At 74.0% G+C, this 56,279-nt stretch carries 47 protein-coding genes (1 of these 47 cut by a window edge); 27 read left to right on the top strand and 20 right to left on the bottom strand.

The genetic code is table 11. The features are described from left to right. Positions 1-2: 2 nt before the first annotated feature. From ACFYPD_RS01920 to ACFYPD_RS01905, 4 genes are all read right to left on the bottom strand, one after another. Positions 3-1,913: a fumarate reductase/succinate dehydrogenase flavoprotein subunit gene (locus tag ACFYPD_RS01920; protein ID WP_387107717.1), complete on the bottom strand. Its 1,911-nt coding sequence runs from the start codon at positions 1,911-1,913 to the stop codon at positions 3-5. An 11-nt stretch (positions 1,914-1,924) separates the two neighbouring features. Continuing rightward, positions 1,925-2,731 carry a hypothetical protein gene (locus tag ACFYPD_RS01915; protein ID WP_387107715.1) on the bottom strand — a complete coding sequence of 269 codons (807 nt, stop codon included), beginning with the start codon at positions 2,729-2,731 and terminating at the stop codon, positions 1,925-1,927. Between the two features lie 237 nt (positions 2,732-2,968). Next, the gene (locus ACFYPD_RS01910) at positions 2,969-4,363 is read right to left on the bottom strand and encodes a TldD/PmbA family protein (RefSeq protein ID WP_387107712.1); all 1,395 of its coding nucleotides are present in this window, start codon (positions 4,361-4,363) and stop codon (positions 2,969-2,971) included. After that, positions 4,360-5,796: a TldD/PmbA family protein gene (locus ACFYPD_RS01905; RefSeq protein WP_387107709.1), complete on the bottom strand. Its 1,437-nt coding sequence runs from the start codon at positions 5,794-5,796 to the stop codon at positions 4,360-4,362. Before ACFYPD_RS01905 ends, ACFYPD_RS01910 begins: the two co-directional genes overlap by 4 nt. A gap of 266 nt (positions 5,797-6,062) precedes the next feature. On the opposite strand from ACFYPD_RS01905, the gene ACFYPD_RS01900 reads away from it, so the two are divergent. The 5 genes from ACFYPD_RS01900 (at position 6,063) to ACFYPD_RS01880 (ending at position 12,035) form a co-directional block, all read left to right on the top strand. Continuing rightward, positions 6,063-7,166, top strand: coding sequence for an ABC transporter ATP-binding protein (locus ACFYPD_RS01900; protein WP_387107706.1), 1,104 nt, complete (start codon positions 6,063-6,065; stop codon positions 7,164-7,166). Beyond that, entirely contained in the window at positions 7,163-8,197 is a 1,035-nt protein-coding gene (locus ACFYPD_RS01895; RefSeq protein WP_387107703.1) for an ABC transporter ATP-binding protein, read from the top strand. The genes ACFYPD_RS01900 and ACFYPD_RS01895 overlap by 4 nt, the downstream gene beginning before the upstream one ends. Next, on the top strand, positions 8,194-9,195 hold the full coding sequence (locus tag ACFYPD_RS01890) for an ABC transporter permease (RefSeq protein ID WP_387107702.1): 1,002 nt from the start codon (positions 8,194-8,196) through the stop codon (positions 9,193-9,195). Before ACFYPD_RS01895 ends, ACFYPD_RS01890 begins: the two co-directional genes overlap by 4 nt. A gap of 13 nt (positions 9,196-9,208) precedes the next feature. Next, on the top strand, positions 9,209-10,195 hold the full coding sequence (locus ACFYPD_RS01885) for an ABC transporter permease (RefSeq protein ID WP_387107701.1): 987 nt from the start codon (positions 9,209-9,211) through the stop codon (positions 10,193-10,195). Positions 10,196-10,289: 94 nt separating this feature from the next. After that, positions 10,290-12,035 carry an ABC transporter substrate-binding protein gene (locus tag ACFYPD_RS01880; protein ID WP_387107699.1) on the top strand — a complete coding sequence of 582 codons (1,746 nt, stop codon included), beginning with the start codon at positions 10,290-10,292 and terminating at the stop codon, positions 12,033-12,035. 54 nt (positions 12,036-12,089) lie between these two features. Here ACFYPD_RS01880 and ACFYPD_RS01875 read toward each other — a convergent pair whose 3' ends face one another. Beyond that, positions 12,090-14,234: a prolyl oligopeptidase family serine peptidase gene (locus tag ACFYPD_RS01875; RefSeq protein WP_387107697.1), complete on the bottom strand. Its 2,145-nt coding sequence runs from the start codon at positions 14,232-14,234 to the stop codon at positions 12,090-12,092. A gap of 87 nt (positions 14,235-14,321) precedes the next feature. On the opposite strand from ACFYPD_RS01875, the gene mshB reads away from it, so the two are divergent. From mshB to ACFYPD_RS01860, 3 genes are all read left to right on the top strand, one after another. Further along, positions 14,322-15,248, top strand: a complete 927-nt coding sequence (mshB, locus tag ACFYPD_RS01870) for an N-acetyl-1-D-myo-inositol-2-amino-2-deoxy-alpha-D-glucopyranoside deacetylase (protein WP_387107695.1) — start codon at positions 14,322-14,324, stop codon at positions 15,246-15,248. A 17-nt stretch (positions 15,249-15,265) separates the two neighbouring features. Beyond that, a complete protein-coding gene (locus tag ACFYPD_RS01865) occupies positions 15,266-15,739 on the top strand; it encodes a hypothetical protein (RefSeq protein ID WP_387109142.1) in 474 nt (157 codons plus the stop codon). Positions 15,740-15,827: 88 nt separating this feature from the next. Further along, complete coding sequence (locus ACFYPD_RS01860) at positions 15,828-16,292, top strand: hypothetical protein (protein ID WP_387107692.1); 465 nt, start codon at positions 15,828-15,830, stop codon at positions 16,290-16,292. 117 nt (positions 16,293-16,409) lie between these two features. Here the strand turns inward: ACFYPD_RS01860 and ACFYPD_RS01855 are convergent, their stop codons facing one another. Beyond that, the gene (locus ACFYPD_RS01855; protein WP_387107690.1) at positions 16,410-17,069 is read right to left on the bottom strand and encodes a hypothetical protein; all 660 of its coding nucleotides are present in this window, start codon (positions 17,067-17,069) and stop codon (positions 16,410-16,412) included. Positions 17,070-17,545: 476 nt separating this feature from the next. Then, on the bottom strand, positions 17,546-18,496 hold the full coding sequence (locus tag ACFYPD_RS01850) for a GNAT family N-acetyltransferase (RefSeq protein ID WP_387107687.1): 951 nt from the start codon (positions 18,494-18,496) through the stop codon (positions 17,546-17,548). 79 nt (positions 18,497-18,575) lie between these two features. Here ACFYPD_RS01850 and fdxA point away from each other — a divergent pair, with 79 nt between their 5' ends. Together fdxA and dapC are read left to right on the top strand one after the other, a co-directional pair. Next, complete coding sequence (gene fdxA, locus ACFYPD_RS01845; protein WP_157745852.1) at positions 18,576-18,902, top strand: ferredoxin; 327 nt, start codon at positions 18,576-18,578, stop codon at positions 18,900-18,902. Beyond that, positions 18,899-20,008 carry a succinyldiaminopimelate transaminase gene (gene dapC, locus ACFYPD_RS01840; protein ID WP_387109139.1) on the top strand — a complete coding sequence of 370 codons (1,110 nt, stop codon included), beginning with the start codon at positions 18,899-18,901 and terminating at the stop codon, positions 20,006-20,008. Before fdxA ends, dapC begins: the two co-directional genes overlap by 4 nt. 50 nt (positions 20,009-20,058) lie before the next feature. Here the strand turns inward: dapC and ACFYPD_RS01835 are convergent, their stop codons facing one another. Continuing rightward, positions 20,059-21,900 (bottom strand): M48 family metallopeptidase, encoded by a 1,842-nt coding sequence (locus tag ACFYPD_RS01835; protein ID WP_387107685.1) that lies wholly within the window; start codon positions 21,898-21,900, stop codon positions 20,059-20,061. Positions 21,901-22,046: 146 nt separating this feature from the next. On the opposite strand from ACFYPD_RS01835, the gene ACFYPD_RS01830 reads away from it, so the two are divergent. The 4 genes from ACFYPD_RS01830 to ACFYPD_RS01815 all read left to right on the top strand — a co-directional run bounded on the left by ACFYPD_RS01830 (position 22,047) and on the right by ACFYPD_RS01815 (position 25,408). After that, positions 22,047-23,012 carry a DUF4034 domain-containing protein gene (locus ACFYPD_RS01830; RefSeq protein ID WP_387107682.1) on the top strand — a complete coding sequence of 322 codons (966 nt, stop codon included), beginning with the start codon at positions 22,047-22,049 and terminating at the stop codon, positions 23,010-23,012. Between the two features lie 76 nt (positions 23,013-23,088). Further along, on the top strand, positions 23,089-24,114 hold the full coding sequence (locus ACFYPD_RS01825; protein ID WP_387107680.1) for a prephenate dehydrogenase: 1,026 nt from the start codon (positions 23,089-23,091) through the stop codon (positions 24,112-24,114). A gap of 5 nt (positions 24,115-24,119) precedes the next feature. Next, positions 24,120-24,761, top strand: a complete 642-nt coding sequence (locus ACFYPD_RS01820) for an SIMPL domain-containing protein (RefSeq protein WP_387107678.1) — start codon at positions 24,120-24,122, stop codon at positions 24,759-24,761. Next, positions 24,761-25,408: a nucleoside/nucleotide kinase family protein gene (locus ACFYPD_RS01815; RefSeq protein WP_387107675.1), complete on the top strand. Its 648-nt coding sequence runs from the start codon at positions 24,761-24,763 to the stop codon at positions 25,406-25,408. Before ACFYPD_RS01820 ends, ACFYPD_RS01815 begins: the two co-directional genes overlap by 1 nt. Here the strand turns inward: ACFYPD_RS01815 and ACFYPD_RS01810 are convergent. Together ACFYPD_RS01810 and ACFYPD_RS01805 are read right to left on the bottom strand one after the other, a co-directional pair. Beyond that, positions 25,385-27,973, bottom strand: coding sequence for a hypothetical protein (locus ACFYPD_RS01810; RefSeq protein ID WP_387107672.1), 2,589 nt, complete (start codon positions 27,971-27,973; stop codon positions 25,385-25,387). The genes ACFYPD_RS01815 and ACFYPD_RS01810 overlap by 24 nt on opposite strands. Before the next feature lie 85 nt (positions 27,974-28,058). After that, positions 28,059-28,625, bottom strand: coding sequence for a sugar O-acetyltransferase (locus ACFYPD_RS01805; protein WP_387107670.1), 567 nt, complete (start codon positions 28,623-28,625; stop codon positions 28,059-28,061). A gap of 114 nt (positions 28,626-28,739) precedes the next feature. Between ACFYPD_RS01805 and ACFYPD_RS01800 the strand changes: the two genes are divergently transcribed. Next, positions 28,740-32,096, top strand: coding sequence for a S8 family serine peptidase (locus tag ACFYPD_RS01800; protein ID WP_387107668.1), 3,357 nt, complete (start codon positions 28,740-28,742; stop codon positions 32,094-32,096). 87 nt (positions 32,097-32,183) lie between these two features. Here ACFYPD_RS01800 and dapD read toward each other — a convergent pair whose 3' ends face one another. Then, positions 32,184-33,143, bottom strand: a complete 960-nt coding sequence (gene dapD, locus ACFYPD_RS01795) for a 2,3,4,5-tetrahydropyridine-2,6-dicarboxylate N-succinyltransferase (RefSeq protein ID WP_387107665.1) — start codon at positions 33,141-33,143, stop codon at positions 32,184-32,186. Positions 33,144-33,167: 24 nt separating this feature from the next. On the opposite strand from dapD, the gene dapE reads away from it, so the two are divergent. Next, the gene (gene dapE / locus ACFYPD_RS01790) at positions 33,168-34,241 is read left to right on the top strand and encodes a succinyl-diaminopimelate desuccinylase (protein ID WP_387107662.1); all 1,074 of its coding nucleotides are present in this window, start codon (positions 33,168-33,170) and stop codon (positions 34,239-34,241) included. Positions 34,242-34,295: 54 nt separating this feature from the next. On the opposite strand, the gene ACFYPD_RS01785 is transcribed toward dapE, so the two are convergent. Then, entirely contained in the window at positions 34,296-34,457 is a 162-nt protein-coding gene (locus tag ACFYPD_RS01785; protein WP_387107659.1) for a hypothetical protein, read from the bottom strand. Positions 34,458-34,614: 157 nt separating this feature from the next. On the opposite strand from ACFYPD_RS01785, the gene ACFYPD_RS01780 reads away from it, so the two are divergent. From ACFYPD_RS01780 to ACFYPD_RS01755, 6 genes are all read left to right on the top strand, one after another. Then, positions 34,615-35,481 (top strand): TIGR00730 family Rossman fold protein, encoded by an 867-nt coding sequence (locus ACFYPD_RS01780; protein WP_387107657.1) that lies wholly within the window; start codon positions 34,615-34,617, stop codon positions 35,479-35,481. Between the two features lie 2 nt (positions 35,482-35,483). Further along, positions 35,484-36,029, top strand: a complete 546-nt coding sequence (locus tag ACFYPD_RS01775; RefSeq protein ID WP_387107655.1) for a TIGR00730 family Rossman fold protein — start codon at positions 35,484-35,486, stop codon at positions 36,027-36,029. Between the two features lie 69 nt (positions 36,030-36,098). Continuing rightward, positions 36,099-39,734: an ATP-dependent helicase gene (locus tag ACFYPD_RS01770; RefSeq protein WP_387109136.1), complete on the top strand. Its 3,636-nt coding sequence runs from the start codon at positions 36,099-36,101 to the stop codon at positions 39,732-39,734. Continuing rightward, complete coding sequence (locus tag ACFYPD_RS01765; protein WP_387107652.1) at positions 39,731-43,144, top strand: ATP-dependent helicase; 3,414 nt, start codon at positions 39,731-39,733, stop codon at positions 43,142-43,144. The genes ACFYPD_RS01770 and ACFYPD_RS01765 overlap by 4 nt, the downstream gene beginning before the upstream one ends. Positions 43,145-43,353: 209 nt before the next feature. Beyond that, the gene (locus ACFYPD_RS01760) at positions 43,354-43,557 is read left to right on the top strand and encodes a cold-shock protein (protein WP_107079793.1); all 204 of its coding nucleotides are present in this window, start codon (positions 43,354-43,356) and stop codon (positions 43,555-43,557) included. A 211-nt stretch (positions 43,558-43,768) separates the two neighbouring features. Continuing rightward, positions 43,769-45,028, top strand: a complete 1,260-nt coding sequence (locus ACFYPD_RS01755) for a DEAD/DEAH box helicase (RefSeq protein ID WP_387107649.1) — start codon at positions 43,769-43,771, stop codon at positions 45,026-45,028. 124 nt (positions 45,029-45,152) lie between these two features. Here the strand turns inward: ACFYPD_RS01755 and ACFYPD_RS01750 are convergent, their stop codons facing one another. From ACFYPD_RS01750 to ACFYPD_RS01735, 4 genes are read right to left on the bottom strand one after another with little or no spacing between them, the layout of a single operon-like run. After that, positions 45,153-45,599, bottom strand: a complete 447-nt coding sequence (locus tag ACFYPD_RS01750; RefSeq protein WP_387107647.1) for an RrF2 family transcriptional regulator — start codon at positions 45,597-45,599, stop codon at positions 45,153-45,155. A gap of 4 nt (positions 45,600-45,603) precedes the next feature. Next, a complete protein-coding gene (locus ACFYPD_RS01745; protein ID WP_387107644.1) occupies positions 45,604-46,488 on the bottom strand; it encodes an ABC transporter permease in 885 nt (294 codons plus the stop codon). Then, positions 46,478-47,257: an ABC transporter ATP-binding protein gene (locus ACFYPD_RS01740; protein ID WP_387107642.1), complete on the bottom strand. Its 780-nt coding sequence runs from the start codon at positions 47,255-47,257 to the stop codon at positions 46,478-46,480. The genes ACFYPD_RS01745 and ACFYPD_RS01740 overlap by 11 nt, the downstream gene beginning before the upstream one ends. Next, positions 47,254-48,318 carry an ABC transporter substrate-binding protein gene (locus ACFYPD_RS01735; protein ID WP_387107640.1) on the bottom strand — a complete coding sequence of 355 codons (1,065 nt, stop codon included), beginning with the start codon at positions 48,316-48,318 and terminating at the stop codon, positions 47,254-47,256. Before ACFYPD_RS01735 ends, ACFYPD_RS01740 begins: the two co-directional genes overlap by 4 nt. 229 nt (positions 48,319-48,547) lie before the next feature. Between ACFYPD_RS01735 and ACFYPD_RS01730 the strand changes: the two genes are divergently transcribed. From ACFYPD_RS01730 to nudC, 3 genes are all read left to right on the top strand, one after another. Then, the gene (locus ACFYPD_RS01730) at positions 48,548-49,858 is read left to right on the top strand and encodes a M16 family metallopeptidase (RefSeq protein ID WP_387107638.1); all 1,311 of its coding nucleotides are present in this window, start codon (positions 48,548-48,550) and stop codon (positions 49,856-49,858) included. Then, positions 49,855-51,192: a M16 family metallopeptidase gene (locus tag ACFYPD_RS01725; protein ID WP_387107635.1), complete on the top strand. Its 1,338-nt coding sequence runs from the start codon at positions 49,855-49,857 to the stop codon at positions 51,190-51,192. Before ACFYPD_RS01730 ends, ACFYPD_RS01725 begins: the two co-directional genes overlap by 4 nt. A gap of 94 nt (positions 51,193-51,286) precedes the next feature. Next, positions 51,287-52,198 (top strand): NAD(+) diphosphatase, encoded by a 912-nt coding sequence (gene nudC, locus ACFYPD_RS01720; RefSeq protein WP_387109134.1) that lies wholly within the window; start codon positions 51,287-51,289, stop codon positions 52,196-52,198. A gap of 149 nt (positions 52,199-52,347) precedes the next feature. Here nudC and ACFYPD_RS01715 read toward each other — a convergent pair whose 3' ends face one another. The 3 genes from ACFYPD_RS01715 to ACFYPD_RS01705 all read right to left on the bottom strand — a co-directional run bounded on the left by ACFYPD_RS01715 (position 52,348) and on the right by ACFYPD_RS01705 (position 54,107). Beyond that, a complete protein-coding gene (locus tag ACFYPD_RS01715) occupies positions 52,348-52,617 on the bottom strand; it encodes a hypothetical protein (protein ID WP_387107633.1) in 270 nt (89 codons plus the stop codon). Between the two features lie 210 nt (positions 52,618-52,827). Beyond that, positions 52,828-53,058 (bottom strand): DUF397 domain-containing protein, encoded by a 231-nt coding sequence (locus ACFYPD_RS01710; RefSeq protein ID WP_387107630.1) that lies wholly within the window; start codon positions 53,056-53,058, stop codon positions 52,828-52,830. 68 nt (positions 53,059-53,126) lie between these two features. Further along, entirely contained in the window at positions 53,127-54,107 is a 981-nt protein-coding gene (locus tag ACFYPD_RS01705; RefSeq protein WP_387107627.1) for a helix-turn-helix domain-containing protein, read from the bottom strand. A 203-nt stretch (positions 54,108-54,310) separates the two neighbouring features. Here ACFYPD_RS01705 and ACFYPD_RS01700 point away from each other — a divergent pair, with 203 nt between their 5' ends. Then, positions 54,311-55,576: an MFS transporter gene (locus tag ACFYPD_RS01700; RefSeq protein WP_387107624.1), complete on the top strand. Its 1,266-nt coding sequence runs from the start codon at positions 54,311-54,313 to the stop codon at positions 55,574-55,576. A 55-nt stretch (positions 55,577-55,631) separates the two neighbouring features. Here ACFYPD_RS01700 and ACFYPD_RS01695 read toward each other — a convergent pair whose 3' ends face one another. Continuing rightward, positions 55,632-55,874, bottom strand: coding sequence for a mycoredoxin (locus ACFYPD_RS01695; protein ID WP_387107621.1), 243 nt, complete (start codon positions 55,872-55,874; stop codon positions 55,632-55,634). A gap of 91 nt (positions 55,875-55,965) precedes the next feature. Here ACFYPD_RS01695 and ACFYPD_RS01690 point away from each other — a divergent pair, with 91 nt between their 5' ends. Then, positions 55,966-56,279, top strand: the start of a protein-coding gene (locus tag ACFYPD_RS01690; protein ID WP_387107618.1) for an ATP-dependent DNA helicase UvrD2. Its footprint extends 1,840 nt past the window's final position; 314 of the gene's 2,154 nt are visible here — the first part of the coding sequence; it begins with the start codon at positions 55,966-55,968; its stop codon lies beyond the right edge, outside the window.

The following is a 56,279-nucleotide window of genomic DNA, read 5'->3' as shown; positions in this document are numbered from 1 at the left end:
CCTCAGCGCTCCTCCTCGGTGAGGGCGTCGAACTCGGCGAGTTCCTCATCGGTCAGGTACTTGGCCAGCTCGGCCCGGTCGAACAGGGAGACCAGCTCCGGGCGCATCTTCGGCAGCGGCTTCCGGGCCAGCCGGACCGTGTCGCCGTCCAGCGAGCAGACCAGGTTCACCCGCCGCCACTTCGGGTCCATGGCGGGGTGGTCCTCCCGGGTGTGTCCACCGCGCGACTCCTGGCGCTCCAGGGCCGCCTTCGCGGTGCACTCGGAGACCACCAGCATGTTGCGCAGGTCGAGGGCGAGGTGCCAGCCCGGGTTGTAGCGCCGGCCGCCGGCCGCGCTCACCTTGGCCACCCGCTCCCGCAGCTCGGCCAGTCGGGCCAGCGCGTCGACCAGCTCGCCCTCCCGCCGGATGATGCCGACCAGTTCCCCCATCACCGCCTGGAGGTCCTGCTGGAGGACGTACGGGCTCTCGCCGGTGTCCCGCTGGAGCGGGGCCAGCGCCGTCTCCACCGCGGCCTCCACCGCCGCCACCGACACGGCCGGGCGCGAGGTGAGCTGGTCGGCGTACGAGGCGGCGTGGCCGCCCGCCCGCTTGCCGAAGACCAGCAGGTCCGACAGCGAGTTGCCGCCGAGCCGGTTGGAGCCGTGCATGCCGCCGGAGACCTCACCGGCGGCGAAGAGCCCGCGCACGGTGCCGTACGCCGCACCGGAGTCCGGGTCCACCTCGACGCCACCCATCACGTAGTGGCAGGTCGGGCCGACCTCCATGGGCTCCTTGGTGATGTCGACGTCGGCCAGCTCCTTGAACTGGTGGTACATCGAGGGCAGCCGGCGGCGGATCTCCTCGGCCGGCAGCCGGGAGGCGATGTCCAGGAAGACGCCGCCGGCCGGCGTACCCCGACCGGCCTTGACCTCGCTGTTGATGGCGCGGGCGACCTCGTCGCGGGGGAGCAGCTCCGGCGGGCGCCGGTTGTTGTCCGGGTCCTTGTACCAGCGGTCCGCCTCGGCCTCGTTGTCCGCGTACTGCTTGCGGAACACGTCCGGGACGTAGTCGAACATGAACCGCTTGCCCTCGGAGTTCTTGAGCACCCCGCCGTCGCCGCGGACCGACTCGGTGACCAGGATGCCCTTCACCGAGGGCGGCCAGACCATGCCGGTCGGGTGGAACTGGAGGAACTCCATGTTGATCAGCGTCGCCCCGGCGCGCAGCGCGAGAGCGTGACCGTCCCCGGTGTACTCCCAGGAGTTCGAGGTGACCTTGTAGGAACGACCGACGCCGCCGGTCGCCAGGACCACGGCCGGGGCCTCGAAGAGGATGAACTCGCCGGACTCGCGGTAGTAGCCGAACGCGCCGGCGACCCGGTCCCCGTCGAGCAGCAGCTCGGTGATGGTGGTCTCGGAGAAGACCCGGATCCGGGCCTCGTAGTCGCCCAGGTCCCGCTTGTCCTCCTGCTGGAGGGAGACGATCTTCTGCTGGAGGGTGCGGATCAGCTCCAGGCCGGTCCGGTCGCCGACGTGCGCCAGCCGCGGGTACTCGTGGCCGCCGAAGTTGCGCTGGGAGATCTTCCCGTCCTTGGTGCGGTCGAAGAGCGCCCCGTACGTCTCCAGCTCCCAGATCCGCTGCGGCGACTCCTTCGCGTGCAGCTCGGCCATCCGGAAGTTGTTGAGGAACTTGCCGCCGCGCATGGTGTCCCGGAAGTGCACCTGCCAGTTGTCCCGGGAGTTCACGTTGCCCATGGCGGCCGCGGCGCCGCCCTCGGCCATCACCGTGTGCGCCTTGCCGAACAGCGACTTCGAGATGATCGCGGTCTTCTTGCCGGCCAGCCGGGCCTCGATCGCCGCGCGCAGGCCGGCGCCGCCGGCCCCGATCACGACGACGTCGTAGTGGTGTCGTTCGATTCGCGTCTCAGTCATGTCAGGGGCCTTCAGTTGATGAACCGCAGATCAGGGAACCACTCGGCCGCGACCGCCATGACGTAGAAGTCGGTCAGCGCCAGGGTGCCGAGGGTGATCCAGGCGAGCTGCATGTGCCGGACGTTCAGCCAGGACACCCCGCTCCACGCCCGGTAGCGCAGCGGGTGCTTGGAGAAGTGCTTGAGCCGCCCGCCGATGATGTGCCGGCAGGAGTGGCAGGAGATGGTGTAGGCCCAGAGCATCACGACGTTGAGCAGCAGGACGAGGTTGCCCAGGCCGAAGCCGAAGCCCTTCGGCGAGTGGAACGCGTAGATCGCGTCGTAGGTGTTGATCAGCGAGATGATCGCGGCGGCGTAGAAGAAGTAGCGGTGCAGGTTCTGGCCGAGCAGCGGGAACCGGGTCTCCCCGCCGTACGCCTGGTGCCCGTCCGGCACCGCGCAGGCCGGCGGCGACAGCCAGAACGACCGGTAGTAGGCCTTGCGGTAGTAGTAGCAGGTGAGCCGGAACAGCAGCAGGAACGGCAGGGTCAGCGCCGCGTCCGGGATGATCCACCAGCCCGGCAGGAAGCTGCCGAAGTGCGAGGAGCCCTCGACGCACCGCTCGGTGACGCAGGGGGAGTAGAACGGCGTCAGGTAGTGGTACTGGTCCACCCAGTACCACTTGTGCATGAAGACCCGGACCGTCGCGTAGATGACCCAGGCGCTGAGCCCGACGACGGTGATCAGTGGCGCGAACCACCAGCGGTCCGTTCGCAACGTCTTCGCCGCGATGGCGGCGCGCCCGCGCGCTCCCCGCGGCCTCGTTGCCGTTGATGTCATTAGTCGTCTCCCTGACGGCGCCCTCACGGGGGCGGCGGATCACACCTTCCGTACCGGTCAGCGGACCGGCGAGACCGCGTCCACTGCCACGTCTTGCGCACGCACAGGCCGCACCGGCGAACCGGTGCAGCTAAGTGACACACGTTACGCCGATCTTCGCGGCCCGGCCGCGCAACGCAGTGTCCCGTGTGTCCGGGAGGTTGGAAAGACCCGCACCAAGATCAATATCTTGGACCGTCAGCCGGACGCGCCGCCGGTGAAGTTCCAGGACGCCAGCCGCAGCGCCGGGGCCTCCCACCAGAAGCCGTCCATCCGGTCCGGCTGGCGGACCGGCACGCGGCCCACGCCGAGCACCCGGCCCGGGCCCATCGCCCGCGGGTAGGACTCGGTGAACCGGAAGTCGCGTACGGCCCGGGTGGGCACCCCGTCCTCCACCAGCCAGACGCCGTTGCGGGTCAGCCCGGTGACGACCAGTTGCTTCGGGTCGAGCACCCGCGTGTACCAGAAGTCGCTGACCAGCAGGCCCCGCGCCATCCCGGCGACCAGGGCGGCGGTGTCCGGGTCGGCCACCGCGCCGGTCACCCCGGCGCTGAGCTGCCCGGCGGCCACCTCCGCCGGGCCGCCCGTCGGCAGCAGGCGGAGGTTGCGCGGGAGCGGACCGAACGTGGACGCGCCGACCATCCCGTGCCCGGTGGACCCGGTGCCCGCCTCGGCGCCGCTGCGCCGGTCGTGCACCACCGCCGCCGTGGTGCCCGCCTCGACCAGGGCCAGTGCCCGCCGGGGCGTGCCCTCCAGGTCGTACGGCAGCCCGGAGGCGTGCAGCGGATCGTCCACCAGGGTCACCGCCGGGTCGAACTGGGGCGTGCCCGGCTCGGCGAAGGACTGCCGCTCGGCGTGCCGCTTGCCGTTGAAGCCGTACCAGGCGAGATTCTGCAGGAGGTCGGCCACGGCGGCCGGTTCGAGCACCACCTCGTAGCGCCCCGGGGGCAGCTCGACCGGGTCGGCCGCGGCCCGCGCCTTCGCCGCCGCCCGCGCGCCCAGGGCCCCGCCGTCGAGGTCGGCCAGGCGGTCGGCGGCGTGCCGGGCCACCCCGTCGGCGCCGCCGGTGCGGGCGATGCCGTCCATGGCCGCCTCGACCGACCGCCCCACCGCCGACTGCCCGGCCGAGTTGGCGAACGCCCCGGACCGGTGGGCCGTCCGGCAGTAGCCCGCGGCCTCCAGCCCCTCGACCGCGTCCACGAAGGCGCGTACCCGGGCGGCCCGCTCGTCGGGTGAGGCCGCCGCGGTGGCCTCGTCGACGGGCGCGCCGGACGGGACCGGCGCCGGCGGGGTGAGCCCCGGCCAGGCCGGGTCGGGCGGGGCGAGCCGGGTCGCGGCCAGGGTCCGCTCGACCAGCGCGGTCAACCCGTCGGGGTCGACCAGGCTGCCGCTGCCCGCCGCCGTCCGCCCGTCGGCGTGCAGCCGCAGCCGGACCGCGGTGCCCGACTCGGCGACGTTCTGGTGGATGAACGAGTTGGCGAACCGGGTCAGCGCCAGGTCGGCCCGGGTCACCACCACCTCGGCCTGGGCGTCCGGCCCGGCCAGCCGCCGGACCAGCTCCACCACCCGGCCGGCGAGGTCCAGCTCGCTCATGCCCGCACCCCCACCCGGACGTTGCGGAAGCGGGCCGGGGCGGCCGGGTGGCCGGTGTGCCCGGTCTGGCCCGGCTGCCCCTTGCCGCAGTTCGGCGTGCCCCACGGCACGATCTCCGACGAGAGCATGTCCATCGACCGCCAGAAGACCGGCCCGATCCCCGTGTAGGTGGGGTTGCGCAGCATCCGCCCCCGGCGGCCCTTCTTCACCTCCCAGCCGACCTCGCAGCCGAACTGGAAGTTGAGCCGCTTGTCGTCGATGGACCAGGAGCGGTTGAGGTCCATGAGCACTCCGTCGTCGGTGGCCGCGATGATCTCGTCGAGCGTGTGCGGGCCCGGCTCCAGGCCCACATTGGTCATCCGCACCATCGGCAGCCGCGCCCAGCCGTCCGCCCGTACGCTGCCGCCGTGGTCCAGGCCCGCGACGGCGGCCGAGTCCCGGCCGGCGAGCACCCCCACCCAGCGCCCCTCGCGGACCGCGTCCCGCTTGACCGCCGGGGAGCCCTCGTCGTCGAAGCCGAAGCTGCCCAACGCGCCGGGGATGGTCGGGTCGATGGTGACGTTCATCAGCTCGGAGCCGTACTGCAGCGCGCCGAGCCGGCTCAGGTCCAGCCAGGACGTGCCGGCGAACGCGGCCTCCCAGCCGAGGATCCGGTCCAGCTCGATGGCGTGCCCGACCGACTCGTGGATCTGGAGGGCGAGCTGCTCGCCGCCGAGGATCAGGTCGGTTTCGCCGGACGGGCACTCGGGGGCGGTGAGCAGCTCGCGGGACTCCTCGGCGATCCGGGCGGCGTGCGCGGCCAGGTCGAGCGAGGTGACCAGCTCCCACCCGGTGGTGCCGTACTGGCCGCGGTAGCTCGGATAGGAGCGGCGCTGGGTCTCGCCGTCGCCGATCGAGGTGGCCGAGATGCCGCCGCCGCACTCGCGGATGCGCTGGTCGATGCGGTGCCCCTCGCTGGAGACGAACCATTTGGCGGTGTCCCAGATCTGGTAGAGCCCCTCGGCCAGGTCGGCGCCGTGCTCCCGCATCGTCGCGGTGGCGCGGGCCAGCAGGTCGCCCTTGTCGGAGAGCGGCACGCCGAGCGGGTCGACCTCGCAGGCCGAGGACCAGCTCGCCACCGTCGCCGCCACCGGGACCAGGTCGATCGGCGGGCCCGGGACCCGCGCGCTCGCGGTGGCGATCGCCGCGGCGCGCCGGCCGGCGTCGCGGGCGGCGGCGTCGGACAGCTCGGGTACGGCGTGGAAGCCCCAACTCGACCCGACCAGTGCGCGGACGCCGAGCCCGATGCTCTCGTCCTGGGTCAGCTCCTCGATGTCGCCGTTGCGGGCCGACATCGACTCGTAGCGGCGGTGCATCACCCGGGCGTCGGCGTACCGGGCTCCCGCGTCGAGGGCGGCCTGGACGGCGGCGGTGGCCGCGTCGAATCCGGTCATGCGCCCGACCCTAGGCGAGCGCACCGACATCCGTCAGCCGAGCAGCTCCCCGGGATGGATCGTCGCCCGGACGGGATCGGTCAGCTCCAGCACCTCGCCGAGGACGAGGCGACGATGCTCAGTCGCAACCATGAATGTCCAGGTGAGGACTGTTCAGGTCGGAAACCTAGTCGTTACGCTCAGGCCGCTGACAGGCCGCCGTTTGTAGCTTATTTTCGCCTCCAGAAGTTTGTTGTAGGTTCTCTTCGTCACTGAGGGAGGCGGTCATGGACAGGTCGGAGTCGGTGCCGTCCGGGGAGCCGGACCGCCCCGAGGTGCCGGAGCAGCGCACCGGCGAGGGCCCATATCTGCAGGTCCGGGACCTGCGGGTGCGGTTCGACACCGAGGACGGCGTGGTGAAGGCCGTCGACGGGGTCTCGTTCGCCGTCGAGCGCGGTCGCACGCTGGGCATCGTGGGCGAGTCGGGCTCGGGGAAGAGCGTCACGTCGCTGGCGGTCCTCGGCCTGCACAACGCGAAGCGGGCCACCATCACCGGAGAGATCTCGGTGGGTGGTCGTCAGCTGGTCGGGCTGCCGGAGGAGGAGGTGCGGCGGCTCCGGGGCCGGGACATGGCCATGATCTTCCAGGATCCGCTGTCGGCGCTGCACCCCTACTACACGGTCGGCAAGCAGATCGCCGAGGCGTACCGGGTGCACCATCCGAGGGCCGGGAAGCGGGAGGCCCGCAACCGGGCCGTGGACATGCTGGGCCGGGTCGGCATCCCGCAGCCGGAGAAGCGGTTCGACCAGTACCCGCACGAGTTCTCCGGGGGCATGCGGCAACGGGCGATGATCGCGATGGCCCTGGTCAACGACCCGGACCTGCTGATCGCCGACGAGCCGACCACCGCCCTGGACGTGACGGTGCAGGCGCAGATCCTGGACCTGCTCAGCGACCTCCAGGAGGAGTTCCGGTCGGCGATCATCCTGATCACCCACGACCTGGGCGTGGTCAGCCAGGTGGCGGACGACGTCCTCGTCATGTACGGGGGCCGGGCCGTCGAGCACGGCAGCGTGGAGCAGGTGTTGCGGCGGCCGCAGCATCCCTACACCTGGGGGTTGTTGTCGAGCGTGCCGTCGCTGCACGGCGACGCGGACGCGGACCTGGTGCCGATCAAGGGCAACCCGCCGTCGTTGATCAACCTGCCGTCGGGGTGCGCGTTCCATCCGCGCTGCCGCTACGCCGACCGCAACGGCGACCGCTCCCGCACCGAGGTGCCCGAGCTTCGGGCGGCCGGGGAGGCGGGCCATCTGGTCGCCTGCCACCTGCCGGCCGAGGAGCGCACCCGGCTCTACCAGCAGGACATCGCCCAGGTGGGAGTGGCCCGATGAGCACCGAGACCGAGCCGCTGCTGCGCGTGCGGGGGCTGACCAAGCACTTCCCGGTGCGGGAGGGCTTCCGCGCCAAGGGTGCCGTCCGGGCGGTCGACGGCCTCGACTTCGACGTGCGGCCGGGGGAGACCCTGGGCCTGGTCGGGGAGTCCGGGTGCGGGAAGACGACCACCGGGCGGATGCTGGTGCGGCTGCTGGAGCCCACCGCCGGCACCATCGAGTTCGCGGGGCGGGACATCACCCACGCCCGCCGCGGCGCGTTGCGGCCGCTGCGGCAGGACCTGCAGATCATCTTCCAGGACCCCTACGCCTCGCTGAACCCCCGGCACACCGTCGGGCGGATCGTGGCCATGCCGTTGCAGGTCAACGGCATCAACCCGCCCGGCGGCACCCGGAAGCGCGTCCAGGAACTGCTGGAACTGGTCGGGTTGAACCCGGAGCACTACAACCGCTACCCGCACGAGTTCTCCGGCGGGCAGCGGCAACGCATCGGCATCGCCCGCGCCCTGGCGCTGCGCCCGAAGCTCATCGTCGCCGACGAACCCGTCTCCGCGCTGGACGTCTCGATCCAGGCCCAGGTCATCAACCTGCTGCGCGACCTGCAACGCGACCTCGACCTGGCCTTCGTCTTCATCGCCCACGACCTCGCCGTCATCCGGCACTTCTGCCACCGCGTCGCCGTCATGTACCTCGGCAAGATCGTCGAGATCGGCGACCGCGACGACATCTACCAACGCCCGCAGCACCCCTACACCCGGGCCCTGCTGTCGGCCATCCCCGACGTCACGACGCTCGGGCCGGCCGGGCGGATCCGGCTCACCGGCGACGTCCCCACCCCGCTCAACCCGCCGTCGGGCTGCCGCTTCCGCACCCGCTGCTGGAAGGCGCAGGAGCGGTGCGCCACCGAGGAACCCGCGCTGGTTCCCCGGGACGGCGGCAGGCAGGCCACGGCCTGCCACTTCCCCGAGACGGGAACGATCAGCCAGGGCGCCGGACCGGCCGCCGCGACCGCCGAGGAGGTGTCGAAATGAGCCTGTCCCCGGTCGAGGGCGTCGCGCTTGCCGAGATCGAGTCCAGCGGTGAGGGTCCCGAGGAGAAGGGGCTCGTCGGGCGCTCGCCCGGCCAACTGGTCTGGAGTCGGCTGCGCCGCGACCATACGGCCCTGATCAGCGGCATCGTGCTGGTCGTGTTCATCGTGGCGGCAATCGCGGCGCCGCTGCTCCAGCGGCTCTACGGCATGTCGCCGAGCCAGCAGTTCGGTGACCTGCTGGACTCCACCGGCATGCCGCTCGGCTACGTGGGCGGGGTCAGCGGCGACCACTGGTTCGGACTGGAACCCGGCCTGGGCCGGGACATCTTCATCCGGATGATCTACGGCATCCGCACCTCGCTGCTGATCGCGCTGGGCGCCGCGGTCGTCACCACGACGATCGGCGTGGTGCTGGGCATCGTCGCCGGTTACCTGGGCGGCGTGGTCGACTCGGTGATCATGTGGGTCACCGACGTCGCCCTGGCCATGCCGTTCCTCATCTTCGCGCTGGCCGTGGTCCCGACGTTCTCGCTGCGGTTCTACGGCCCCCGGGACGCGGTGCCCACCTGGTTCGCGGTGACCACGTTGATCGTGGTGTTCGCCGCGTTCGGTTGGACCGGCACGGCCCGACTCGTCCGCGGGCAGGTGGTGTCGCTGCGCGAACGGGAGTTCGTCGAGGCGGCCCGGGCCAGTGGCGCCGGGCTGGGTCACATGCTCTTCCGGCAGCTGCTGCCGAACATCTGGGCGCCGATCCTGGTCGCGTTCTCGCTCGCCGTGCCGTCGTACGTCACCGGTGAGGCGGCGCTGTCCTTCCTCGGCGTCGGGCTGCCCGAGTCGGTGCCGAGCTTCGGCCGGATGATCTACCGCAGCATCGACTACCTGCAGACCGACCCGGCGTACGTCTTCTTCCCGGGCATCACCATCTTCGCGCTCGTGCTGGCGTTCAACCTCTTCGGCGACGCGCTGCGCGACGCGCTCGATCCGAAGTCGTCACGGTAAGGGGTTCGGCGCCATGGTGCGGTTCCTGCTGAAGCGGCTGCTGCTGGCGGTCTCGGTGCTGCTCGCGGTGAGCATCGTCAGTTTCCTCATGTTCTTCGCGCTGCCCCGCGACCCGGTGACCGGCATGTGCCCGAAGAACTGCAACGCCGAGCGCCTGGAGCGGGTGCGGACGGAGCTGGGGCTCAACGACCCGAAGCCGACGCAGTACGCCAACTACATGAAGGGCATCTTCGTCGGCCGCGACCTGGGCAGCGCCCAGGGCGGCAAGTGCGAGGCGCCCTGCCTCGGCTACTCGTACGTCAACAGCGAGGCGGTCAAGGACACCTTCGCCCGGGTGCTGCCGGTGACCTTGAACATCGTGTTCCCCGCGGCGGTGCTCTGGCTCGCCCTCGGGGTGGGGCTCGGCATGATATCGGCGCTGCGGCGGGGCTCGCTGCTCGACCGCGTCTCGATCGGGCTCACGCTGACCTTCGCCTCGTTGCAGCTCTACTTCGTCGGCGCCGTGCTGTTGCTGATCTTCGTGTACTCGTTGAAGATCCTGCCGACGCCGCGGTACGTGCCCTTCCTCGACAACCCGGTGGAGTGGGCGCGCGGGCTGGTGCTGGCCTGGGTGACCCTGGCCCTGCTCTTCTCCGCGATCTACGCCCGGCTGTCCCGGGCGCAGATGCTGGAGACGCTCTCCGAGGACTTCGTCCGGACCGCCCGGGCCAAGGGTGTGGCGAAGCGGAAGGTCTACGGACGACACGCGCTGCGGGCGGCGATCACCCCGATCGTGACGATCGCCGGTCTGGACGTGGGTGCGGCGCTCGGCGGCACGGTCATCACCGAGACGACCTTCGGCATCCACGGGCTGGGGCGTACCGCCGTGGAGGCGGTCCGCCAGGGCGACCTGCCGACCATCATGGCCACCGTGCTGGTCTCGGCGCTCTTCGTGGTCGTCGCGAACATCGTGGTCGACCTGCTCTACGCGTTCATCGATCCGCGGGTGCGCCTCGGCTGAGTCCGCGTGTCGCCGTCGATTCGTTATCTGCTCGAAATTTACCGCGGATGAAAGCTAAGCGAAGCTTTCCTTCATCGGACCCGGAGGAGTAAGTATGCGAGCAAGACTCGCCACCGCCATGGGCGGTGCGATGGCACTGGTGGTCGCACTCAGTGCATGCAGCAAGAACACCGGCGACAACGCCGACAGCGTGGACACCAACAAGCCGCGCAGCGGCGCCATCGCTACCGACCCCAAGGACTCGCTCGGCCCGGCGGCGGAGGTGCCCGGCGCGGCCAAGGGCGGGACCTTCTACATCCTGCGCGAGAACAAGATCTCCCACCTCGACCCGCAGCGGGTCTACTCGTTCGCCGGCCTGATGGGGAGCCAGCTCTACGCCCGCTTCCTCACCACCTTCAAGGACGACGGCAAGGGCAACGTGACCCTGGTCGGCGACCTGGCCGAGACCCCCGGCAAGAACGTCAACAACGACTGCAAGGTCTGGGAATTCAAGATCAAGCAGGGCGTCAAGTTCGAGGACGGCCGGCCGATCACCTCCAAGGAGATCGCGTACGGCATCGCCCGCTCGTTCGACCCCGACCTGACCGGTGGCCCGACCTACCTGCAGGAGTGGCTGGTCGACAGCCCGCAGTACGACACCAAGTGGAACTTCAAGGCCAACAAGACCTCGCTGCCGCCGGGCCTGAGCACCCCGGACGCGCAGACGCTGCGCTTCGAGTTCAACAAGCCGCGCTGTGACCTGCCGTTCGCCGTGTCGCTGCCCGCCACCGCGCCGCTGCCGGCGGACAAGGACACCGGCGTCAACCTGGACAACCAGCCGTTCTCGTCCGGGCCCTACAAGTTCACCAAGCACACGCCCGGCGTGGAGATGGTGCTGGAGCGCAACGAGAACTGGGACCCGGCGACCGACCCGGTGCGGCACGCGTACCCGGACAAGTTCGTCTGGACCCTCGGCGCGGACAACGCCACCCAGACCAACCGGGTGCTCGCCGGCACCGGCAACGACGCCGCCGCGGTGGCGACCGGCGGTGTGCCGTCGGAGCTGATCGCGAAGGTCACCGGCGACGCCAAGCTCAAGGAGCGGATGATCGTCGCCGCCACGCCGAACGCCTACCGGCTGAGCATCAACACGACGCGGGTCACCGACCTGTCCGTGCGGCAGGCGATCAACTACGCGATCGACCGCAGCAGCATCACCAAGAACCTCGGCGGCCCGTACGGCGCCGTGCCGCTGACCACGCTGCTCCCGCCCACCACGCTCGGCTACAAGCAGTTCGACGCGTACCCGGCCGGGGAGAGCGGCAACCCGGAGAAGGCCAAGGAGCTGCTCGCCGGCAAGCCGGTGAACCTGGTGCTCGGCACCTCCGACGACACCCCCTCGCAGGAGACCGCCACCCAGGTCAAGACCGCCCTGGAGAAGGCCGGCTTCACCGTCACCATCAAGCCGATCCCCGAGGACGGTTACCTCGACTTCGTGAAGAAGAAGAGCAACCCGTGGGACATCTGGGTCGACTCGTGGGCCGCGGACTGGCCCAGCGGGGCCTCGATCCTGCCGGTGCTCTTCGACGGCCGCAACATCAAGGCCGAGGGCAACAGCAACACCTCGCAGCTGAACAACGACGCCCTCAACGCCGAGTTCGACCGGGTGCTCGCGCTCGACCCGGCCAAGCAGGCCGAGGAGTGGAGCAAGCTGGACGAGAAGCTCATGAAGGAGTCGGCGCCGGCGGTGCCGCTGTACAACGAGGTCGTCTCCGTCGCGCACGGCGAGAAGGCCGGCGGCCTCTTCATCGGCAGCATCTTCGGCTGGCCCAGCTTCGTGAACGCCTACGTGAAGCAGTAACCCCGCCAAGGAAGGGCCCCTTCTCCACGCGAGGCGTGGAGAAGGGGCCCTTCCTCACATGTGGCGGCGGAGGAAGTCCAGCTCCAGCCGGAGCAGGCGCTCAGCCACCCCGCCGGAGGCCATGTGGGTGGCGCCGGTGAGCGGCAGCACGGCGTGCGGCCGGCCGGCGGCCAGCAGCGCCGCCGAGAGCCGCAGCGTGTGCGCGGCCAGCACGTTGTCGTCCACCAGGCCGTGCACCAGCAGTATCGGCCGGGCCTGCGCCGGGTCGCCGACCGGCTCGGCGGCCAGCTCGACCAGCGAGTGGTGGGCGTAGACGTCCATCCCGTCGTCGGGCATCCCCAGATAGCGCTCGGTGTACGCGGTGTCGTACAGCGTCCAGTCGGTGACCGGCGCGCCGACGATCGCGCACCGGAACAGCTCCGGGTGGCGCAGCACCGCCAACCCGGCCAGCCAGCCGCCGAACGACCAGCCGCGCACCGCCACCCGCTCCAGGTCCAGGTCCGGGTGCTTGCCGGCGAGCGCCGTCAGCGCGTCCACCTGGTCGGTCAGGATCACGTCGGCCACCCGCCGGTGGATCGCCTTCTCGAACGAGGGGGCGATGCCGGGGGTGCCCCGGTTGTCGATGGTCACCACGGCGAAGCCCTGCTCGGCCCACCACTGCCGTTCCAGCCAGGCCCCCCGCGCGGCGATCACCTCCTGGTGGCCCGGGCCGCCGTAGACGTCCAGCAGCACGGGCAGCTTCGTGCCCTTCACGTGCTCACCGGGGTAGAGCACCGCGCTCGGCAGCCGCCGGTCGGTCACCCGGACCAGCGTCGGCCGCGGCGCGTACGGCGGGGTCGCGGCGCGCGAGGCGAGCTCACCCACTTCGCGGTCGCCGTGCCACACCCGCCAGCGGGTGCCCGGGTGTTCCAGTGAGGCCACCCCCACGGCCAGCGTGCTGCCGCCGATCGCGGCGGTGTGCCAGCCGGGGTCGCTGCCCATCCGGCGGGCGTCCACCCCACCACCGATCGCCGTGCGCACCCGGTAGAGGTGACGCTGGCTCGGTTCGCCCTCGCTCGCCTCGACCAGCAGGTCCGCCGCCGAGTTCGGGCCGGCCGGCAGCCGGCCCACCACGCGCCGCACGTAGAGCGACGGCGGGGTGAGCAGGGTGCCGTCGGCGAACAGGCAGCGGGCGTCGTACCCGTCGTGGGCCAGCTCGCCGCCGACCAGCACCCGCCCGTCGGGCAGGTGCGCCGGGGTGCCCGGGATGGGCTCCACCCAGCGCGGGTCGGCCAGCTCCGCGTGCACCTGCGTCTCCCCGGTGCGCGGGTCCACCGCCAGCACCAGCCCGTGCTGCTGCGACCGGCGCAGCACGGTGATCAGCGGGCCGCCGTCGGCCCAGTCCACCGAGGTGAGGTACGGGTAGGTCTCCCGGTCCCAGTGCACGTCGACCCAGCCGCCGTCGAGGTCGAGCAGGTGCAGGCTGACCTCCGCGTTCGGCCCACCCGCCCGGGGGTACGCGACGGACGTCGGCGGGCTCGCCGGGTCGGACGGGTCGTGGAGGTACCAGCGGTCCAGCCGGGACTCGTCCACCCGCGCGGCGAGCACGGAGCGCCCGTCCGGGGACCACCAGTAGCCACGGAACCGGCTGAACTCCTCCGCCGCGATGTGCTCGGCCAGCCCCCAGGTCACCCCGCTGTCCTCGCCGGCGAGCAGGTTGTCCGTGCCGTCCGGTTCGACCACGCGCAGCTGGCCCCGGCGTACCCCCTCGCCGGCGTCGGTCACGTAGGCCAGCCGTTCGCCGGTCGGGTCGGGACGCGGGTCGATCACCGGACCGACGGCGGCCACCTCGACCACGTCGCCGTGCACCAGGTCGGCCCGGAACAGGCGGCCGGCCAGCGCGAACGCGGCCACCCGGCCGGCGCCGTCCAGGGCGTACGAGCCGATGCCGGCGGCGCTGAGCCGCAGCCGCTCGCGCAGCGCCCGCTCGCCCGGCGCCAAAGCGGCCGGTTCACCGTCCGCGCCGAGCAGCACCGCCGGGTCGGCGACGAGGTGCTCCTCGCCGGAGGCGACGTCGAGCAGCCAGAGCGCGTCCGCCGGGTCCTCCGGCCCCGACGAGCGCAGGAAGACGACCCGGGACCCGTCGTCGGCGACGGAGACGGAGCGCGGCGCCCCGTGGCTGAACCGACGGGTGCGGGCGGCCAGCTCGGGAAAGTCCACGCCTGTAGAGAGTAGGCGTGGGCCGGGCGTGATGTGGCCGACCTGGGCGGACGCGTAAGCCTCGGGCGGGAAGGACCGCCGGTTAGAGTGACGGGCGTGACGACGCTGCCCGACCGACGCCTGCTGCTGGTCCACGCGCACCCCGACGACGAGTCCATCGGCACCGGCGCGACGATGGCGCACTACGCCGCCACCGGTGCCCACGTCACCCTGGTGACCTGCACGCTGGGCGAGGAGGGCGAGATCCACGTGCCGGCGCTGGCCCAGCTCGCCGCGGCCGCGGCCGACCAGCTCGGCGGCTACCGGATCGGGGAGTTGGCGGCCGCCTGCGCCGCGCTCGGCGTCACCGACCACCGCTTCCTCGGCGGCGCGGGCCGTTACCGCGACTCCGGGATGATGGGGCTGGCCACCAACGAGCACCCCCGCGCGTTCTGGCAGGCCGACCTCGACGAGGCCGCCGGGCACCTGCTGAAGGTCATCCGCGAGGTCCGCCCGCAGGTGATGATCACGTACGACCCGAACGGCTTCTACGGCCACCCCGACCACATCCAGGCGCACCGGGTCGCGATGCGCGGCGTGGAACTCGCCGCCGCCGAGGGGATCGCCCCGGCGAAGGTCTACTGGACGGCGATGCCCCGCGGCGTGCTGGAGGCCGGCCTGGACGCGTTCACCGAGTCGTCGGACAATCCCTTCGCCGGCATCGACAGCATCGACGAGCTGCCCTTCGGCACCCCCGACGAGGGGATCGCCGCGCGCATCGACGCCACCGACCAGCACGCCGCCAAGGAGGCGGCCATGCGGGCGCACGCCACCCAGATCCCGGCCACCTCCTGGCTCTACTCGATCGCCGGCAACTTCGGCGCCGAGTTCATGGGGGTCGAATACTTCACCCTCGCGGTCGGCGAGAAGGGGCCGGGCAGCGGCCCGTACGGCTGGGAGGACGACCTGTTCGCCGGGTTGGCGCCGGACCGGCCGGACCGGTCCCCGGTCCCGGCGGCGGCCGGCCTCCGGTGACGCTGCCCGCCGTACCCATGTCGGTCGCCCCCGAGCAGGAGCCCGCCGCGCCGCCCGAGCCGTCGGGCCGGGCGGTCGACCTCGCGCTGCGCGTCGCCGGCGGGGTCGTGGCGGTCTGGGCCGGCGTGCTCGCGGCGGTGCTCGACCTGCTCTACGCCACGTGGGCCTGGGAGGTGGTCAAGGGCCGTCCCGGCGGTGCCGGCAAGGCCCTGGTCGGCACCGCGCTCGCGCTGGGCGGGATCGCCGCGGTGGTGGTGCTGACGGTGCTGGTGAGCGGGTTCGCCCACCGGGCGGTCGGCACCCGCTGGGCGGCGGCGCTGGCCGCCCTGCCCTGGTTCGTGGTGATCGTCGCGGGCGGCTTCCGCACGGTCGAGGGCGATCTCGCGCTCAGCGGCGACAACGTGCTCGGGCTCGGGCTGATCGTGGCCGGCGCGATCACCTTCGCGGTGCTGGGCTTCCGGCAGCTCGTGGTGCCGCCGGCCGTCCGCTGAGGGTGCAGACGCCGCACAGGTTGCGGTGGTAGATATTCCTGCCAGGAGCCCACCCGTCGGGGGCGGGCGGTACGGCGGGAGGCGTGCGATGTTCCAGCGGTGGCGTGCGGTCGGCGTGCTGGTGGCCGCGCTGTTCGTGGTCAACGTGGCGGCCCGGTTGGTCATCAGGTTCGCCTACCCGGACGACGACACCGCGGCGGGCCGGGTCTCGCTGGTGATGTTCCTGGTCATCGGGCTGATCCTGGCCGGCACGGCGTTCCGCTGGGGCGCGGACCGGCCGGCCGCCCACTGGACCGGCGACCTGGCCGCCGCGGTGGTCGCGGCGCTGGCGCTGACCGTCTTCGTGGGCCCGCTGCTGGTCGGCGAGAACCCGTTCGACGGGGGCGCCGGCCTCTTCTTCGCCCAGATCTGGCTCTACCTGGCGGCCACCGTGGCCGGCGTGCTGGTCGGCTACCTGATCCTCACCGCGCTGGGCCGTGACCACCGCTCCCGCCAGCTCAAGCGCTACGCCGAGCTGAAGGCGGCGAAGCCCCGAAAGATCGTCCGCCGCTGAGGCGGCTCGCGACCCCACGGCGTGCCGGGGGCGGGTGATCCCGCCGGGGCGCCGCCCCTCGGGGAACGGCGCCCGGGCGGGACCGGCCCCGCTCGCGGTGGGCGCGGCCCTTCGCGCTCAGTCCCGGCCGGCCGGAGAGCGGGGCCGCCCGGTGGCGGGCAGGGGCGGCGTGTCGACCGACTCGGCGGCCGAACCGGCGCCTCCGGTGATCATGGTGCCCTCCGGGGTGACCACCTCGTCCACGGTGTCCACCTGCGGCGGCACCATGGCGGCCACCACCCGGTCCGCCCTGTCAATGGTCAGCGTCTTGCCCGAGCGGGATTCGTCGGCGACCCGGACGGGCTGCGGGCCGCCGGCGCCCCGGACACCGACGTGGGCGCCGGACCGCTGCCGCGGGACGGTCCCGCCGTCCGCCCCGGCCCCCGGCGCCGGCGTCGAAGCGGCCGGGAGCGCGGGGGCCGTCGCGCCCGTGTCCCCGTCCGGTCGGGCCGGCGCCGCCGGCAGGGCAGGCAACTCGGTCGCCTCCGTACCCGGCGCCTCCAGCTCCGCCGCCCGGCGCTCGACCTCCTCAACCTCCGGGGCCTGCGTCGCGACGTCGGCCAGGTCCGCGGCCCGTCGTTCCAGTTCCGCCAGCTCCGTCGGTTCCGCCGTCGCGGGCTGCCGGCGGGTTGCCGATCGCGAGCCGGCGGACCGACCACGCTCGTGGCCGGGGCCGGAGCGCTCCGTGCCCTCGCGCAGGGCCCGGATGAGCGCGTCGACCAGTTCGGGCTTGCGCATGTCCGCCGTGCCGGTGACGCGCGCCGGCGGAGCCGGTCGCGGAGTTGGTCGACCTTCAGGCGGGCGATCTCGCTTTCGTTGATGTCGGGGGTGTCCGGCGTCCAGTTGCCGGGCTGCTCACCAGCCGTGCGGCGCGGGGCTGAGCCGGAGCCGCCACGGGAGCCGGTGCCGCCTCGCGACCGGGTGGTCTTCCGGCCCTCGCGCAGGGCCTGGATGAGCGCGTCGACCAGTTCGGGCTTGCGCATGTCCGCCGTGCCGGTGACGCCGCGCCGGCGGAGGCGGTCGCGGAGCTGGTCGACCTTCAGGCGGGCGATCTCGCTCTCGTTGACGTCGGGGGTGTCCGGCGTCTGGTTGCCGGGCTCGTTCTTCGTCGCGCCGCTTCCGCGCCGCGCCGTGTTCTGCTTGGCCATCGAGCAGGTCATTCCTCACCGGGTACGGGTCTCTCCGTACCCGGACGACCTGCCGGAACCCTTCGATCAGTCCGGGGCGACCCGGGTCAGGTAGGTGTGGTGGGTGGTGAAGCCGAGCCGCTGGTAGAGGGCCACCGCGGGGGCGTTGCGCTGCTCCACCTGAAGGAAGGCGTGCGCGGCGCCCTCCGCCCGGCCCCAGTCGGCCAGCGCCCGGATGACCGCGCCGGCGAACCCACGCCGGCGGGCCTCCGGCAGCACCTCGATGAGCGTGAGGCCGAGCCAGCGTCCCTCGCCGGTGACCGTGCCCCGGCCCACCGCGAGCAGCCGCCCGTCGACGTGCAGGTGGGCGAAGCGGATCCGGTCCACGGCGGTGAGCACGTGCCGGGCCGCGTCCGGCAGCCCGCCCTTGCGTCCGGCGGCCACGGCCAGCCACTCCGCCGAGGGCGCCGGCGAGAGACCGACCGGGGGCGGGTCGGGGCGTCCCGGCAGCAGCGCGGTGAGCGGCGCGGTCTGCACCAGCACCGGCGGCCGGGCGGTCCAGCCGCGCGCGTCCAGCTCGGCGCCGACCGGCGCGGCCAGCGGCAGCGGGGTGTTGACCATGGCGGGCTGGCCGCGCTCGGCGTACCAGCGCTGCACGGCGTCGAGCGCGGCGGGCAGCGGGCGGTCCGGGTCGCCGATCGGCAGCGCGCTGTTCGCCCGGCCGGTCCAGCCCTCGGCGCCGCGTAGCAGCCAGTCGCCGAGCCGGCCGCGTACCGGGGCGGGCCACGCCTCGTCGGCGGCCAGTTCCAGGGCGACCACGGCGGCGGCCGTCGGCCGCCGGGCCGGCGGCACCCGCTTCGCGCGGTGCACCTCGTCCACCGGGACCCGCAGCCGACCCCGGTCGGTGGCGAGCGTGATGTGGGTCTCGCTCAGTTCGACCAGCTCGCCGAGCGCGTCCGAGAAGAGCGGCCGGCCTTCGCGAATCCCCACAATCCGCCGGACCACGATCCGGTGTCCCACGTCCTGCTGTCGGAGCACGATCGACCCCCTCCCCGGCGAGATACTAGGCTCTTACCGTCGCGGATGATCGCGACGAGTCTTGCGGAGGAGAAGACCGGTGACCTACATCATCGCCGAGCCGTGCGTGGATGTGCTCGACAAGGCATGCATCGAGGAGTGCCCGGTCGACTGCATCTACGAGGGCAATCGGATGCTCTACATCCACCCCGACGAGTGCGTCGACTGTGGTGCCTGTGAGCCGGTCTGCCCGGTCGAAGCGATCTTCTACGAGGACGACGTACCGGAGCAGTGGAAGGACTACACCGGGGCGAACTACGAGTTCTTCGAGGACCTGGGCTCGCCGGGCGGCGCCTCCAAGATCGGCAAGGTGGAGAAGGACGCGACCTTCGTGGCCGCGCAGCCGCCGCGCGAAGAGGGCCACTGAACCGCCCCGCGCCGGTCTCGTCACGGCTGCCCGAGTTCACCTGGGACACCCTGGACGCCGCGGCCTCGACGGCCGCGGCGCACCCGGACGGTCTGATCAACCTCTCGATGGGCACGCCGGTCGACCCGGTGCCGGCGCTGATCCGGCAGGCGCTGGCCGACGCGTCGGACGCCCCGGGCTACCCGCTGACCGCGGGCACCCCCGCGCTGCGGGCCGCCATCGCGGCCTGGGTGGCCCGCGCCTGCGGGGCGGGCGTCGACGGGCTCGGGGTGCTGCCCACGATCGGCTCGAAGGAACTGGTCGCCTGGCTGCCCACGCTGCTCGGCATCGGTCCCGGTGACGTGGTCGTGGTGCCGTCCATCGCCTACCCGACGTACGAGGACGGGGCCCGGTTGGCCGGCGCCACCACGGTGCGCACCGACTCGCTGACCGCCCTCGGCCCCGACCCGCGGGTCCGGCTGGTGTGGGTGAACTCGCCCGGCAACCCGACCGGGCGGGTGCTGCCCGCCGGCCACCTGCGCAAGGTGGTCGACTGGGCGCGGGAGCGCGGCGCGGTGGTCGCCAGCGACGAGTGCTACCTGCCGCTGGGCTGGGACGCCGAGCCCGTCTCGGTCCTCTCGCCCGAGGTCTGCGGCGGGTCGTACGAGGGTGTGCTGGCGGTGCACTCGCTCTCCAAGCGCTCCAACCTGGCCGGCTACCGGGCCGGCTTCGTGGCCGGTGACCCGGCGCTGGTGGCCGAGCTGCTCAAGATTCGTAAGCACGCCGGCATGATCGTGCCCGCCCCGGTGCAGGCGGCCATGGTGGCCGCGCTGGGCGACCAGGCGCACGCCGACGCGCAGCGGGAGCGCTACCGGGTCCGGCGGGAGAAGCTCTACGCCGCGTTCACCGGCGCCGGCTTCACCGTCGAGCACTCCGAGGCGGGGCTCTACCTCTGGATGACCCGGGACGAGGACTGCTGGGACACCGTCGACTGGCTGGCCCGCCGGGGCATCCTGGTCGCCGCCGGTGTCTTCTACGGCCCGGCCGGCGCCCGGCACGTCCGGGTGGCGCTGACCGAGTCGGACGCGCACGTCGACGTGGTCGCCGGCCGGCTCGCCCAGCCCTGACCGTCGTGCTCGCGGCGGCCGGCCCCGAAGGGTCGGCCGCCGCGAGCACGTCAGTCGTTGATCCGCCGGAACACCCGCAGCAGGGTGTCCCGGCTGTGCTTCTCCAGGAACTCGCTGGCCATCAGCTCCTGCACCGACACGGTCCGGCCGTCGAAGAGGGTGAGGGTGGCCTTCAGCGGCACCTCGCGCTTCACCTCGACCGAGGTGATCTCCTCGTACGGCAGGTACGGGTGCCGGGCGGCCAGGTCGGCGACCTGCACCGCGCCGACGAGCGCCGTGAGCCGCTTCTCGCCCTCGCTGGACTTGCCCGGGTCGGGGATGAGGACCAGGCCGTTGTCGAGCACGAGCACGTCGTGCTCCCGGCCGTCGATCTTGATGTTGGCGAGCCCGCCGATCAGGTCGGCGTCGCGGGCCGAGGCCCGGGCCTGCACCACGGTGGCGTGGGCGGCATCGACCCCCAGCTCGGCGAGGCGGGTCAGCGCCTCGTCCAGGGTCTCCGGGGCGACCGCCAGCTTGGCGATGCCGGCCAGGTCCAGTGGCTCGCCCGCCGGGCCCACCAGCCGGGCCGGGCCCGACCAGGAGAGCTGCCAGCGGGCCCGCCCGGAGCGGACCGCCGCGTTGTCCAGCAGGGTCTCCATCGGCCCGGCGAAGGCGGCGGCGGCCTCCTTGCGGGTGGCGCCGCTGAAGAACTGCTCGGCGAACTCGCCGAGCCGGCCGGCGCGGACCAGGTCCAGCAGGGTCGGCAGGCCCGGGGCGGGGGTGCCGGTGAACCTGCCCGCCGCCCGGTAGATGCCGTCCGCCTGCCGCTGCACCGAGGCGGCCACCGACTCGGCGACGAACTCCGCCCAGGGCAGCAGCTGCCGCGAGCCGTGCTCGACCACCAGGCCCTGGAGCTGCCGCCCGGCGCCGGCCACGTCGGCCAGCAGGGTCCAGGCCGGCCGGTTGTCCGGCGCCACCACCGCGCCGGGCGTGGCGGTCATCGCGGCGACGCGTACGCCGATCGGGGGGTGGGTGTCCCAGCGGGACGTCTCGCGCTCCGGCGCGTTCTCCCGCAGCTCCTCGATCTCCTCGCGGCGGGCCTGGAGCAGCAGGGCGAACCCGCCGAAGAGGTCGTCCGGGGCGAGGCCGGCGGACCAGCCCGGCTCGACGTAGCGGCGCATGTAGAAGCCCCACGCGGCGTCGAGCGCCGGCAGCGTACGCAGTGCCGAGGTGGCCGCCTCGGTGCCGGCGAGCGCCACCGACGACCGGTCCGCCTCCAGCTCCTGTCGGCGTGAGGCGGCGTTGTCGACCATCAGGTAGAGCTTCGCGTAGCCCTTGAAGACCCAGCCGACCGGGTTGCGGGGGCTGATCCGCTCGACGGTCTCCTCGATGGCCAGCCGTCCCCGGTAGGCGACGCCGCCCAGCCGGGTGTGCCGGCCGGAGTAGTGGCCCAGCTCGTGCGCCAACACCGAGCGGAGCTGGTCGATCCGCATGGCCTGGAGCAGCGGCAGTCCGACGTAGAGGGTCCGCCGGCCGCCGATCAGGCCGAGCAGTCGGCTCTGCTCGCCGACCGCCGCGTTCACCTCGGGCACCAGGCGGATCTCGTCGGGCGCGCGCGTGCCGACCGCGGTGGCCAGCTCCCGTACCGTGGCCCAGAGCGACGGCGCCGCCCGCTCGTCCAGGATCAGGCCGGGCGCCGGCTCGTTCTTCGTGCGGATCGCCTTCCACAGCCCGACCCCGACCGCGCCGAGGGCGACGACCAGCGGGAGCAGCAGCTTGCCGGTGACCAGGCCGCTCGTGTGGCCGAACAGCCAGACGCCGAGCGCGGCCACGGCGGCGAGCTGGAGCAGCGCGACGACGTAGAAGCCGATCAACATGACCACCGAGGCGAGCGCCCGGTACGTGGCGGACATGTGTTTCCTTTCCCCGTTGAGACCGGCCCGTCCGGTCGGGCCGCCGGGGGACCGTACGACGTGAGTCCGACTCGGACAACCCCCTTCCGTTCGCATCGATCTCAGCCCTACGATCTTCGGCGACGTGCACGGGGGAGGAGCAGGACATGTGGCCGTTCCGGCGTAGGGCGGGGCAGGACGAGTCGGGCCCGGCGGTGGACCCGGCGATGGGCGATCCGGCCGCCCGCGCCCTGTGCGCGGCGCTGCGGGACCGTGACTGGCGGACCGCCCGGGACGTGCTGGTCACCGTCACCGACCCTGATGACCTGGCCTTCTTCATGTACGCAGCCGGCCGGGTGCCCGGGGTGCAGGAATGGATCGGCGAGTGGGCCGAGGCCGAGCCCCGCTCGACCCTGCCGCTGCTGGTGCGGGGCACCCACGCCGTGCACTGGGCATGGGAGGCCCGCGGCTCCGCCTCCGCCTCCCGGACGCGGGAGGAGCAGTTCCGCGAGTTCCACCGGCGGCTGACCTTCGCCGAGAACCTGCTGGACGAGGTCGCCAGCCGGGATCCGGACGACACCACCGGGCGGGCCTTCCTGGTCACCTCGGCCCGGGGCCGCCAGGTGGACCGGGAGGAGGCGGCCCGGCGCTTCGCCGCGGTGGTGGACCGGCATCCCTGGCACCGGCTGGCCCACGCACAGATGCTCCAGTACCGCTGCGCCAAGTGGTTCGGCAGCGACGAGGAGATGTTCGACTTCGCCCGGAGCGCGGCGGCCAAGGCGCCGGCGGCCAGCGGCCTGGCCCACCTGGTGGCGTCCGCGCACCTGGAGATCTGGCTGAAGCTGCGGTCCGGCGAGGACGACCGGTACCTCCAGCAGGCCGACGTGCGCGCCGAGTTGCGCGCCGCGGCGGACCAGTCGGTGCGCCACCCGCAGCATGGGCGGTACGCCGGCTGGCCGACCCCGCACAACACCTTCGCCATGGCGTTCGCCCGCAGCGGCGACCACGCGGCGGCGGCCGAGCAGTTCGGGGTGATCGGCGACCAGGTCACCGAGCTGCCCTGGGCATACTCCGGCAACCCGGTCCGGGCGTTCCGCAAGTGGCAGCGGAAGGTGACGGAGAGCCGGGGCTGAGCCGCGGACGGTATCCTCGGCGGGACTTCCAGCGGGGCCGGGCCGGCTCCGGACGACGCGACGCCGAGGTGGGCCGATGGTGGGCGGGGCCGGCGGGCAGGCACGCGCGGCGGTGGTCGGCACCGGCCTGATCGGGGGCTCGGTGCTGCTTCGGCTCCGCGACGCCGGGCTCGACGTGGCCGGCTGGGACCTTGATCCGGCGACCCGGCGGCGGGTCCGGGAGCAGGGTGTCGCCGCACCGGACACGGTCGAGGAGGCGGTCGGCGGCCGGGACGTGGTGTTCCTCTGCGGCCCGTTGCCCACCCTGCCCGGGACCCTGGCCCGGGTGGCCGCCGCCACCGACGACCGGTGCGTGCTCACCGACGTGGGCAGCACCAAGGCCGAGGTGGCCACCGCGGCCGCCACCCAGGGGCTCGGGCACCGGTTCGTGCCCGGCCATCCGATGGCCGGCGCCGACCGGGCCGGCCTCGACGCGGCCAGCCCGGCTCTGCTCGACGGGGCCGCGTGGGTGCTCTGCCCCGGGCCGACCGGGATGCCCGCGTTCCGGCGGCTCGCCGCGCTGCTCATCGACGTCTTCCACGCCCGGGTGGTGCCGATGTCCGCCCCGGAGCACGACAGCGCCGCCGCGCTCGCCTCCCACCTGCCCCACCTGCTCGCCGGCGCGCTGGCCGGCACGGTGCAGCGCTCGGCGCTGCGCGACGCGGTGCTCGCGCTCGCCGCCGGCAGCTTCTCCGACGGCACCCGGGTGGCCGGCGGCCCGCCCGAGCGGACCGCGAACATGCTGCTCGGCAACCGGGAGCGGGTGCTGGCCGAGCTGGACGCGGTCCGGGCCTACCTCGACGAGCTGGCCGAGGCGCTGCGGGCCGGCGATCCCGGGAAGCTGGCCGGCCGGCTCGCCGAGGGCCGCACCGCCCGCGCCGCGTTGCGCGGCCGCGCGTTCACCGCCCACCGGCGCGAGTTCCCGGCCGCCGCCGACCATGCCGGAGAGCTGGCCTACCTGCGGGAACTGGGCGCGGCCGGCGGCCACCTGACCGGCTGCCGGGTGGCGGCGGGCGGCGTCACCTACACGGGCCACCTTCCGAGCACCCCGCCACTAGGCTGAGCGGCATGGCGGACGCACCGGTCGTGGCGGTACGCGGCGAGACGTACCGGGAGGTCGCCCCCGAGCTGGCCCGGTTCACGGTGACGGCGACCGCGCGGGACCGCGACCGGGAGACCACGCTGACCAGGCTGGCCGAGCGCGCGGCCGCCGTGCGGGTGCTGCTCGACGCCGCCGAGCCGGCCGTGGAACGGCGGGAGACCGGCCAGCTCCGGGTCTGGCCGGAGACGAAGCGCTCGGGTGAGCGGGTGGTGGCCTACCACGGCGGCGTGACCACCACGGTCACCGTGGTCGACTTCACCGCGCTCGGCGAGCTGATGCTCCGCCTGGCCGACCAGGAGCAGGTCGAGGTGGCCGGCCCGTGGTGGTCGCTGCGGCCGGACAGCCCGGCGTACCGGGAGGCCCGGCACGCCGCGATCGCGGACGCCCTGGCCCGCGCCCGGGAATACGCGGAGGCGCTCGGCGCCCGGGTGACCGCCCTGGTGGAGCTGGCGGACACCGGCCTGGCCACCGCCCCGCCGACGATGGCGAAGACGGCCTTCGCGCGGGGCGGGGAGGCCGCGCCCGAGCTGGAACTGGATCCGCAGCCGCAGCCGGTGCAGGCGGCGGTCGAGGCCCGGTTCACCATCAGCGAACCGGTGCTCGGCTGATGGCGCCCGCGCAGGTGCTCCCGCTCGACGAGCTGGTGGCCCGGGCCAGGGCCCTCGCCGGCGACGGCCCGCGGCAGCTGCTCGGCATCGCCGGCGCGCCGGGGGCGGGCAAGTCCACGCTGGCCGAGCGGATCGTCGCCGAGGTCGGTCCGGCCGCCCGGCTGATGCCCATGGACGGCTTCCACCTGGCCCAGTCGGAGCTGATCCGGCTCGGCCGGGACACCCGTAAGGGCGCGCCGGACACGTTCGACGCCAACGGTTTCGTCTCCACCCTGCGCCGGCTGCGCCGGCTGGAGCCGACCTCGGTGTGGGCACCGGCGTTCCGCCGCGACCTGGAGGAGCCGGTCGCCGGGGCGATCGAGGTGCCGCCCGAGGTGCGGCTGGTGGTGACCGAGGGCAACTACCTGCTGCTGCGCGACGACCCGTGGGAGGAGGTGGGCACGCTGCTGCACCAGGTCTGGTTCCTCGACCTCGACGTCGAGCTGCGGGTGCGCCAGCTCACCGCCCGGCACGAGGCGTACGGGAAGACGCCGGAGCAGGCCCGCGCCTGGGCGCTCGGCAGCGACGAGGCCAACGCCCGGCTCGTCGCCGGCACCGCCGAACACGCCGACCTGGTGGTCCGGCTAGCCGACCCCCTGCCGGGGTGACGGCACGGCCCGGCGCAGCAGCCGGGCCACCACCGCCCGCTCCCGGGCGAACTCGGCCGCCTCCGGATAGCCGCTGTGGTTGCGGATGGGCGGGTCGGCCACCTCGCCCCCGATGGGGTGCAGCGCCTCCGGGTCGACCACCGGCACGTCCCGTTCCCCGGCGCTGACCGGCCAGCCCAGCGGATCGGTGTCGCGCCAGAAGTTGGTCCACGCGACGTGCCCGCCGGGCCAGGTGAGCGCCCCGGCCAGGGTGCGCAGCCGCTCGGGGCCGAAGTACGCGGGGAAGACCCGGCCGTAGAGGCGGGTGAGCTGGCAACCGTAGGAGAAGAACCAGATCCGCCGTCGCCAGCGGCGCGGGAGCTGCAGCAGCATGGCGGCGCAGATGACGGTGCCCTGGCTGTGCCCGGAGAGGATCACCCCGTCCATCCGGTCGGGGTGCCGCGGGGGGAGCGCGAGCAGTCCGGCGACCCGGGTCTGCAGTTCCGGTACGGCGCGTTCGGCGTAGCTGGGCGGGGCGAGGGGATGCGCGGCGCGGGGCCAGAAGGTGCCGACGTCCCAGATGACGCCGACCGAGCGCCGCACCGTGTCGGTGCGGTAGACCATCAGCCCGAGCGCGCTGATCACCACGGGCAGCCAGCCGAGCATGGTGTCGCCCCGGTTGGCCGCCCAGTGGATGACGGCCTGCCAGCCGGAGGGGGAGAGCGGACTGGGCCGGCTGCGGGAGAGCGCGGCCGCGCAGCAGAGGGTCACCAGCACCACGGAGACGGTCGCGTAGCAGCCGACCAGCCGGATCGCGTGCTCGCCGACCAGCCGGTGCAGCGCGCGGAAGGTGCTGACCTCACGGCAGCGGCGCAGGTCGTGCGCGGAGAGGCCGGCGCCGCCGGTGGTGAGGGCGGCGTACTCGGTCCGGCGGAGCGACTGGAGTAGGACGCCGGCCCGGACCAGCAGCGCGAGCAGGGCGAGCAGGGCGACCACGCAGGCCAGCCCGGCCCAGAAGACCGCGAGCGGGGGCACCACCCGGCTCTCGCCGCTCGGGTCGGCCCGGCTGTCGAGGCGGTCGCTGACCCAGTAGAGCAGGCCGGCGCAGTAGGCGATCGCCATCATCCAGCCGAAGCCGGCGATGAGCGCCGGGCCGCGCCCGCCCCAGGCGAGGTCGGTGTGCGCGCCGAGCGGCTGCACCGGCACGGCCGGCCGGGTCCGGGGCAGCAGCAGGCCGGTCACGGCGATCGCGATGGCCGGCCCGGCGAGCATCCAGCTGCTCAGCGCGTCCGGTGCGTCCGGGAGGCCGGGCAGGCCACGCTCGGTCCAGGCCACTCCGAGCGGCAGGAGCACGCTGCCGGCCACCGGCCCGAACAGGGCGCGCCGTCCGGAGCGGTTCACCGCGCCGATGGTGACCAGCAGCAGCACCTGGTACGTGGCGAGCCAGGCGACCGCGGTGTCGTAGCCGGGCAGCGACCGGTCGGTGCGGCAGCCGGCGATGCCCGGGTCGGCGACGCAGCCGATGGGCGGCCGGTACGCGGACAGCGGCCGGCCGGCGGGACCGTCCGGTAGCAGCAGCAGGGTGAATGTCCCGGCCAGCCCCAGCCCGGTGAGCAGCGCCACCGCCACGCTCCACCGGCCGAGCGGCGTGGCGCCCTGCCGCCGGGTCAGCCAGGGCCGGCCCAACGCCACCACGGCGATCGCCACCACGGTCGCGAGCACTCCGACGGTCGGCCAGGCGACCGCAGCCCGCAGCCCGCGCGGCGGGTCCATGACGATCACCGCGGAGACCGGGACCGCCGCCGCGATCACCGCCCCGGTGCACAGGTGCAGCACGGCGGCCCGGCGCAGTTGCCCCTCGCCGTTCCAGAAGGTCGGGTCCTGGAGCGGGTTGTCCAGCGGCTCCGGCCGGTCCTGCGGATCGTCGGGCGAGCCGTCCTCCCGCGTCGCGGGACGGGGGTGCGGATCGGCGGGCATCTCCGCCTCGTACTGATAGGTGCGCCAGGCGACCAGGCCGAGGCCGGCCAGCAGGAGCAGCGGCACCAGCAACCCCGCGGCGAGCGCCCGGGTGTCCTGGCGCCACCAGGCATTGCCGAGGAACTCCCACGGCCCGGGGAGGTGACCGAGGCAGTCCGGACCGACGCACTGCCAGCCGATCAGGTCCACCCCGATTCCGGTCGCGGTGACCACGAGGGTGCCGGTGAGGCTCAGGCAGAACAGCCGGATGAGCCAGGCGGTGACGCCGGAGCGGCTGGCCCAGCGTTCCCGGTCCGGGTCCGGCGGGATGCCGGCGCGGGCGTAGAGCGCCACGTTGGCCAGGGTGAAGGGGAGCAGCAGCGTCCACAGGGCCCGCTCGACGTCGCGCCGGGTCCGCGCGCCAGAGGTCAACTGCCCCCAGCTGTTCGCCTCGACCGTGATCGGGTCGTCCCGGCCGGCCGTGCTGGCGCGGTAGAAGCCGGTGACCGCCCCGCCGGCGACCAGGTCGGGCTGCGCGCCGTCACCGCCGGGGGCGGGGCGCAGCCCGAGCAGTTGGTCGGGCGGGGTGTTCGACACCCCGTGTACGCGCAGTTCGAGCACCCGTTCCATGACGCCCCCTGGGGTGAACCGGTCACTACCCAGAGTGCACCCGGCGGCCGGAATCCGCACCCCGCCGAAGCGTCGTTTCAGCAGCTCAGACGGCCTCTTCCAGGCTCCGAACCGGACGGGCGGGGTTACCCACGGCCACCACATTGGGGGGTAGGTCCCGGGTCACCACCGCGCCCGCGCCGACCACGGTGTTCTCCCCGATGGTCACGCCGGCCAGCACGATGACCCCACCGCCGAGCCAGACGTTGTCGCCGATGGTGATCGGCTCGGCCGCCTCCCACTTGGCCCGCCGGGCCGCCGGCTCGACCGGGTGGGTGGCGGTGAGGAGCTGCACGTTCGGTCCGATCTGGACGTCGGCGCCGATGGTGATCCGGGCGACGTCGAGAAAGACGGCGTTGACGTTGACGAAGCCGCGGGGCCCGATGTGGGTCTGGTAGCCGTAGTCGCAGTACAGCGGCGGCCGCACCCAGGTGTCCTCGCCGACCGAGCCGAGCAGCTCGCGGAGGGCGGCGAGGCGTCCCTCGGGGTCGTCGGCCGAGCTGCGGTTGAAGCGCTCGCCGAGCCGGGCGGCCCGGTCCAGATCGGCGACTATCTCGGGGTCGTCGGCGATGTACGGCTCGCCGGCGAGCATGCGGTCCTTCATGGCGGTCACCGGGGGATCATGCCCCGCTCGGCGGTGGCCGCGGTGCCGGTTCCGTCGGGTAAGCGACTTCCGAATGCATACGCCGTATGCAATTCTGGCAATCTCCGTCGATGTTTCCCATCGATGAAGACGCTTGACGAAGGAGGAACGTTGCGCCGAAATCGAAGAAGAATCGCCGGCCTCGGCCTCACCCTGGGGCTCGCGCTGGGCGTGCCCGTGCCGGCCTCGGCCGCCCCGGACGCCGCTCCCGCCCGCGTCGCGGCGGCGCGCTCCGGCCAGCCGGTCACCGTCACCCTCATCACCGGCGACCGGGTCACCGTCACCGCCGCCGGCCAGGCGGCGGTCCGCCCCGGCGCGGGCCGCGCCGGCGTCGGTTTCCTGGTCGGCCGGGAACGCGGCCACCTCACCGTGCTGCCGCAGGACGCGCTGCCCCTGGTCCGGGCCGGCCGGGTCGACCGGCGGCTGTTCGACGTCACCGGGCTCGTCGCGGCCGGCTACGACGACGCCCGGCGGGACACGCTGCCGCTGCTCGTCTCGTACCGGCCGGGGTCGGCCCGACGGGCGGCGGCCCCGATGGCCGGCACCCGGGTGACCCGCGACCTGCCGGCGATCGGCGGCGCGGCGCTGGTCGCGACGAAGGCCGAGACCGGCGCGGTCTGGGGCGCGGTCACGGCGGACCGGGCCGGTGCCCGGGTCGACGCGGCGGGGGATGTCGACCGGATCTGGCTGGACGGCCGGCGCCGGGTGACCCTGGACCACAGCGTGCCGCAGATCGGCGCCCCCACCGCCTGGGCCGCCGGCTTCACCGGCACGGGGGTCAGCGTCGCGGTGCTCGACACCGGCGTCGACCTCACCCACCCGGACCTGGCCGGCAGGGTCGCCGACTCGCGCAACTTCAGCGAGGCGGCCGAGTCGGACGACATGGTCGGGCACGGCACCCACGTCGCCTCGATCATCGCGGGCAGCGGGGCCGCCTCCGGCGGGAAGTACCGCGGCGTGGCCCCCGACGCCACCCTGCTCTCCGGCAAGGTCTGCGAGAACGAGGGCTGCACCGAGTCGGCGATCCTCGCCGGCATGCAGTGGGCCGCCGCCGAGAAGCACGCCAGCGTGGTCAACATGAGCCTCAGCGGCGCGGACTTCCCCGAGGTCGACCCGCTGGAGCAGGCCGTCGAGACGCTCACCGCGCAGACCGGCACGCTGTTCGTGGTGGCCGCCGGCAACGACGGCGCCGACGGCTCGGTCGGCTCGCCAGCCACCGCCGACGCCGCGCTGGCGGTCGGCGCGGTCGACCGGAACGACGCCCTGGCCGACTTCTCCAGCCGGGGACCGCGGGTCGACGGCGGGCTGAAGCCCGACATCACGGCGCCCGGCGTCGAGATCGTGGCCGCCCGGGCCGCCAACGGCGCCATCGGCGACCCGGTGGGGGACCGCTACGTCTCCCTCTCCGGCACCTCGATGGCCACGCCGCACGTGGCCGGCGCCGCGGCGCTGCTCGCCCAGCAGCACCCGGGCTGGGCCGCGGGGCGGTACAAGGCCACCCTGATGGCCTCGGCGAAGCCGCACCCCGACCAGACGGCGTTCCAGCAGGGCGCGGGACGGGTCGATGTGGCCCACGCGATCACCGAGCAGGTGACCAGCGAGCCGCCCAGCGTCTCGTTCGGGATGACGGCCTGGCCGCACGGTGACGACCAGCCGGTCGCCCGCACGGTCACCTACCGCAACGGCGGGACGGCCCCGCTCACCCTCGACCTCACCGCCGAGGTCACCGGCCCGGACGGGCGCGCCGCCCCGGCCGGCATGTTCACCCTCGGCGCGTCCCGGCTCACCGTGCCGGCCGGCGGGACGGCCCAGGTCACCGTCACCGCGAACACCCGGCTCGGCGGCCTGGACGGCTACTGGACCGGCCGGCTGGTCGCCCGCGCGGGCGACGCGGTCGCGGTGACCCCGCTGGCGGTCAACCGCGAGGTGGAGAGCTACGACCTGACCGTCGCGCACCGGGACCGGGCCGGCAAGCTCACCGGTGACTACTTCACCACCCTCGTCGGGCTGGACGGCGTCGTCTACCGGGACGTGTACGACCCCGACGGCGAGGCGCGGATCCGCCTCCCCAAGGGCCGGTACGGCCTGAACAGCCTGATCTACGTGCCGGGGGACGAGGGCTGGACCGAGGTCTCCATGCTGGCCCAGCCCGAACTGGTGGTGAGCGGCGACCAGCGGCTCACCGTCGACGCCCGCCGGGCGAAGCCGGTCCGGTCCACCGTGCCGCAGCGCGGCGCGGCCCCACTGCTGATCGACCTGTCGGCCAACTGGTTCACCGAGGACATCTCCTACGGGTTCGGGCTCTGGACGTTCAGCTTCGACGGCCTCTACAGCGGCCAGCTCGGGCGCGGCGTCTCCGACTCCCGCTTCGTCGGCGCCCTGGCCAGCCAGTGGGCCGAACCGACGGCGCCGGAGCGCAGCCCGTACTTCTACGCCCTCAACGAGCTGTTCCCGGGCCGGATGCCGACCGGGTTCGTCCGGCACTACCAGCCGGGCGACCTGGCGACCGTGACGCAGCGGTTCGCGGCCGGCTACGCCGGGCTGGAGAACGAGCGGATCGTCTTCCCGGAGTCCGACTACAACATGGGCGGCTCGGCGATCGTCGTGCCCGTTCCGGTGCCGGGGAAGCGGGTCGAGCACTACAGCACGGCCCGCACCCGCTGGAGTTCCGAACTCGACTTCGGTCAGCGGGGCGAGGACGGCTGGCTGGAGGTGAAGGCGGTGCTGGAGTCGGTGCCGACCGGGTACCGGGCCGGCCGGACCTACCGGGAGGACTGGAACAGCGCGCCGTACGGGCCGTCGTTCCCGCAGCCACGCTGGCCGGAGCAGGGCATCACCCGCAACGGGGACACCCTCGTCGTCGCCCTGCCGGTGCACAGCGACGCCTCCGGCCACCCCGGCGGCTCGCTCAACGACACCGAACGGACCGCCCTCTACCGCAACGGGAAGCTGCTCGCCGAGCAGCCCGCCGCGGGGTACGGCGAGTTCCAGGTGCCGCCGGGCGCGGCGAGCTACCGGCTGGAGACCTCGGCCACCCGGGCCTTCACCGACCTGAGCACCGAGGTCTCGGCCACCTGGACGTTCCGCTCCCGGCGCGTGCCGGGTGACGACTGGGCACGGCTGCCGGCCATGGCGGTCCGCTTCGCCCCGCCGCTGGCCGTGGACAACAGCGCCCCGGCCGGCCGGACCTTCACCATCCCGGTCACGGTGCAGCGGCAGCCCGGCGCGCCGGCGGCCTCCGTCACGGCGCTCACCGTCGACGTCTCGTACGACGGCGGGAAGACCTGGTGCAAGGCGGCCCTGCACAAGCGGGGCGCGGGCTGGGCGGCGACCGTCCGGCACCCGGCCGGCCCCGGCTACGTGTCCTTGCGGGCCACCGCCCGGGACGGCGCCGGCAACACGGTCACCCAGCGGATCATCCAGGCGTACCGCCTGCGGTGAACCGGTCGTCCGGGTCCGCGGTCGTCCCGCCGGCCCGGACGGCCTACGGGCCGGGGCGTGCTGCCCCGGCCCGTTCCGCGTCGTCGCTCAGTCGTTGGCGTGCAGCGCCGCGTTCAGCTCGATGCCCCGGCCGGTGCGCGGCTTCGCCTCCAGCGCGCCGGTCACCGAGTTGCGCCAGAACAGCAGGCCGTCCACCCCGGAGAGCTCCCGGGCCTTGACCACCCGGCCGTCCGGCAGGCTGATCTTCGAGGCGGCGGTGATGTAGCAGCCGGCCTCCACCACGCAGTCGTCGCCGAGCGTGATGCCGACGCCCGCGTTCGCGCCGACCAGGCTCCGCTCGCCGATGCGCACCTTCTCCGTGCCACCGCCGGAGAGGGTGCCCATGATCGAGGCGCCCCCGCCGATGTCGGAGCCGTCGCCGACCACCACGCCCTGCACGATCCGCCCCTCGACCATCGAGGTGCCCAGCGTGCCGGCGTTGAAGTTGACGAAGCCCTCGTGCATCACGGTGGTGCCGGCGGCCAGGTGCGCGCCGAGCCGGACCCGGTCCGCGTCGGCGATGCGCACGCCGGCCGGGACCACGTAGTCGGTCATCCGGGGGAACTTGTCCACCCCGTGGACCGCCAGGTGGCGGCCGGCGGCCCGCTCGATGACCCGCAGCTCGTCGACCCGCTCCGGGGGGCACGGCCCGGCCGACGTCCACGCCACGTTGGCCAGCTTGCCGAAGATGCCGTCGAGGTTGAGCTCGTTGGGCCGCACCAGGCGGTGGGAGAGCAGGTGCAACCGGAGGTACGCGTCCGCGGCGTCCTTGATCGGGTCGTCCAGCGAGCCGATCACGGTGACGACCTGGACCGTGCGCAGGCCGGGCAGCGCCCGGTCGCCGACCGCGCCGGGCGGCAGGTCGAGCACGTCGGCCTGGTCCTCCCCGGCGACCAGCGGCAGCTCGCCGAGCCCCAGCTTGCCGGTCGGGTACCAGGTGTCCAGCACCTGGTCGTCAGCGGTGATCGTGGCCAGGCCGATGCCCCAGGCAGACTGTGCGGTCGTCACGAAAATGACGGTACCGTGCCACACATGCAGAACCCGTTGACCCCCGAGGTCTTGGCCGATCCGGTGGCGCTGACCCGCGCGCTGGTCGACATCGAGTCCGTGTCGCTCAACGAGAAGGCGATCGCCGACTGCGTCGAGGAGGTGCTGCGGGGCGTGCCGCACCTCACCACCTACCGGCACTCCAACACGGTGATGGCGCGTACCGACCTGGGTCGGGCGCAGCGGGTGGTGCTCGCCGGCCACCTGGACACCGTGCCGCTCAACGACAACTTCCCGTCGACCATGCGCGGCGACCTGATGTACGGCTGCGGCACCTCCGACATGAAGTCCGGCGTGGCCTTCGCGCTGCACCTGGCGGTCACCCTGCCCGACCCCCGCTACGACGTCACCTACCTGTTCTACGAGGCCGAGGAGATCGAGTCGAGGTACAACGGCCTCACCCTCGTTTCCCAGGCGCACCCGGAGTGGCTGGAGGCCAATTTCGCGCTGTTGCTGGAGCCGACGTACGGGATCGTGGAGGCGGGCTGCCAGGGCACCATGCGGGCGATCCTCACGACGCACGGCGAGCGGGCCCACGCGGCCCGGTCCTGGCACGGGGTGAACGCCATCCACGGCGCCGGCGAGGTGCTGCGCCGGCTGACCACGTACGAGGCGCGCCGGGTGACCATCGAGGGCTGCGACTACCGAGAGGGCCTGAACGCGGTGCGGATCACCGGCGGGGTGGCGGGCAACGTCATCCCGGACCGCTGCGAGATCGAGATCAACTACCGGTACGCCCCGGACCGTGACCCGGCCGCGGCCGAGGCGCACCTGCGCGAGGTCTTCGCCGGCTTCGACCTGGCGGTCACCGACGCGGCGGCCGGCGCGGCCCCGGGCCTGGACAACCCGCCGGCGCAGGAGTTCCTGGCCGCGGTCGGCGCGGCCCCGATCGGCAAGTTGGGCTGGACGGACGTGGCCCGGTTCGCGGCGATGGGCATTCCGGCGCTGAACTTCGGTCCGGGCGACCCCAACCTGGCCCATCACAAGGACGAGCACGTCGAGCTGACCAAGATCCGCGACGGCGCGGCCACCCTGCACCGCTGGCTCGCCTCGTCCTGAGCACGCGCCCGGGGGCCCGCGTCGGTGACGCGGGCCCCCGGGCCGGCCGGACCGTCAGAGCGTGGTCGTCAGCGGGGCATCCGTCTCGGTGGTCTCGCCGGTGAGGTCGGTGTGGTGGGCTTCCATCATCCGGGCGCGGCGGCGCTCGGCCACCACGTCACGGATCCGCCGCTGCATCTGCCGGCGGATCCGGATCATCTCGCTGTTGCTGATCAACGCTGGCTCCTCCCCCGAAGGCGCGTCTCCCGGGGCATACCCGGTATGTGAATAGTAAGACGTACGAGCGAGCCATTTAGTTGCCCATGATCACGAAGAATTTCTCCGCGTCGCCCGCCTCCGCACCGCGCCGCCCCGGCTCCACTACGGTGGCCCCATGAGCCAGAGCAACGGGCGGCCACCCGGCCGCGGGCCGAGCGGGGTACGGCACCGGGGCGCCGTGACCCTGCGCAACCAGGCCATCCCGACCAGCACCGCCGACCAGCGGCTGCTCGACTCCCGGGGCCGGGGCGACTGGAAGACCAGGGACGCCTGGCGGGCGCTGCGCATCCTGTCCGAATTCGTCGAGGGCTTCGACACCCTCGCCGACCTGCCGCCCGCGGTCAGCGTCTTCGGCTCGGCCCGGAGCAAGCCGGAGAGCGCCGAGTGCCGGCTGGCCGAGGAACTGGGCGGCGCGTTGGCCCGGGCCGGCTACGCGGTGATCACCGGTGGTGGGCCGGGCGTCATGGAGGCGGCTAACCGGGGCGCCAACGGGGCGGGCGGGCTCTCCGTCGGGCTCGGCATCGAGCTGCCGTTCGAGCAGGGCATCAACGACTGGGTCGACCTGGCCATCGACTTCCGCTACTTCTTCGCCCGCAAGACCATGTTCGTCAAGTACGCCCAGGCCTTCGTGGTGCTGCCGGGCGGTTTCGGCACCATGGACGAGCTCTTCGAGGCGCTCACCCTGGTGCAGACCGGCAAGGTGACCCGCTTCCCGGTGGTGCTGATGGGCGTCGACTACTGGCGGGGCCTGCTCGACTGGCTCCGGAACAGCATGGCCGCCGAGGGCAAGATCGGCCCGAACGACCTGGATCTGATCTGTCTCACCGACGACGTCAACGAGGCGGTCCGGCACATCGTGGAGGCCGAGGCGGTGCTCTCGGCCGAGCAGGAGGCGATCCGCGGGGAGGCGGTCGCCCGGGTCGCCGCCGACCAGCAGGCCGCCGCCGAGGCTGCCCCCGACCGGCCGGCGGAGCAGGGCTGACCATGGCCAACGTCTGCGTGTTCTGCGCGTCCTCGCGTACCCTCGACGCCCGCTGGCTGGACCTGGCCACCGAGACCGGCGCGGAGCTGGCCCGGCGCGGGCACACGCTGGTCAGCGGCGGCGGGTGCGTGGGGATGATGGGCGCGGTGGCCGACGGGGCGCGGGCCGCCGGCGGCCGGACCCTGGGCGTCATCCCGCAGGCCCTGGTCGACCTGGAGGTCGCCGACCTGGCCTCCGACGAGCTGCTGGTGACCGACGGGATGGCCAGCCGCAAGACGCTGATGATCGACAAGTCGGACGCCTTCGTCGCCCTGCCCGGCGGGCTCGGCACCCTGGACGAGCTGTTCGAGGTCTGGACCACCGCCACCCTGGCCATGCACGCCAAGCCGATGGTGCTGGTCGACGCCGACGGCTTCTACCGCCCGCTGCTCGACTGGCTGCGCACCCTGGCCGACCGCCACTTCCTCAAACCCGCCGGCCTGGACCTCCTCCTGGTGGCCGACACCGTCCCCCAGGCCCTGACCCTCCTGGAGTCCCGCCTCACCTGACGTGAGGTGGCGGTGCGGGGGCGGGCGGCAGGTTTTCCGGTGTCGTACCGGCGTGGTGGGATGTCGGGGATGCAGGCGTACCGGTTGGTGCGCCGGCCCGGTGGGGTGGGGACGGGGGTCTCCCGCACCGCCGGGGCGGGGCAGGGGGGTGGTCGGCCCGACGGGCCGGCCGAGACGGAGCCGCGATCCGGGGGGTCCGCGGGCGATGCCGCGCACCCGCCGCCGCGCCGGCCGGAGCCGGTGCAGGCCGAGGTCGTCGCGCACACCGACGGGCCGATGCTGGTCGTCGGCGGCCCCGGCACCGGCAAGACCGCCACCCTGGTCGAGGCGGTCGCCGCCCGGGTGGCCGACGGCGTCGACCCGGAACACGTCCTGGTGCTCACCTTCGGCCGGCGGGGCGCCACCGAGCTGCGCCACCGGATCGAGGCGCGGATCGCCGGCGACGGCCACCGCGTGGTCCGCGAGCCGCTGGTCCGCACCTTTTCGGCGTACGCCTTCGGGCTGCTCCGCCGGGCCGCGGCCGAGCGCGGCGAACCCTCGCCCCGGCTGCTCACCGGCCCCGAGCAGGACCTCATCATCCGCGAGCTGCTCGACATCGTGGGCGAGGAGCCGGCGGACGACCCGGTCGGCTGGCCGGAGGACCTGCGCCCGGCGCTGCGCACCCGGGCCTTCGCCCAGCAGCTCCGCGACCTGCTCATGCGGGCCGCCGAGCGGGGCGTCGGCCCGGTGGAGTTGGCCCGGCTGGGCGAGAAGCTGGGCCGCGCCGACTGGCCGGCCGCCGCCCGCTTCCTCCGCGAGTACGTGGCCGTCCTCGCCCTGCGCGACGTGAGCAACCGGGGTTCGATCGCCTACGACCCGGCCGAGCTGGTCCGGGCCGCCACCGGCATGCTGCTCGACGACCCGGAGCTGCTGGCCGCCGAGCGCCGCCGGCTCGCCCACGTCTACGTCGACGAGCTGGCCGACACCGACCCCGCCCAGCTCGACCTGCTCGCCGTCGTGGCCGGGGGCGGCAAGTCCCTGGTCGCCTTCGCCGACCCGGACTCCTCCACGTACGCCTTCCGCGGCGCCGACCCGGCCGGGGTGACCACCTTCCCGCACCGGTTCCGCACGGCCTCCGGCGCGCCGGCCGCCCAGGTCACGCTGACCACCTCCTACCGGGCCGGGCCGGAGCTGCTGGCGGCGACCGCCCGGCTGGCCCGCCGGCTGCGCGGCCCGGCGGCGCACCGCCGGCTGCGCCCGCTACCCGACGCCCCGCCCGGCACCGTGGACGTCCGCACCTTCCGCTCGGCCACCAGCGAGTCCGCCTGGCTGGCCCACGCGCTGCGCGAGGCGCACCTGCTCGACGGGGTGCCCTGGTCCCGGATGGCGGTGCTGGTCCGCTCCACCGGCCGTCAGCTGCCCTCGTTGCGGCGTGCCCTGCACACCGCCGGGGTGCCGACCGTGGTGCACGGCGAGGACCTGCCGCTTCACCTCCAGCCCGGCGTGGCCCCGCTGCTGCTCCTGCTCCGCTGCGCGCTCGAACCCGACCGGCTCGACGAGGAGTCGGCCGTCGCCCTGCTGCACTCGCCGCTGGGCGGCGCGGACCCGCTCGCCGAGCGGCGGCTGCGCCAGGGGCTGCGCGCGCTCGCGCTGGCCGCCGGCGACCGTCGCCCCTCCGGCGAGCTGATCGTCGAGGCGCTGCGCGACCCGGCCGAGCTGGCCGCCGTCGAGCGGCGCTGGGCGGCCCCGGCGCAGACCGTGGCGCACCTGCTGGCTACCGCCCGGCAGACCGCCGCCACCCCCGGCGCGACCGCCGAGGACGTGCTCTGGGCGGTGTGGCGGGAAAGCGGCCTCGCCGAGCGCTGGGCCGGGGCGATCACCCGGGGTCGGGCCGCCACCGGCGAGCACGAGACCGCGCAGCGCTGGCCGGCCGAGGCCGCCGACCGCGACCTCGACGCGGTCATGGTGCTCTTCGACGCGGCGGCCCGGTTCACCGACCGGCTGCCCGGCGCGCGCACCGAGGTCTTCCTGGACCACGTGCTCGGGCAGGAACTGCCGGCCGACACCCTCGCCGCCAGCGCCGACCGGGGCGAGGCCGTCCGCCTGCTCACGGCGCACGCCGCCAAGGGTCTGGAGTGGGACCTGGTCGCGGTGGCCGGCGTGCAGGAGGGCGTCTGGCCCGACCTGCGGCTGCGTGGCAGCCTGCTCGGCTCGGAGCGGCTGGTCGACGTGCTCGCCGGCCGGGCCGACGGCGCCGGGCTGCGGGCCAGCCTGGTCGGGCAGACCGCGGCACTGCTGGACGAGGAGCGCCGGCTGTTCCACGTCGCCGTCAGCCGGGCCCGGCGGCGGCTGCTGGTCACCGCGGTCGCCTCGGCGGCGGTCGGCGGCGACGACCACGAGGAGCAGCCCAGCCGCTTCCTGCACGAACTGGCCGCCACCGATCCGCCCGCCGTCGGCGGGGGCAACGGCGTCCCATCCGGCCCGGACCCGGGACGGGGCCCGAGCGCCCCGACCGGCGGCGACCCGACCGGCGGCACCGCCTCGACCGGGGATACCGGCCGGAGGCGGGACCGCCGGGACCGGCCGGCCGACGGTGCCGCCGAGATCGTGGCGAACGCGGCCGGGCGGCCGGGCGACGGTGCCGCGCTGGGCGTGCCGCCGGCGTCGGACGGGCCGGTGCCGGTCGGCGACGAGGACCCGCAGGACGGGGCGCCCGGCGTACTGCCGGTCACCCTGCCGCCGCGCGGGCTCACCCTGTCCGCGCTGGTGGCGGAGCTGCGTACCGCGGTCACCGACCCGGCGGCGCCGGTCACCCGGCGGCGCGCGGCGGCGGCCGAGCTGGCCCGGCTGGCCGCCGCCGGGGTGCCCGGCGCGCACCCGGACGACTGGTGGGGGCTGCGCGGCCTCTCCGACGACCGGCCGCTGGTCGACGAGGGCGAGCCGGTCCGGGTCACGCCGTCGGCCATGGAGAGCGCGTTGCGGTGCAGCCTGCGCTGGCTGCTGGAACGGCACGGCGGCAGCGCCCCGGCCAGCGCTGCCCAGGGGGTCGGCAACCTGGTGCACGCCGCCGCCATGCTGGCCGAGGACGCCAGCGTCGACCGGACCGCCCTGCTGGAATACGTGGCCGCCCGGTTCGACGCCATCGAACTGGCGGCCCGCTGGATGGTCGGCCCGGAACGGTCCCGCGCCGAGGCCATGGTGGACAAGCTGCTGCGCTGGCTGGCCGGCAACCCGCGGCGGCTGCTCGCCATCGAGCACGAGTTCGCGGTCCGCCTCGACGATCCGCGCCGGCCGGTCGAGCTGACCGGCCGGGTCGACCGGCTGGAGGTCGACGCCGAGGGGCGGCTCGTGGTGATCGACCTGAAGACCGGCAAGTCCACCGCGGTCACCGAGCGGGAGGTGGCCGAGCACCCGCAGCTCGGGGCCTACCAGGCGGCCGTAGAGGCGGGGGCGTTCGCCGAGTTCGGCGAGGAGTCCGGGGGCGCCGCGCTCGTGCAGCTCGGCACCGGCGCGAAGGACGCCAGGGAGCAGGCCCAGGCGGCCGCCGGGGAGGGTCCCGAGGCCGGCTGGGCCACCGCGCTGGTCCGGCGTACCGCCGACACGATGGCCGCCGCCACCTTCGCCGCCGTCGCCAACTCGAAGTGCCGGGTCTGCCCGGTGCGCACGAGCTGCCCGGTCTCCGGGCAGGGCCGCCAGGTCGTCGAGCCGCCCACGGAGCACGCATGACGACCCAGCCGACACTGTTCAGCACCACCGCCACCCCGGCGCCCCGGGCCGCCGACGCCGGCCCCCGCTACACCCCGGTCGAGCTGGCCAAACTGCTCCGGCTGCCGGCGCCCACCCGGGAACAGGCGGCGATCATCGCCGCGCCGGTGGAGCCGCTGCTGGTCGTCGCGGGCGCCGGCTCCGGCAAGACCGAGACGATGGCCGCCCGGGTGGTCTGGCTGGTCGCCAACTCCTACGTCCGCCCCGAGCAGATCCTCGGCCTCACCTTCACCCGCAAGGCGGCCGGCGAGCTGGCGCACCGGGTACGCACCCGGCTCGACCAGCTCATCCGTCGGCTCGGCCGGCAGGGCCGGGATCCGCACGAGGACCCCCTCGCGGGTGAGCCCACCGTCTCCACCTACCACTCGTACGCCGGCCGGATCGTCACCGAGCACGGGCTGCGCGCCGGCTACGAGCCGACCACCCGGCTGCTCACCGAGGCGTCCCGCTGGCAGCTCGTCGACCTCCTGGTACGCAACTACGACGGCGACATGTCCGAGGTGGACCGGATGCCGTCCACCATCACCGACGCGGTGCTCGCCCTGGCCGGGGAGCTGGACGAGCACCTGGTCGACCCGGACGAGCTGGCCGCCTGGACCGGCCGGTTCTTCGCCGAGGTGCAGTCCCGCCCGGGGCGGGTCTACGCCGACGTGCGTAAGGCCCTCCAGCTCCAGCAGACCCGGCTGAAGCTGCTGCCGCTGGTCCGCGCGTACGCCCGGCGCAAGGACGACTTCGAGGCGATGGACTTCGCCGACCAGTTGGCCCGGGCCGCGCGGGTGGCCCGTGACCACCCCGGCGTGGGGGTGATCGAGCGGGACCGGTTCCGGGTGGTGCTGCTCGACGAGTACCAGGACACCAGCCACGCCCAGGTGGTGCTGCTCAACGCCCTGTTCGGCGGCGGCCACCCGGTCACCGCGGTGGGCGACCCCTGCCAGTCGATCTACGGCTGGCGCGGGGCCAGCGCCGGCACGCTGGACCGGTTCCCCACCGAGTTCGCCCGGACCGACGGCAGCCCCGCCCAGGTGCTCAGCCTCACCACGAGCTGGCGTAACCGGCCCGAGATCCTCGGCGTCGCCAACGCGCTGTCGGTGCCGCTGCGGGCCGCCGGCGCCCGGGTGCCCGAGCTGCACGCCGCGCTCAGCGTCCGCGACCCGATCCCGCACCGCAGCCCCGGCGGGCGGGCCGCCGGCACCGTGCACTGCGCGCTGCTGGAGACGTACGCCGACGAGGCCGACTGGATCGCCGACAGCGTGCTGGCCGCCTGGCGCGGGGCGGCCGGGATGCCGGCGGCGCTGCCCGAGCACATCCCGGCGCACCGACGGCCCACCACCGCCGTGCTGGTCCGGCTGCGCAGCCAGATCCCGGCCGTCGAGGCGGCGCTGCGCGCCCGCGGGCTGCCCGTCGACGTGGTCGGCCTGGGCGGGCTGCTGGACACCCCCGAGGTCCGGGACGTGGTCTGCACGCTGCGGGTGCTCGCCGACCCGACCGACGGGGCGGCGCTGCTGCGGCTGCTCACCGGCGCGCGCTGGCGGATCGGGCCGCGCGACCTGGTCGCCCTGCACCGGCGGGCGCGGGCCATCGCGCGGGCCCGCCGGGAGGTGACCGGCGACGACGGGCCGGAGATCATCGTGGACGCGCTGGACGAGGCCACCCTGGTCGAGGCGCTGGCCGACCTGGGGCCGGCGCAGGCGTACTCGGCGGAGGGGTTCGCGCGGCTGCGGTCGTACGGGATGGAGCTGGCGCTGCTGCGCTACCGGCTGGACCAGTCCCTGCCGGAGCTGATCGCGGACATCGAGCGGACCATCGGGCTGGACGTGGAGGTGGCGGTCCGGGCCGGCCGGGACGGCGCCGGCGACGCCGGCCTGGCCCGCGCCCACCTGGACGCGCTCGGCGACGTGGCGGCCCGGTTCAGCGGCGAGACGCCCGGCGCCACGCTGGCCGGTTTCCTCGCCTACCTGGCCGCCGCCGAGGACGAGGAGCGCGGCCTCTCTCCGGGCGAGGTCGAGGTGGTGGAGGGCGCGGTGCAGATCCTCACCGCGCACGCCGCCAAGGGGCTGGAATGGGACGTGGTGTCGGTCGCCGGGCTCACCCGGGGCGTCTGGCCGGGGCCGGTGCGCAACTCCGACCACTGGCTGGGTGGGCTCGGCGTGCTGCCGTTCCCGCTGCGCGGCGACGCGGACGGGCTGCCCGAGCTGGGCCTGGCCGGGGCGGACGATCAGCGCGGGGTGGCCCGGGCGGTGGCGGACTTCACCGACGCCTGGCGGGCGCACGACGAGCGGGAGGAGCGCCGGTTGGCGTACGTGGCGGTGACCCGCCCCCGTCGGCTGCTGCTCTGCTCCGGCTACTGGTGGGGGGAGGGGACGAAGAAGTTCCGCGGCCCCTCGGTCTTCCTCCGGGAGGTGCACGACGCCTGCCTGGCCGGCGCGGACGGCCACCTGGTCGACGCCTGGGTGCCCGAGCCCGCCGGGGACGCGGTCAACCCGACCACGGAGACGGTGCTGCGGGCGGAGTGGCCGGCCGACCCGCTGGGCGCCCGCCGTCCGGCGCTGGCCGAGGCGGCCGTCCTGGTCCGTCGCTGCCTGGCCGACCCCGAGGCGGCCCGCCGCGAGGAGGCCCTGCTGGTCGCGGGCGTCGAGGCAGGCGGCGCGCCACCTGCCGAGGACGCCGAGGTGGCCCGTTGGCGGCGGGAGGCCGACCTCCTCCTCGCCGAACGGGCCGAGCTGGCCCGGCGGGCCGAGGCGGTCGAGGTGGAGCTGCCCGGGCATTTGTCGGTGACGCAGCTGGTGGCGCTGCGCCGGGACCCGGAGGCCCTGGCCCGGGCGCTGCGCCGACCGATGCCCACCGAGCCCAACCCGTACGCCCGGCGGGGCACCGCCTTCCACACCTGGCTGGAGCAGCGCTTCGGCGCGGACCGGCTGCTCGATGTGGACGAGCTGCCCGGCGCGGCCGACGAGGACGCCGCCCCGGACGACGCGCTCACCGAACTCCAGGAGCGCTTCCTGGCCAGCGAGTGGGCCGACCGGGTGCCGGTGGAGGTGGAGGTGCCCTTCGCCACGGTGATCGCCGCGGTGGTGGTCCGGGGCCGGATGGACGCCGTCTTCGTCCGCCCCGGCGGCCGCTACGACGTGGTCGACTGGAAGACCGGCCGGCAGCCCACCGGGCGGGAGGCCGACGCCGCCGCCGTGCAACTCGCCGTCTACCGGCTTGCCTGGGCCGAGCTGGCCGGGGTGCCGGTCGACCGGGTCGGGGCCGCCTTCCACTACGTCCGGGACGGGGTGACCGTCCGCCCCGCCGACCTGCTCGACGCCGCCGGGCTGACCGCGCTCGTCGCCGCGGTGCCGGAATTTCCCCCAGAGGGCGCGGCGTTGTAGAGATCGTGCTAGGCTGACCACGTTGCAGTTTTGGTTTCCAGAGACTCTGTGTGCGCCTGGCGGATTGTGGCCCCAGGCGCTCTTTGTTGTGTCCGGAGTTCTCCGGGCGGGGCGACCAGCAGCGACAGGCATGCCGCGCACGTGCGGTGTGCTCCTCTTCGGTCCGCAACAGGTGCGGGTCCGAACGTTCCGTCAAGGAGACGAAACACATGGCAATTGGCACCGTCAAGTGGTTCAACGCTGACAAGGGCTTCGGCTTCATCACCCCGGACGACGGCGGCGCCGACGTCTTCGCCCACTTCTCGGCGATCCAGTCCTCCGGCTACCGGAGCCTGGACGAGAACCAGCGGGTCGAGTTCGAGGTGACCCAGGGCCAGAAGGGCCCGCAGGCGGAGAACATCCGTCCGCTCTGATCTTCGGATCATCCGGTAACACCCATCGCGCCCCCCGGGCGCGGTGACGGGCCGGTCCGCTGCGCCGCCCACCCGCTCCGCGGGACGTGGCGTGCTGCGGCGGGCCGGCCCGTACCTTTCGGTTCGTGCTTGTGACCACCGGCGACGCCGGTGACGCGCCGCTACCCGGCGCCCTTCCTCGACACGTGCCGCGTCGAGGAAGGCTTTTCGCATGACCATGACCGTTCCCACCTTCGCCGCCACCGGCCTGGCTCCGGCGCTGGTCGCCGAGCTGACCGCGCAGGGCATCGCCGCGCCGTTCCCGATCCAGGCGGCCACCCTGCCGGACTCGCTGGCCGGCCGCGACGTGCTGGGGCGCGGACGCACCGGTTCGGGCAAGACGCTGGCCTTCGGGCTGCCGCTGCTGCACCGCACGGCCGGTCAACGGGCCCGCCCTGGCCGCCCGCTCGCGCTCGTGCTGGTGCCCACCCGCGAGCTGGCCCAGCAGGTCACCGCGGCGCTCACCCCGTACGCCCGGGCGCTCGGGCTGCGCTGCGCCACCGTGGTCGGCGGGCTCTCCCTCCAGCGGCAGGCGGACGCGCTGCGCACCGGCGTCGAGGTGCTGGTGGCCACCCCCGGCCGGCTGCACGACCTGATCGACCGACGTGACGCCCGGCTCGACCAGGTGGCCGTCACCGTGCTCGACGAGGCCGACCAGATGGCCGACATGGGCTTCCTGCCGCAGGTCACGAAGCTGCTGGAGCAGGTCGCCCCGAACGGCCAGCGGATGCTCTTCTCGGCCACCCTGGACGGCGGCGTGGACAAGCTGGTCCGCCGCTTCCTGAGCAACCCGGTGTCGCACTCCGTCGACCCGGGCACCGCCACGGTGACCGCGATGACCCACCACGTGCTGCACGTCGATGCCGAGGACAAGCCGGCCGCGCTGGCCCACATCGCCGCCCGCGAGGGACGCACCATCCTGTTCATGGCGACCAAGCACCGCGCCGACCGGGTCGCCCGCCAACTGCTCGCCAAGGGCGTACGCGCCGCCGCGCTGCACGGCGGAAAGACCCAGCCGCAGCGCACCCGGATCCTGGAGCAGTTCCGCACCGGCCACGTCACCGCCCTGGTGGCCACCGACGTGGCGGCCCGGGGCATCCACGTCGACGGGCTGGACCTGGTGGTCAACGCCGACCCGCCCACCGAGGCGAAGGACTACCTGCACCGGGGCGGGCGGACCGCCCGGGCGGGGGAGTCCGGCACCGTGGTCACCCTGGTCCTGCCGGAGCAGCGCCGGGACGTCTCCCGGCTGATGACCGTCGCCGGCATCAGCCCGCACACCGCCCGGGTACGCCCCGGCGACGAGGAACTGGCCCGGGTCACCGGCGCCCGCCAGCCCACCGGCGTCCCGATCACCCTCACCCCGCCGCCCGCACCCCACCCGGCGCAGGCTTCGCGGCCGTCCCGGTCGCGCCGCCCGCGTCGCCGCTGATCCTCCACCCCCAGCTCGGCGAGGTGGCGGTGTCCGGCGTGCCGGAAACCGCCACCTCGCGGAGCTGAAGCCGCATCCAGGTCCGGGCCGCGTCGCACCCGCGGCCCGATCCCGGCCGGCTCGGTCAGGACGCTGTGGCGCGGTCGGCCAGCAGGTCGGCGAGGGTGGTCCGGTCGACCACCAGGGCGATGGCGCCGTCCACCGCGAGCCAGACGTCCCGCAGCCCGGCGGCCACCCCGTGGTAGCCGGCCCGGTCGGCGGGCATGCCCCGCACGCTGGTCAGCGCACCGCCCACCGCCCGCAGCACGTCACCGACGCTGATCTCGGCGGGCGGGCGGGTGAGCGCGTACCCGCCCTCGGTGCCGCGGTGGCTGTGCAGCAGTCCGGCCCGGCGCAGGTCGAGCAGGATGCCCTGGAGGAAGCTGAGCGGGATGCCCTGACGCTCGGCCAGGCTCGCCGCCTTGACCAGCTCGCCGCCGCCGCCGGACCCCCCGTCGCCGGTGGCCCCGGCGGCGTCGGCGACGGCGAGCATGGCCCGGAGCGCGTAGTCGGCGCGCGCGGAGACGTACACGGCGTCAGTTGCCGGCCTGGTCCAGCACGCCCCACCGGCGGCGGATCGCCTTGTCAGCCGCACCGAACGCGGCGTCCACCGCGATGCCCACCACCAGGATGACGATCATGATGGCCATCAGCCGGGTGGCCTCGCTCAGCTCCCGGGCATAGGTGAGCTGCGCGCCGATCGACGTCCGGGTGGCGATGACCACCAGCAGCTCGCCGGCCATGAGGCTGCGCCAGGCGAATGCCCAGCCCTGCTTGAGCCCGGCCACGATGGCGGGCAGCGCGGCCGGCGCGATCACGTACCGGTAGAGGTTGAGCCCCCGGGCGCCGAGGTTGCGGCCGGCCCGGACCAGCAGCGGCGGCACGTAGTCGACGCCGTGGATGACGCCGTTGGCGACCGACGGCGCCGCGCCGAGCACCACCACGAAGAAGATCGCCTGCTCGCTGAGCTGGAAGAGCAGGATGGCCAGCGGGAACCAGGCGATCGACGGCATGGTCTGCAACGCGGTGATCATCGAGCCGATCGCGGCGCGGAGCACCTTCACCCGGGCCACGGCCAGGCCGAGCAGCAGCCCGACGGTGACCGCGGCGGCGAAGCCCACGGCGGCCCGGCGCGCGGTGGTGGCCAGGCCCTCCCAGAGCGCCGAGCTGAGCGCGTAGTGGCCGAGGTCCGCGAAGACCGGCGCCGGCCCGGGCAGCGCCCACGGGTCCTTCCAGCCGCTCCAGACCACGGCCTGCCAGAGGGCGATGGCCAGGGCCAGCGCGGCCAGCTTGGGCCAGGTGGCCGACCAGATCCGGCGCAGCCGGGACGGCGGCTTCTCCCGGCCGGCGATCTCCAGGGCGTCCAGGCCGGAGATCTCCGCGTCGGTGCGCGGTGCCCCGGCGAGCGTGTCACTGGCCATGGCGGCCCACCTCCGTACGCAGCCGGTCGGTGACCTCGGCGGCGATGGCCGCGATCTCCGGCGAGTCGATCCGCCGGGGTCGCGGCACGTCGACCTCGGTGGAGTAGATGATCCGGCCGGGCCGGCTGGAGAGCAGGATGATCCGGTCGGCGAGGCGGGCCGCCTCGCGGACGTTGTGGGTCACGAAGATCACGGTGAGCTTCCGCTCGGACCAGATCCGTTCCAGCTCGTCGTGCAGGATGTCCCGGGTCATCGCGTCGAGCGCGCCGAACGGCTCGTCCATCAGCAGCACCGGGGTGTCCAGGGCGAGGGTGCGGGCCAGTGCGACCCGCTGCCGCATGCCGCCGGAGAGCTGGTGCGGGCGCTTGCGGCCGAAGTCGGACAGGTGGACCGTGCGCAGCAGCTCGGCGACCCGGGCCTTGCGCTCGTCCCGGGGCAGCCCGCGCAGCTTGAGCGGCACCTCGACGTTGGCCTCGACGGTGAGCCAGGGGAAGAGCGCCGGCTCCTGGAACATCAGGCCGGGGTTGACCGACTCGCCCAGTTCGATCCGGCCGCCGCTGGCGCGGTCCAGGCCGGCGACCAGGTTGAGCAGAGTGCTCTTGCCGCAGCCGGACGCGCCGACCAGGCAGACGAACTCGCCGGGGGCGACGTCCAGCGACACCCGGTCCAGCGCCAGGACGGCCTGCTCGCCCTGGCCGTACACCTTGGTCACGCCGCGCAGCGCGACCGAGCCGGTCGCGCTGCGCGGGGTCGTCGTGGTCGACGTCACGGCTGGACGACCTCGGGCTTGCCCTCGGCCTTGAGCACCTCGTTGAGGTACTTCAGCTCGTAGAGGCCGTTCAGGTCGACCGGCTGGGTCAGGCCGACGGCGACGGCGTGGTCCAGGCCGGTCTTCAGCGAGGACGAGATCGGGTCGTTGGTGAACTCCAGGGTCGGCCAGGCCTGCTTGATCAGCTTGAGGTCCAGCGGCTTGCCGGTGATCTTGCCGATGTGGTCGGAGATGGCCTGCTGGGCCTCGTCCGGCTTGCTGTTGACGAACTCGTTCGCCGCGACCTGCCCCTCGACCAGCTTCTTCACCACGTCCGGGTGTGCCTTGAGGAACTTGGTGCTGACCAGCAGGTTGGTGATGACGAACTTCTTGTCCGGCCAGAGGTCGCGCTCGTCGACCAGCACCTTGCCGCCCGCGTTGACCAGCCGGGAGACGAAGGGCTCGGGCACCCACGCGCCGTCGATGGCGCCGCTGCCGAAGGTCTCGACGGTCTGCGCGTTCTCCTGGGGGACCACCTTGACGTCGCCGCCGCCCTCCTTGGTGGTCTGCAGGCCCTTCTCCTTGAGCCAGTAGCGCAGCGCGACGTCCTGGGTGTTGCCGAGCTGCGGGGTGGCGATCTTCTTGCCGCGCAGCTGCTCCACCGAGGTGATCTCCGGCTTCACCACCAGCGCGACGCCGCCGGACGCGGCGCCGGACACCACCCGGACCGCCTCGCCCTTGGACTTCGAGAAGGCGTTCACGGTCGGGTTCGGACCGATGTACGTGGCGTCGAGCGCGCCGGAGAAGACCGCCTCGATGGCCGCCGGTCCGGCGTTGAAGGTCTTGGTCTCCAGCGTGACGTCGCCGCCCAGCTTCTCCTTGAAGATGCCCTTCTCCACACCCACCACGGCCGGCGCGTGGGTGATGTTCGGGAAGTAGCCCAGGCGCAGCGTCACCGGGCCGGAGCCGCCGGCCGCCTCGTCGCTGTCGTCGCCGCAGGCCGCGGTGGCGCCCAGGGTGGCCGCGCCGACCACGGCGAGGGTGGCCAGGGTGACCAGGCGGCGGAAGGGGAGCCGTCTCATCGTGTATCCAATCCGCAGTATTCCTACTTAGTTGGTAGGAAGAGTGGGGCAGGCGGTGGGCGGCGTCAAGACCCGCCCTCGATCCGGGACACGCGACCTGGGGATTCTCTGTAATTCCCACCTGTTCGGTGGAGATAGCGACGCCGGTCGGCCCCCGCCCGGCACCGCCGTCCGGCGGGCCATCGCACACCGCCGGTGCGGGCGTTGTGGACGCGTTAAGGTCGATCACGTGCCGACGCGGAGAGCCAGAATTCCAGCGACGAAATACCCGGTCGAGCGGTTCACCCTCGACAACGGCCTGCGGGTGGTGCTCACCCCCGACCGCAGCGCCCCGGTCATCGGGGTGGCGGTGGTCTACGACGTCGGCATCCGCTCCGAGCCGGAGGGGCGCACCGGCTTCGCCCACCTCTTCGAGCACCTGATGTTCCAGGGCTCGGAGAACCTGGAGAAGCTCGCCCACTTCCGGCACGTCCAGGGCGCCGGCGGCACCTTCAACGGCTCCACCCACCTGGACTACACCGACTACTACGAGACCCTGCCCAGCAACGCGCTGGAGCGGGCGCTCTTCCTGGAGGCCGACCGGATGCGCGGCCCCCGGCTCACCGAGGAGAACCTGCGCAACCAGGTCGACGTGGTCAAGGAGGAGATCCGGGTCAACGTGCTCAACCGGCCGTACGGCGGGTTCCCCTGGCTCACCCTGCCGCCGGTCATGTTCGACACCTTCCCCAACGCCCACGACGGCTACGGCTCCTTCGACGACCTGGAGTCGGCCACCGTCGCTGACGCGGCCGACTTCTTCCGCCGCTACTACGCCAGCGGCAACGCCGTCCTGGCGGTCAGCGGGGACGTCGACCTGGCCGAGGCGACCGCGCTGATCGAGCGGCACTTCGGCGACGTGCCGGCCCGCCCCGCCCCGGAGCGCCCCGACTTCACCGAGCCCGACCTCACCGCGGAGCGGCGCACCTCGTACACCGACAAGCTGGCCCCGCTGCCGGCGGTCGCCGGGGCCTGGCGCGTGCCCGACCCGGTGACCGACTTCGCCGGCTACCTGCCCTACGTGGTCCTGGCCGAGGTGCTCACCGACGGCGACGCCTCCCGGCTGGTCGAGCGGCTGGTCCAGCGCGACCGCTCGGTCACCAGCCTCGGCGGCTACCTCGGCTTCATGGGCGACCCGTTCGACGTGCGCGACCCCACGGCGCTGCTGCTCCAGGCGCACCTGCCGCCCGGCGGCGACGTGGACAAGGTGCTGCGCACCGTCGACGAAGAACTGGACCGGCTGGCCACCGACGGGCTGACCGAGGGGGAGCTGGCCCGGACCCAGGCCCGGATGGCCACCCACCTGCTGCGGGACACCGACGCGGTCCTCGGGCGGGCACTCGCGATGGCCGTCCTGGAACAGCAGCGCGGCGAGCCGGGCCTGCTCAACGAGCTGCCCCGGCTGGTCGGCGAGGTGACCGACGAGCAGGTCCGCGCCGCCGCCGCCACCCTGCGGCCGGAGCGCCGCGCGTCCATCGAGGTCGTCGCCGGAGGTGCCCGATGAGTGCGACCGTGGAGACGGGCACGCGGCCGCTGCCGGCGCTCGGCCCCAACCGCAGGCTCAAGCTGCCCAAGCAGGCCGAGCGCACGCTCGGCAACGGGCTCACCGTGATCGCCGTACGCCGCAGCGCGATCCCGCTGGTCGAGCTGCGGCTCTGGATGCCGTTCGGGCGTACCCACCTGGCCCGCGGCGGGATGCTCGCGCAGACCCTGCTCTCCGGCACGGAGACGCACACGGCGACCCAGCTCGCCGCGGAGTTGCAGAAGGTCGGCGGCGGGCTCTCCGCCGGCATCGACCCGGACCGGCTGATGCTCTCCGGGGCGGGCCTGGTCACCGGCCTGGACCGGATGCTGGAGCTGCTCGCCGACGTGCTCACCGGGGCCACCTACCCGGCCGACTGGGTGGAGACCGAGCGGGAGCGGCTGGTCGACCGCATTCAGGTGGCCCAGAGCCAGCCCGCCCACCTGGCCCGCACCGCGCTGCTCAAGCGGATCTACGGCAGGCACCCGTACGCGGTGCAGACCCCCGAGCCGGACCAGGTGCGCGCGGTGAAGCCTCCGGTGCTGCGCCGGCTGCACGCCGAGCGGGTGCACCCGGCCGGCGCGGTGCTGGTGCTGGTCGGCGACGTGCAGCCGGAGCGGGCGCTGGACGCCTCCGAGCGGGCGCTCTCCGGTTGGAAGGGGGAGGGGCAGCCGGCCGAGCTGCCGCCGGCGCCGCCGCTGGAGCCCGGCCCGGTGCTGCTGGTCGACCGCCCGGGTTCGGTGCAGTCCTCGCTGCGGATCGCGCTGCCCGCGGTGCCCCGCACCCATCCCGACCACGCGGCGCTGCAACTGGCCAACCTGCTCTTCGGCGGCTACTTCTCCTCCCGCTGGGTGGAGAACATCCGCGAGGACAAGGGCTACACGTACGGGCCGCACTCGCTGGTCGAGCACTCGGTGGCCGGGTCGGTGCTGGTCGCCGCCGCCGAGGTGGCCACCGAGGTGACCGCGCCCGCCCTGCTGGAGACCATGTACGAGCTGGGCCGGCTGGCCGCCCTGCCACCCAAGCCGGACGAGTTGGAGCAGGCCCGCCAGTACGCCCTCGGCACGCTCCAGCTCGGCATGTCCACGCAGGCGGGCCTGGCCTCGCTGACCAGCGCGTACGCCGGCAACGGGCTGCGCCTGGACTTCCTCGCCGAGCACGCCGCCCGGCTGGCCGCGGCGACCGTGGACGACGTCGCCGCGGCGGCGGCCCGCTACCTCGCTCCGGCGCAGGCGGTCACCGTGGTGCTCGGCGATGCCGAGCGGGTCGCCGACGGTCTCGCCGCGCTCGCTCCGATCCGTACGGAGTCCGCGTGAGCACGAGGAGTGGGCCGGGCCTGCGAGCCCCGCAGTCGCGAACGAGAGAAGGCGCCGCGTGACCGGCGAGGCCGCCCCACCGCTGGCCAGGACCATGCTGGACCGGGCGGCGCACCGGCGGACCGACCCGGGCTGGCTCGCCGAGGCGTGGGAGCAGGCCCGGGTGCTCGTGCTGGACTCGGCCGACGAGGGTCGCGCGCTGGTCCGCGGCGCGGCGGCCCCGCCGGAGCTGGTGTTGGTCGGCCCCGGCGAGCTGCCCGAGGTGCCCCGGTCGGTGCCGATGTTCCTCGGCGTCGAGTCGGACGGCGTGCCGGTCTTCGCGGTGGACGCGCCGCTGCCCGAGCTGGCCGACACCCGCCGGGTCAACCTGCGGGAGGTCGGCCACCTGCTGACCGACCGCGACGCCGGGATCTTCACCACCGCGCTGGCGCTGCTCAACTGGCACCTCCGGCACGGCTACTCCTCGTCAACGGGGCAGCCGACCGAGGTGGACGAGGCCGGCTGGTCCCGCATCGACCCGGGCGGCGGCCGGATCTGGCCGCGCACCGACCCGGCGATGATCGTGCTGGTGCACGACGGGGTGGACGGCCCGGAGGGGCGCTGCCTGCTGGGCAACAACGCCACCTGGCCGAGCACCCCGGGGCAGCGCCGCTACTCCTGCCTGGCCGGCTACGTGGAGCCGGGGGAGTCGGCCGAGGCCGCCGTGTTGCGCGAGGTCCGCGAGGAGGTCGGCGTCGCGGTCGAGGAGATCGGGTACGCGGGCAGCCAGTCCTGGCCGTTCCCCGGCTCGCTGATGCTCGGCTTCCTGGCCCGCGCCGACGCCGACGCGCCGATCCTGGTGGACCCGGCCGAGATCGCCCACGCCCGCTGGTTCACCCGGCGGGAGATCGGCGCCGCGCTGGCCGACCAGCCGGTCCGGGTGGACGGCGGCGACCTGCTGCTGCTCCCGCCGCCCTCGTCGATCGCCCTCTTCCTGGTCCACCGCTGGCTCGACGGCCACTGCTGACCGACGGGGTCACGGCGTCGGACGCGGTCCCGGCCCGTGACCGTCGTTGCCGCGGCGGTCACGGGCCGGGAACACGGGCCGTCGTGACCGGGTGAGGCGTGGAACGCGGCGGGGGAGCCGGTCCGGTCGCGACGGACGTCAGTGGCGGGTCAACTGCCGCCCCAGTGGTAGGGGTGACCCGGGTGCATTTCTTCGATGGGCAGCACCTTGATCCGGTGCCGGCCGGCGCGGACGGCTCCCACGGTGGCCAACGCCCGGGCGAGCAGCAGGGCGGCGTCCCGGTCCTCGGCGTGGACGACCTGGCGGCGCGGTTCCGGCGCGCTGGTCTCGTCCCGCAGCCGACCTCCGCCGGCCCAGGCGGCGGCGATGTCGGTGTCGGCGGCGGCACGGATCTCGGTGCGGACGATCAGGAACCGCATGGTGTCCCCCGGTGCGGACGGACGGATGCAGGCTGCAACTTCCACGTCACTCTTGCGTCATGTTACGCCCGTGCGCCGTCCCAGCAAGTGAAACCCGCCTATCGTTCGCGGCATCGACCGATCGGGTGACCCCAGCTCAGCACGGTTGTCGGGGATGGACGCGCAAGGGGCCGCCGGCAGCACGCCGACGGCCCCCGGATGCTCGCCGGATCAGTTCAGGTCGAACTGGCCGTTCTTCGCGCCGGTGATGAAGCCGAGCCAGCCGGCCCGGTTGAACAGCAGCACCGGCCCGCGCGGGTCCTTGCTGTCCCGCAGCGCCACCGCCTCCGGCCCGGTGCGCAGCGGCGCGACCTCCACGCAGTTCGAGGTCTGGCTGCGGGTGCTCTTGCGCCAGGCGACGCCGGTGAGCTGCTCGGACGAGCTGTTGCGGATCTCGTTCATGGTCTGCTCCTGGTCTGGAGTGCTCCGATGGGGACGAGTGACGCCGCAGGCCGGACGGTCCCCGTGGGTCACCGGTCCGTCGTCAGGCGCCCCGAGTCGCGGCGGCGCTGGGTCGGCGCCGTTGCCGGCCCGAACGCCACGGTGGACTCGACTGCCGTGCCGGTCAGCCGTCCCGTCGCCTCGATCAGCCAGGAGAGGGTGTCCGATGCGGAGAGCGCCGCCGAGCTTAGCCACTCGAACACCACTTTATAGCGATTTAGGGTGTTTGCCTCGGTCGACATGACGTCGGTGAACCCACCTTCGATGGCCAACGTCTCCGGATCGAGCGGATCGGCGAACCGGTAGACCGAGAAGGCGGTCGGCGGGAGGTACCAGTCGCCGACCCGGGTGTCCCGCAGCAGCAGGCGCAGCGTCACGTTCGGCAGCAGGGCCAGCTCGCAGAGGTGGACGATCTGCTCGTGCAGCACCTCGGTCGGGCCGGCCCGGCGGCCGAGCGCCGCCTCCTCCAGCACGGCCGTGTAGCGCGGCGCGTCGGGGGAGCGGGTCAGCAGCGACTGGCGGGCCTGCCGGGCGCGTACCTCGGTCTCCGGGTCCTCGATCTCCAGGTCGCCGGCCTCCTCGGCCACCTGGGCCGCCGACATGATGCGGTGCCGGGCGTACCCCGGGGTCTGCAACAGCCCGGGCACCAGGACCGGGTTGTATTCGGAGATCTCCGCGCACCCCGCCTCCAGCTCGGCGAAGCCGCGCTGCTGCTGGGTCATCACCGGGAAGTTGCGCAGCCAGCCGCGCATGTCGCCGGCCTCCTGGGTGATGCCCAGCAGCTCCTCGCGCAGCTCACCCTCCGCGCCGTAGAGGGTCAACAGGACGCCCACGTCGTCCGGGTCCGGACGGCTGCGGCCGTTCTCCAGGCGGGACAGCTTGGACGCGGAGGCCCAGCCGATCCGCTCGATGACCTGGTCGCCGGTGAGGCCGGCATGTTCACGGAGTCGGCGCAGCTCGATGCCGAGCCTGCGGCGGCGCAGGATCGGGCCTGGTGCGGCAGGAGGCACGGTGTCCTCTTTCCCGTCGACCGTCGCAGGACGCGACGGTAACTGTATGAAATTCGCCCCCCACGGTCAGTATGGACGGCGCGACCGGTGTCGGAGGGTCCGGCGTGGGCGTGTCACGCGACAAAAAGAGGACCGTGGAGGGTGCCTTCACCGGCGCCCCGCCCCGACGCGCCGGTTGGCGCACCCCCGCCGGAGGGAACCCGATGCGCACCGTCCTGCGCCGCCCCGACTTCCGCCTGCTCTTCGTCGCGCTGCTGGCGAGCATGGCGGCCGAGTCGATCCTGCTGCTGGCCCTGGCCGTCTGGGTCAAGGACCTGACCGGGTCGGACGGCATGGCCGGGGCGACCATCTTCGCCGTCATCGCCCCGATGGCGCTGGCCCCGCTGGTCGGCTGGGTGGTCGACCGGTGCCGCCGGCGGCCCTTCTTCGTGGCCGCCAACCTCGGCACGGCCGTGCTGCTCTGCCCGCTCTTCGCGGTCCACGACCGCGCCGACGTCTGGGTGATCTACGTGGTGGCGGCCCTCTACGGGCTGTCGTACATCACGTTGAGCGCGGTGCTGAGCGGGCTCATCCGGCACCTGGTGCCGAGCGATCTGCTGGCCGACGCCAACGGGGTGCTGCAGACCGTCCGCCAGGGGCTGCGGCTGGTCGGCCCGCTGGGCGGGGCCGGGCTCTACGCCGCGGTCGGCGGCTGGCTGCTGGTTGCCCTCGCCATGTCCGGCTTCCTCACCGCCGCCGCGGTGGTCGGCGTGCTCCCGGTCACCGAGACCACACCGGCCCGGTCCGCGCGCCGCTGGCCCGCCGGGCTGGGCGCCGGGCTGCAGCACCTGGCCGGCGACCCCGCGCTGCGCCGGGCCCTGCTCGGGTACGGGCTGGGCTCGCTCATGATGGGCTTCACCGAGTCGCTGATCTTCGCGTACGTCGACCTGGGGCTGGGCCGGGACGCCGCGTTCGTCGGTGTGCTGGTCACCGTGCAGGGGATCGGCGGGCTGGTCGGCGGGCTCGTCTCGGCCGCCGTGGTGCGCCGGGCCGGCGAGGTGGGGGCGCTGGCCGCCGGGGTGACCTTCTTCGGTCCGGCCGCGCTGGCGCTCGCGTACCCCCGGCTCTGGCTCGGCGTGGTGGCGCTGCTGCTGGCCGGGGTCTCCCTGCCGCTGACCATGGTCGGACTGAACACGCTGATCCAGCGGCGGACCCCGCCGGGGCTGCTGGGCCGGGTCGCCGCCGCCGCGGAGGCGGTGGTCAGCGGCCCGCAGGCGGTCTCCATCGGGGCGGGGGCGCTGCTCGTCGGTGTGTTCGACTACCGCCTGCTCTTCGCCCTGGTCGGGGTGACCACCACGGCCGCCGGCCTCTACCTCTGGCAGGGCCGCCGGCTCACCGCGCCCCGGCCCGTCCTGGTCCACGTCCCGGCCCCGCGCCGCCCGCTCGACCACGAGGTGCTCGCCGCGACCCGCCGGCGGCGGGCGCCCTGAGACGCGACAGCGGCCACCCCCGCTGGGGGCGGCCGCTGTCGCAGGGTGCGGGCGGTCAGCCGGCGATGCTGGTCAGGTGCTGCTTGACCTGGGTGATCGAGGGGTTGGTGAGGGCGCTGCCGTCGTCGAACCGCAGCGTCGGGACGGTCTGGTTGCCGCCGTTGACGCTCATCACGAACTCCGCGGCCTTCGTGTCCTGCTCGATGTCGACCACCTCGTACGCGATGCCCTCCCGGTCGAGCTGCGACTTCAGCCGGTGGCAGTAGCCGCACCACGGGGTGGAATACATCGTCAACATGGTCAGGTCCTCCAAGGGGTGACTCGCGCCCGGTCCGATCAGGCCAGGCTAATCGCTGCAACATCGCCGGAGGCTGGAATGATTCCTGGCTGTGGTGGTTCACTCAGCGGCGGAACGGGTGCTCGCCGGCCTCGACCCGGAGCAGCGGTCCGCGGTGACCGCCCCGGCCGGTCCGGTCTGCATCCTGGCCGGCGCCGGGACCGGCAAGACCCGGGCGGTGACCTCTCGGATCGCGCACCGGGCGCTCACCGGCGGCATCTCCGCCCGGCACGTGCTGGCCGTCACCTTCACCGCCCGCGCCGCCGCCGAGATGCGGGCCCGGCTCACCGCGCTGGGCGTGGGCGGTGTCCAGGCGCGCACGTTCCACGCGGCGGCGCTGCGCCAGGTCCGCTACTTCGCACCCCG

The sequence above is a fragment of the Micromonospora sp. NPDC005299 genome (assembly GCF_042872345.1).
In the GTDB taxonomy this organism is placed as follows: Bacteria; Actinomycetota; Actinomycetes; order Mycobacteriales; family Micromonosporaceae; genus Micromonospora.
This window is presented reverse-complemented; position numbering and strand designations above follow the sequence as displayed.

Coding starts and splice junctions, on each gene's coding strand:
- ACFYPD_RS01920 (WP_387107717.1), bottom strand. CDS start 1,913: ATGACTGAGACGCGAATCGAACGACACCACTACGACGTCGTCGTGATC.
- ACFYPD_RS01915 (WP_387107715.1), bottom strand. CDS start 2,731: ATGACATCAACGGCAACGAGGCCGCGGGGAGCGCGCGGGCGCGCCGCC.
- ACFYPD_RS01910 (WP_387107712.1), bottom strand. CDS start 4,363: ATGAGCGAGCTGGACCTCGCCGGCCGGGTGGTGGAGCTGGTCCGGCGG.
- ACFYPD_RS01905 (WP_387107709.1), bottom strand. CDS start 5,796: ATGACCGGATTCGACGCGGCCACCGCCGCCGTCCAGGCCGCCCTCGAC.
- ACFYPD_RS01900 (WP_387107706.1), top strand. CDS start 6,063: ATGGACAGGTCGGAGTCGGTGCCGTCCGGGGAGCCGGACCGCCCCGAG.
- ACFYPD_RS01895 (WP_387107703.1), top strand. CDS start 7,163: ATGAGCACCGAGACCGAGCCGCTGCTGCGCGTGCGGGGGCTGACCAAG.
- ACFYPD_RS01890 (WP_387107702.1), top strand. CDS start 8,194: ATGAGCCTGTCCCCGGTCGAGGGCGTCGCGCTTGCCGAGATCGAGTCC.
- ACFYPD_RS01885 (WP_387107701.1), top strand. CDS start 9,209: ATGGTGCGGTTCCTGCTGAAGCGGCTGCTGCTGGCGGTCTCGGTGCTG.
- ACFYPD_RS01880 (WP_387107699.1), top strand. CDS start 10,290: ATGCGAGCAAGACTCGCCACCGCCATGGGCGGTGCGATGGCACTGGTG.
- ACFYPD_RS01865 (WP_387109142.1), top strand. CDS start 15,266: ATGTCGGTCGCCCCCGAGCAGGAGCCCGCCGCGCCGCCCGAGCCGTCG.
- ACFYPD_RS01860 (WP_387107692.1), top strand. CDS start 15,828: ATGTTCCAGCGGTGGCGTGCGGTCGGCGTGCTGGTGGCCGCGCTGTTC.
- ACFYPD_RS01855 (WP_387107690.1), bottom strand. CDS start 17,069: ATGCGCAAGCCCGAACTGGTCGACGCGCTCATCCGGGCCCTGCGCGAG.
- ACFYPD_RS01835 (WP_387107685.1), bottom strand. CDS start 21,900: ATGTCCGCCACGTACCGGGCGCTCGCCTCGGTGGTCATGTTGATCGGC.
- ACFYPD_RS01830 (WP_387107682.1), top strand. CDS start 22,047: ATGTGGCCGTTCCGGCGTAGGGCGGGGCAGGACGAGTCGGGCCCGGCG.
- ACFYPD_RS01825 (WP_387107680.1), top strand. CDS start 23,089: ATGGTGGGCGGGGCCGGCGGGCAGGCACGCGCGGCGGTGGTCGGCACC.
- ACFYPD_RS01820 (WP_387107678.1), top strand. CDS start 24,120: ATGGCGGACGCACCGGTCGTGGCGGTACGCGGCGAGACGTACCGGGAG.
- ACFYPD_RS01815 (WP_387107675.1), top strand. CDS start 24,761: ATGGCGCCCGCGCAGGTGCTCCCGCTCGACGAGCTGGTGGCCCGGGCC.
- ACFYPD_RS01810 (WP_387107672.1), bottom strand. CDS start 27,973: ATGGAACGGGTGCTCGAACTGCGCGTACACGGGGTGTCGAACACCCCG.
- ACFYPD_RS01800 (WP_387107668.1), top strand. CDS start 28,740: ATGAAGACGCTTGACGAAGGAGGAACGTTGCGCCGAAATCGAAGAAGA.
- dapE (WP_387107662.1), top strand. CDS start 33,168: ATGCAGAACCCGTTGACCCCCGAGGTCTTGGCCGATCCGGTGGCGCTG.
- ACFYPD_RS01780 (WP_387107657.1), top strand. CDS start 34,615: ATGAGCCAGAGCAACGGGCGGCCACCCGGCCGCGGGCCGAGCGGGGTA.
- ACFYPD_RS01775 (WP_387107655.1), top strand. CDS start 35,484: ATGGCCAACGTCTGCGTGTTCTGCGCGTCCTCGCGTACCCTCGACGCC.
- ACFYPD_RS01770 (WP_387109136.1), top strand. CDS start 36,099: ATGCAGGCGTACCGGTTGGTGCGCCGGCCCGGTGGGGTGGGGACGGGG.
- ACFYPD_RS01765 (WP_387107652.1), top strand. CDS start 39,731: ATGACGACCCAGCCGACACTGTTCAGCACCACCGCCACCCCGGCGCCC.
- ACFYPD_RS01760 (WP_107079793.1), top strand. CDS start 43,354: ATGGCAATTGGCACCGTCAAGTGGTTCAACGCTGACAAGGGCTTCGGC.
- ACFYPD_RS01755 (WP_387107649.1), top strand. CDS start 43,769: ATGACCATGACCGTTCCCACCTTCGCCGCCACCGGCCTGGCTCCGGCG.
- ACFYPD_RS01745 (WP_387107644.1), bottom strand. CDS start 46,488: ATGGCCAGTGACACGCTCGCCGGGGCACCGCGCACCGACGCGGAGATC.
- ACFYPD_RS01735 (WP_387107640.1), bottom strand. CDS start 48,318: ATGAGACGGCTCCCCTTCCGCCGCCTGGTCACCCTGGCCACCCTCGCC.
- ACFYPD_RS01725 (WP_387107635.1), top strand. CDS start 49,855: ATGAGTGCGACCGTGGAGACGGGCACGCGGCCGCTGCCGGCGCTCGGC.
- nudC (WP_387109134.1), top strand. CDS start 51,287: ATGCTGGACCGGGCGGCGCACCGGCGGACCGACCCGGGCTGGCTCGCC.
- ACFYPD_RS01715 (WP_387107633.1), bottom strand. CDS start 52,617: ATGCGGTTCCTGATCGTCCGCACCGAGATCCGTGCCGCCGCCGACACC.
- ACFYPD_RS01710 (WP_387107630.1), bottom strand. CDS start 53,058: ATGAACGAGATCCGCAACAGCTCGTCCGAGCAGCTCACCGGCGTCGCC.
- ACFYPD_RS01700 (WP_387107624.1), top strand. CDS start 54,311: ATGCGCACCGTCCTGCGCCGCCCCGACTTCCGCCTGCTCTTCGTCGCG.
- ACFYPD_RS01695 (WP_387107621.1), bottom strand. CDS start 55,874: ATGTTGACGATGTATTCCACCCCGTGGTGCGGCTACTGCCACCGGCTG.